Origin of the sequence: Nocardioides sp. (assembly GCF_050699375.1) — a bacterium.
Lineage (GTDB): Bacteria > Actinomycetota > Actinomycetes > Propionibacteriales > Nocardioidaceae > Nocardioides.
In genome coordinates this window covers 1-44,354 of sequence record NZ_JBOHDN010000125.1, presented here as the reverse complement: position 1 = coordinate 44,354, position 44,354 = coordinate 1, and the positions used below count along the sequence as shown (strand labels likewise).

40 protein-coding genes are annotated in these 44,354 nt (G+C 69.0%); 25 read left to right on the top strand and 15 right to left on the bottom strand.

Annotation, left to right across the window (positions count from 1 at the left end; translation table 11 throughout):
- The first annotated feature begins 204 nt into the window (after window positions 1–204).
- On the top strand, window positions 205–2,787 hold the full coding sequence (locus tag ACRDPS_RS09055; protein WP_431501297.1) for an ATP-dependent Clp protease ATP-binding subunit: 2,583 nt from the start codon (window positions 205–207) through the stop codon (window positions 2,785–2,787).
- A 302-nt stretch (window positions 2,788–3,089) separates the two neighbouring features.
- On the opposite strand, the gene ACRDPS_RS09050 is transcribed toward ACRDPS_RS09055, so the two are convergent.
- Entirely contained in the window at window positions 3,090–3,956 is an 867-nt protein-coding gene (locus tag ACRDPS_RS09050; RefSeq protein ID WP_431501296.1) for an A/G-specific adenine glycosylase, read from the bottom strand.
- Window positions 3,957–4,036: 80 nt separating this feature from the next.
- On the opposite strand from ACRDPS_RS09050, the gene ACRDPS_RS09045 reads away from it, so the two are divergent.
- Window positions 4,037–4,753 (top strand): hypothetical protein, encoded by a 717-nt coding sequence (locus ACRDPS_RS09045; protein WP_431501295.1) that lies wholly within the window; start codon window positions 4,037–4,039, stop codon window positions 4,751–4,753.
- A gap of 157 nt (window positions 4,754–4,910) precedes the next feature.
- On the opposite strand, the gene disA is transcribed toward ACRDPS_RS09045, so the two are convergent.
- Both disA and radA read right to left on the bottom strand, forming a co-directional pair.
- On the bottom strand, window positions 4,911–5,993 hold the full coding sequence (disA, locus tag ACRDPS_RS09040) for a DNA integrity scanning diadenylate cyclase DisA (RefSeq protein ID WP_431501294.1): 1,083 nt from the start codon (window positions 5,991–5,993) through the stop codon (window positions 4,911–4,913).
- 88 nt (window positions 5,994–6,081) lie between these two features.
- The gene (gene radA, locus ACRDPS_RS09035; protein WP_431501293.1) at window positions 6,082–7,467 is read right to left on the bottom strand and encodes a DNA repair protein RadA; all 1,386 of its coding nucleotides are present in this window, start codon (window positions 7,465–7,467) and stop codon (window positions 6,082–6,084) included.
- Between the two features lie 141 nt (window positions 7,468–7,608).
- On the opposite strand from radA, the gene ACRDPS_RS09030 reads away from it, so the two are divergent.
- Window positions 7,609–8,640 carry a LacI family DNA-binding transcriptional regulator gene (locus ACRDPS_RS09030; RefSeq protein ID WP_431501298.1) on the top strand — a complete coding sequence of 344 codons (1,032 nt, stop codon included), beginning with the start codon at window positions 7,609–7,611 and terminating at the stop codon, window positions 8,638–8,640.
- 38 nt (window positions 8,641–8,678) lie between these two features.
- Complete coding sequence (locus ACRDPS_RS09025) at window positions 8,679–9,860, top strand: NAD(P)/FAD-dependent oxidoreductase (RefSeq protein ID WP_431501292.1); 1,182 nt, start codon at window positions 8,679–8,681, stop codon at window positions 9,858–9,860.
- 69 nt (window positions 9,861–9,929) lie between these two features.
- On the opposite strand, the gene ACRDPS_RS09020 is transcribed toward ACRDPS_RS09025, so the two are convergent.
- Both ACRDPS_RS09020 and ACRDPS_RS09015 read right to left on the bottom strand, forming a co-directional pair.
- Window positions 9,930–10,691: a D-Ala-D-Ala carboxypeptidase family metallohydrolase gene (locus ACRDPS_RS09020; protein WP_431501291.1), complete on the bottom strand. Its 762-nt coding sequence runs from the start codon at window positions 10,689–10,691 to the stop codon at window positions 9,930–9,932.
- A gap of 99 nt (window positions 10,692–10,790) precedes the next feature.
- On the bottom strand, window positions 10,791–11,519 hold the full coding sequence (locus ACRDPS_RS09015; protein WP_431501290.1) for an SDR family oxidoreductase: 729 nt from the start codon (window positions 11,517–11,519) through the stop codon (window positions 10,791–10,793).
- A gap of 100 nt (window positions 11,520–11,619) precedes the next feature.
- Between ACRDPS_RS09015 and ACRDPS_RS09010 the strand changes: the two genes are divergently transcribed.
- The gene (locus ACRDPS_RS09010) at window positions 11,620–12,465 is read left to right on the top strand and encodes a LysR family transcriptional regulator (RefSeq protein ID WP_431501289.1); all 846 of its coding nucleotides are present in this window, start codon (window positions 11,620–11,622) and stop codon (window positions 12,463–12,465) included.
- 22 nt (window positions 12,466–12,487) lie between these two features.
- Here the strand turns inward: ACRDPS_RS09010 and ACRDPS_RS09005 are convergent, their stop codons facing one another.
- The 3 genes from ACRDPS_RS09005 to ACRDPS_RS08995 all read right to left on the bottom strand — a co-directional run bounded on the left by ACRDPS_RS09005 (window position 12,488) and on the right by ACRDPS_RS08995 (window position 14,904).
- A complete protein-coding gene (locus ACRDPS_RS09005; protein WP_431501288.1) occupies window positions 12,488–13,222 on the bottom strand; it encodes a class I SAM-dependent methyltransferase in 735 nt (244 codons plus the stop codon).
- 160 nt (window positions 13,223–13,382) lie between these two features.
- Window positions 13,383–14,039 carry a VOC family protein gene (locus tag ACRDPS_RS09000; RefSeq protein ID WP_431501287.1) on the bottom strand — a complete coding sequence of 219 codons (657 nt, stop codon included), beginning with the start codon at window positions 14,037–14,039 and terminating at the stop codon, window positions 13,383–13,385.
- A gap of 103 nt (window positions 14,040–14,142) precedes the next feature.
- On the bottom strand, window positions 14,143–14,904 hold the full coding sequence (locus ACRDPS_RS08995; RefSeq protein WP_431501286.1) for a hypothetical protein: 762 nt from the start codon (window positions 14,902–14,904) through the stop codon (window positions 14,143–14,145).
- A 150-nt stretch (window positions 14,905–15,054) separates the two neighbouring features.
- Between ACRDPS_RS08995 and ACRDPS_RS08990 the strand changes: the two genes are divergently transcribed.
- Complete coding sequence (locus ACRDPS_RS08990; protein ID WP_431501285.1) at window positions 15,055–16,479, top strand: ATP-binding protein; 1,425 nt, start codon at window positions 15,055–15,057, stop codon at window positions 16,477–16,479.
- Window positions 16,480–16,682: 203 nt separating this feature from the next.
- On the opposite strand, the gene sigJ is transcribed toward ACRDPS_RS08990, so the two are convergent.
- A complete protein-coding gene (gene sigJ / locus ACRDPS_RS08985) occupies window positions 16,683–17,627 on the bottom strand; it encodes an RNA polymerase sigma factor SigJ (protein WP_431501284.1) in 945 nt (314 codons plus the stop codon).
- A 132-nt stretch (window positions 17,628–17,759) separates the two neighbouring features.
- Here sigJ and ACRDPS_RS08980 point away from each other — a divergent pair, with 132 nt between their 5' ends.
- Window positions 17,760–18,218 (top strand): YybH family protein, encoded by a 459-nt coding sequence (locus ACRDPS_RS08980; RefSeq protein ID WP_431501283.1) that lies wholly within the window; start codon window positions 17,760–17,762, stop codon window positions 18,216–18,218.
- A gap of 159 nt (window positions 18,219–18,377) precedes the next feature.
- Window positions 18,378–19,640 (top strand): MFS transporter, encoded by a 1,263-nt coding sequence (locus ACRDPS_RS08975; protein WP_431501282.1) that lies wholly within the window; start codon window positions 18,378–18,380, stop codon window positions 19,638–19,640.
- A 7-nt stretch (window positions 19,641–19,647) separates the two neighbouring features.
- Here the strand turns inward: ACRDPS_RS08975 and ACRDPS_RS08970 are convergent, their stop codons facing one another.
- On the bottom strand, window positions 19,648–20,229 hold the full coding sequence (locus ACRDPS_RS08970) for a uracil-DNA glycosylase family protein (protein ID WP_431501281.1): 582 nt from the start codon (window positions 20,227–20,229) through the stop codon (window positions 19,648–19,650).
- Window positions 20,230–20,308: 79 nt separating this feature from the next.
- Here ACRDPS_RS08970 and ACRDPS_RS08965 point away from each other — a divergent pair, with 79 nt between their 5' ends.
- Together ACRDPS_RS08965 and ACRDPS_RS08960 are read left to right on the top strand one after the other, a co-directional pair.
- A complete protein-coding gene (locus ACRDPS_RS08965; RefSeq protein ID WP_431501280.1) occupies window positions 20,309–21,250 on the top strand; it encodes a Ppx/GppA family phosphatase in 942 nt (313 codons plus the stop codon).
- Window positions 21,251–21,258: 8 nt separating this feature from the next.
- The gene (locus ACRDPS_RS08960; RefSeq protein WP_431501279.1) at window positions 21,259–22,029 is read left to right on the top strand and encodes a sugar phosphate isomerase/epimerase family protein; all 771 of its coding nucleotides are present in this window, start codon (window positions 21,259–21,261) and stop codon (window positions 22,027–22,029) included.
- Between the two features lie 79 nt (window positions 22,030–22,108).
- Here the strand turns inward: ACRDPS_RS08960 and ACRDPS_RS08955 are convergent, their stop codons facing one another.
- A complete protein-coding gene (locus tag ACRDPS_RS08955) occupies window positions 22,109–23,314 on the bottom strand; it encodes an MFS transporter (RefSeq protein ID WP_431501278.1) in 1,206 nt (401 codons plus the stop codon).
- 75 nt (window positions 23,315–23,389) lie between these two features.
- On the opposite strand from ACRDPS_RS08955, the gene ACRDPS_RS08950 reads away from it, so the two are divergent.
- Window positions 23,390–24,592 (top strand): heparan-alpha-glucosaminide N-acetyltransferase domain-containing protein, encoded by a 1,203-nt coding sequence (locus ACRDPS_RS08950; protein ID WP_431501277.1) that lies wholly within the window; start codon window positions 23,390–23,392, stop codon window positions 24,590–24,592.
- Here the strand turns inward: ACRDPS_RS08950 and ACRDPS_RS08945 are convergent.
- Window positions 24,589–26,076 carry a Fic family protein gene (locus ACRDPS_RS08945; protein ID WP_431501276.1) on the bottom strand — a complete coding sequence of 496 codons (1,488 nt, stop codon included), beginning with the start codon at window positions 26,074–26,076 and terminating at the stop codon, window positions 24,589–24,591. The two genes, ACRDPS_RS08950 and ACRDPS_RS08945, sit on opposite strands and share 4 nt — an antisense overlap.
- A 100-nt stretch (window positions 26,077–26,176) precedes the next feature.
- Here ACRDPS_RS08945 and ACRDPS_RS08940 point away from each other — a divergent pair, with 100 nt between their 5' ends.
- The 10 genes from ACRDPS_RS08940 to ACRDPS_RS08895 all read left to right on the top strand — a co-directional run bounded on the left by ACRDPS_RS08940 (window position 26,177) and on the right by ACRDPS_RS08895 (window position 37,983).
- A complete protein-coding gene (locus tag ACRDPS_RS08940; RefSeq protein WP_431501275.1) occupies window positions 26,177–26,770 on the top strand; it encodes a TetR family transcriptional regulator in 594 nt (197 codons plus the stop codon).
- A 52-nt stretch (window positions 26,771–26,822) separates the two neighbouring features.
- Window positions 26,823–27,536: a heme ABC exporter ATP-binding protein CcmA gene (gene ccmA, locus ACRDPS_RS08935; protein WP_431501274.1), complete on the top strand. Its 714-nt coding sequence runs from the start codon at window positions 26,823–26,825 to the stop codon at window positions 27,534–27,536.
- A 76-nt stretch (window positions 27,537–27,612) separates the two neighbouring features.
- On the top strand, window positions 27,613–28,350 hold the full coding sequence (locus ACRDPS_RS08930) for an ABC transporter permease (protein WP_431501273.1): 738 nt from the start codon (window positions 27,613–27,615) through the stop codon (window positions 28,348–28,350).
- Between the two features lie 303 nt (window positions 28,351–28,653).
- The gene (locus ACRDPS_RS08925; RefSeq protein WP_431501272.1) at window positions 28,654–30,783 is read left to right on the top strand and encodes a molybdopterin oxidoreductase family protein; all 2,130 of its coding nucleotides are present in this window, start codon (window positions 28,654–28,656) and stop codon (window positions 30,781–30,783) included.
- 80 nt (window positions 30,784–30,863) lie between these two features.
- On the top strand, window positions 30,864–32,318 hold the full coding sequence (locus ACRDPS_RS08920; RefSeq protein ID WP_431501271.1) for an FAD-dependent oxidoreductase: 1,455 nt from the start codon (window positions 30,864–30,866) through the stop codon (window positions 32,316–32,318).
- Window positions 32,315–34,933 carry a nitrite reductase large subunit NirB gene (gene nirB / locus ACRDPS_RS08915; RefSeq protein WP_431501270.1) on the top strand — a complete coding sequence of 873 codons (2,619 nt, stop codon included), beginning with the start codon at window positions 32,315–32,317 and terminating at the stop codon, window positions 34,931–34,933. Before ACRDPS_RS08920 ends, nirB begins: the two co-directional genes overlap by 4 nt.
- The gene (gene nirD, locus ACRDPS_RS08910; RefSeq protein ID WP_431501269.1) at window positions 34,930–35,274 is read left to right on the top strand and encodes a nitrite reductase small subunit NirD; all 345 of its coding nucleotides are present in this window, start codon (window positions 34,930–34,932) and stop codon (window positions 35,272–35,274) included. Before nirB ends, nirD begins: the two co-directional genes overlap by 4 nt.
- 51 nt (window positions 35,275–35,325) lie before the next feature.
- Window positions 35,326–35,847 carry a hypothetical protein gene (locus tag ACRDPS_RS08905; protein ID WP_431501268.1) on the top strand — a complete coding sequence of 174 codons (522 nt, stop codon included), beginning with the start codon at window positions 35,326–35,328 and terminating at the stop codon, window positions 35,845–35,847.
- A gap of 194 nt (window positions 35,848–36,041) precedes the next feature.
- A complete protein-coding gene (locus ACRDPS_RS08900) occupies window positions 36,042–37,196 on the top strand; it encodes a uroporphyrinogen-III synthase (RefSeq protein WP_431501267.1) in 1,155 nt (384 codons plus the stop codon).
- Window positions 37,197–37,290: 94 nt separating this feature from the next.
- Window positions 37,291–37,983 carry a sirohydrochlorin chelatase gene (locus ACRDPS_RS08895; protein ID WP_431501266.1) on the top strand — a complete coding sequence of 231 codons (693 nt, stop codon included), beginning with the start codon at window positions 37,291–37,293 and terminating at the stop codon, window positions 37,981–37,983.
- 164 nt (window positions 37,984–38,147) lie between these two features.
- On the opposite strand, the gene argJ is transcribed toward ACRDPS_RS08895, so the two are convergent.
- From argJ to ACRDPS_RS08880, 3 genes are all read right to left on the bottom strand, one after another.
- The gene (argJ, locus tag ACRDPS_RS08890) at window positions 38,148–39,296 is read right to left on the bottom strand and encodes a bifunctional glutamate N-acetyltransferase/amino-acid acetyltransferase ArgJ (protein WP_431501265.1); all 1,149 of its coding nucleotides are present in this window, start codon (window positions 39,294–39,296) and stop codon (window positions 38,148–38,150) included.
- Window positions 39,297–39,370: 74 nt separating this feature from the next.
- The gene (locus ACRDPS_RS08885; RefSeq protein ID WP_431501264.1) at window positions 39,371–39,832 is read right to left on the bottom strand and encodes a hypothetical protein; all 462 of its coding nucleotides are present in this window, start codon (window positions 39,830–39,832) and stop codon (window positions 39,371–39,373) included.
- A gap of 156 nt (window positions 39,833–39,988) precedes the next feature.
- Window positions 39,989–40,312, bottom strand: coding sequence for an ArsR/SmtB family transcription factor (locus ACRDPS_RS08880; RefSeq protein ID WP_431501263.1), 324 nt, complete (start codon window positions 40,310–40,312; stop codon window positions 39,989–39,991).
- A gap of 164 nt (window positions 40,313–40,476) precedes the next feature.
- On the opposite strand from ACRDPS_RS08880, the gene ACRDPS_RS08875 reads away from it, so the two are divergent.
- The 4 genes from ACRDPS_RS08875 to ACRDPS_RS08860 all read left to right on the top strand — a co-directional run.
- Complete coding sequence (locus ACRDPS_RS08875; protein WP_431501262.1) at window positions 40,477–42,318, top strand: phosphoenolpyruvate carboxykinase (GTP); 1,842 nt, start codon at window positions 40,477–40,479, stop codon at window positions 42,316–42,318.
- Window positions 42,319–42,518: 200 nt separating this feature from the next.
- Window positions 42,519–42,893, top strand: coding sequence for a DUF805 domain-containing protein (locus ACRDPS_RS08870; RefSeq protein ID WP_431501261.1), 375 nt, complete (start codon window positions 42,519–42,521; stop codon window positions 42,891–42,893).
- 59 nt (window positions 42,894–42,952) lie between these two features.
- Window positions 42,953–43,450, top strand: coding sequence for a PGPGW domain-containing protein (locus tag ACRDPS_RS08865; protein ID WP_431501260.1), 498 nt, complete (start codon window positions 42,953–42,955; stop codon window positions 43,448–43,450).
- A 53-nt stretch (window positions 43,451–43,503) separates the two neighbouring features.
- Window positions 43,504–44,354, top strand: an 851-nt coding sequence (locus tag ACRDPS_RS08860) for a hypothetical protein (RefSeq protein ID WP_431501259.1), incomplete at its 3' end; no start/stop codon positions are given.

Below are 44,354 nucleotides of genomic sequence, written 5' to 3'. Positions count from 1 at the left end.
GTCGCGCCCCGAGGGGCGCGACAGCTGCGTTTGAGGCGACGGTCCGACCCGGTGCGCGGAACTGCTTGTTCGCTCTCAGCGCACGGATCGTGTTGTGTTGTCGGGAACGCGTAGGCTGTCCGTGGGGTTGTTTCCCGGTGAGACCGCCCAACCGGAGCAGTCCGGTGGGCGCCTGCGCCCCAGATCTTTAGGAGAGATGCGTACATGTTCGAGCGGTTCACTGACCGAGCCCGCCGGGTGGTCGTGCTGGCCCAGGAAGAGGCCCGCATGCTCTCCCACAACTACATCGGGACCGAGCACATCCTGCTCGGCCTGATCCACGAGGGCGAGGGCGTCGCCGCCAAGGCCCTCGAGTCCCTCGACATCTCGCTCGAGGCGGTGCGCAACCAGGTCGAGGAGATCATCGGCCAGGGTCAGCAGGCACCGTCCGGGCACATCCCGTTCACGCCGCGCGCCAAGAAGGTGCTCGAGCTGTCCCTGCGCGAGGCGCTGCAGCTCGGCCACTCCTACATCGGGACCGAGCACATCCTGCTCGGCCTGATCCGTGAGGGCGAGGGCGTCGCCGCCCAGGTGCTGCAGAAGCTCGGCGCCGACCTCAACCGGGTCCGCCAGCAGGTCATCCAGCTCCTCTCGGGTTTCCAGGGCAAGGAGGGCCAGGCCACGTCCGGCGCCACCGCGTCGACGGGGACGACCTCGACCGAGGCGCCGTCCTCCAGCCTGGTTCTCGACCAGTTCGGCCGCAACCTGACCCAGGACGCCCGCGACGGCAAGCTCGACCCGATCATCGGTCGGGAGATGCAGATCGAGCGCGTCATGCAGGTGCTCTCGCGTCGTACGAAGAACAACCCGGTCCTCATCGGCGAGCCCGGCGTCGGCAAGACGTCGATCGTCGAGGGGCTGGCCCAGGACATCGTCAAGGGCACCGTCCCCGAGACGCTCAAGGACAAGCAGATCTACACGCTCGACCTGGGTGCGCTGGTGGCCGGCTCGCGCTACCGCGGTGACTTCGAGGAGCGCCTCAAGAAGGTGCTCAAGGAGATCAAGACCCGCGGCGACATCGTCCTGTTCATCGACGAGATCCACACCCTCGTCGGTGCCGGTGCTGCCGAGGGCGCGATCGACGCGGCCTCGATCCTGAAGCCGATGCTGGCTCGTGGCGAGCTGCAGACGATCGGTGCGACCACGCTGGACGAATACCGGAAATACCTGGAGAAGGACGCCGCTCTCGAGCGCCGCTTCCAGCCGATCCAGGTGCCGGAGCCGTCGATCGCGGTCGCGATCGAGATGCTCAAGGGCATCCGGGACCGCTACGAGGCCCACCACCGGGTGACGATCACCGACGAGGCGCTCGTCTCCGCGGTGACCCTGGCCGACCGCTACATCTCCGACCGGTTCCTGCCCGACAAGGCCATCGACCTGATCGACGAGGCCGGCTCGCGCCTGCGCATCCGCCGGATGACCGCGCCGGCCGACCTGCGGGAGTACGACGACAAGATCGCCGACGTACGTCAGCGCAAGGAGGCCGCGATCGACGGCCAGGACTTCGAGGCGGCGGCCCGACTTCGCGACGAGGAGAAGCAGCTCATCGCGAAGAAGGCCGAGCGTGAGAAGGCTTGGCGTGCCGGCGACATGGACGAGGTCGCCGAGGTCGACGAGGAGCTGATCGCCGAGGTTCTCGCCGTGGCGACCGGCATCCCGATGGTGCAGGTCAACGAGGAGGAGTCCCAGCGCCTGCTGCGCATGGAGGACGAGCTCCACAAGCGCGTCATCGGCCAGGACGAGGCGGTCAAGGCGCTCTCGCGTGCCATCCGGCGTACGCGTGCCGGTCTGAAGGACCCGAAGCGCCCCGGCGGTTCGTTCATCTTCGCCGGTCCATCCGGTGTCGGTAAGACCTGGCTGTCCAAGACGCTCGCCGAGTTCCTCTTCGGCGACGAGGACGCGCTGATCCAGCTCGACATGTCGGAGTTCGGCGAGAAGCACACAGTCTCGCGGCTCTTCGGTTCGCCTCCGGGTTACGTCGGCTACGAGGAGGGTGGCCAGCTCACCGAGAAGGTGCGCCGCAAGCCGTTCTCCGTGGTGCTCTTCGATGAGGTCGAGAAGGCTCACCCGGACATCTTCAACTCGCTGCTGCAGATCCTGGAGGAAGGTCGCCTGACCGACTCCCAGGGCCGCGTGGTCGACTTCAAGAACACCGTGATCATCATGACCACCAACCTCGGTACGCGGGACATCGCGAAGTCGGTCAACCTGGGCTTCTCCCAGGCCAGCGACGTCGCTGGCTCCTACGAGAAGATGAAGGCCAAGGTCACCGACGAGCTCAAGCAGCACTTCCGTCCGGAGTTCCTCAACCGTGTCGACGAGGTGATCGTGTTCCCGCCGCTGTCGAGGGAGCAGATCATGTCGATGGTGGACAACATGATCGCCGCCGTAGAGGTTCGTCTCAAGGACCGCGACATGGGCATCGAGCTCACCACGCCCGCGAAGGAGCTGCTCTCCACGCGAGGCTTCGACCCGGTCCTGGGTGCTCGACCGCTGCGCCGTACGGTCCAGCGCGAGATCGAGGACATGCTCGCCGAGAAGATGCTTTATGGCGACATCGGTCCCGGCGAGATCGTGCTCGTCGACGTCGAGGGCGAGGGCGCGGAGGCGACCTTCACCTTCGAGGGCCAGAAGCGCTCCGCCATTCCGGACATGCCTCCTCTGGAGGGTGCGTCGGTGAGCGATATCGAGCTGCCTGACCAGGACGAGCCGATCAGCCTGGACAAGCCCAAGCCCGAAGGCGACTGACACCGAGACGTCAGTTTCTGGCGTCGAGAAGTCAATTGTTCGCGCCGAGTGGTCAGTAATTCTGGCCACTCGGCGCGATCCCTTTTCGGGCGCCCCAGAAAACTGACCTTTCGGCGTCAAGGAATGACTTCTCGGCGGGATTAGAGATCGCGCGGGTTGGGCCGCCTGCTACGCGCCGCGATACGGGCGCGCTGGCTGCGTTGTCGCCTCTCGATGGTGCAACCAGACCGCCTTCGAGGCTCCGCCTTGCCAGCACACCCGTCTCGCGACGCTCGTGACGGCGCCGCAAACCCGCGCGATCTCTAGGGGAGGGCGAAGAAGTCTGGTTCGACCTCGGTTGCCAGGCTGTCCTTCAGGAGGCCTTCCAGGGCTCTCTTCCGCTGGATGTCGTCGGACCAGACGAGGTCGAGGCGGCTGCGGTGAACGGGGGCGTCGGCGTCGCGGAGCACGGCCAGAAGGCGACCGCGGCACTGACGGTCCGTGCCGGCCCAGGTCTGGACCTTGCGAGGAGGGCCGTCGTAGGCCGGGTGGCCGGCGGCCCGCCAGGCGCAGAGGTCGGCCACGGGACAGCGTACGCAGGCGGGGTTGTTGGCGGTGCAGACGAGCGCGCCGAGCTCCATGACGGCGACGGACCAGGTGGCCGCGGTCGGCTCGTCCTCCGGGAGCACGCCGGCGGCCAGCTCGCGCTCGGCCTTGTTGACCGACTGCGCGGGGAACTCGACACCGCTGAGCGTCCTGGCGAACACCCGGCGTACGTTCGTGTCCAGGACCACGTGCCGTTTTCCGTAGGCGAAGGTGGCGATCGCTGCCGCGGTGTAGTCGCCGACGCCCGGGAGCGCGATCAGGTCCTCGTACGCCTCCGGCACCTCGCCGTCGTGACGCTCGAGGATCGCGGTGGCGGCCGCGTGCAGCCGGAGCGCGCGCCGTGGATAGCCGAGTCGGCCCCACGCGCGTACGGCCTCTCCGGTCGGCTCGGCGGCCAGGTCCGCCGGCCTCGGCCAGCGCTCGAGCCAAGCCTCGTGGACGGGGAGGACGCGGTTGACCGGGGTCTGCTGGAGCATGAACTCGCTGACCATCACCGACCACGGTGTCGCGGTCGCGGAACGCCACGGAAGGTCTCGGGCATTGGCGTCGTACCAGTCCAGAACGGGGTCCAGAAGTTCGCTCACACCCAGATTGTGCCGTGCGACAGGTATTGGTCCGGAGTGGCACCCCGATTCCCGCGCGTCGGGTCATTACCGTGTCGCCTATGGCCCGCGCGACAAGGACTGGAGGACGGCTGCCGGCCTCGGTCTACTGGCGCCGGCGGCTGGCTGTCCTCGCGATCGTCCTGCTTCTGATCGTCGGGATCTCGCGCTTCTTCCTCAACGGGTCGGACGATCCTGATGACACGGCCTCGCCCGTCGCGGACGAGCCCACGGCGACGGTTACGGTCACTCCCACCCCCGACGCGAAGCCGTCGAAGAAGGCGGGCAACGCCACCGGAACCAAGCCCGCGAAGCCGAAGAGCAGCGCGCCTCCGGATCCGACCGGTGAATGCTCGCCCTCCGATGTGGTCGTCGAGCCCGCCGTCACCAACGGCTACGCCGAGGACAACGTCACCATTCCGCTGCAGGTGCGTACGGTGAAGGCCGAGGCGTGCACCTGGAAGGTGTCCGCGGACGCGCTTCAGGTGCGGATCTCCCAGAAGGGTGGCGACCTGGTCTGGTCGACGGTCGTCTGCCCGAAGGCGGTGCCGACCAAGGACATCGTCCTCCGCCGCGACACCGTCACCACCCTGCCCCTGACCTGGTCCGGACGCCGTGTCGTCGCCAACGAGTGCACCGGCCACGGCCCGTGGATGAAGCCGAACTTCTTCGTGATCGTCGCCTCGGCCCTCGGCGGCGAACCGTCCTCCGCCACCTTCGGCCTCTACAAGCCCGGCACCGCCCTGCCGCGTACGGAACCCGACTCTCCAGTCAACTGAGGCCGAGGCGTCAGCTCTGCAGGCCGAGGCGTCAGGTCTGCAGGCCGAGAGGTCAGGTCTGCAGGCCGAGAGGGCACCTGTGTGACGTCTCGGCCTGCAGAAGTGACTTCTCGGCCTGCAGAAGTGACTTCTCGGCGTGCGTTGGTTGGCGGGGGCGTTAGACGTAGCGCTCGAGGATGGTGGACTCGGCGAGGCGGGAGAGGCCTTCGCGTACGGAGCGGGCGCGGAGCTCGCCTACGCCCTCGACGGCCTGGAGGTCGTCGACGCTGGCGGAGAGGAGCTTCTGGAGGGTGCCGAAGTGGTCGACGAGGCGGTCGACGACGGCGGGTGGGAGGCGGGGGACCTTCGCGAGGAGGCGGTAGCCGCGAGGGGCTACGGCGCCGTCGAGCGCCTCGGAGGTGGTCAGGCCCAGGACCCGGGCGGTGGCGGCGGGGTCGACGAGCTCGGCGGAGTTGAGCGCCTCGAGCTCGGCCAGCAGCTCCTCTGGGCTGCGGGCGCGGCGGCCACGGGGGAGGTAGTCACGGATGACCATCTCGCGCTCAGCATCGACGCCGGTGATGAGCTCCTCCAGCTGGAGGGACAGCAGCCGGCCGTCGGTGCCGAGCTCGAGCACATAGTCCTCGATCTCGCGAGCGATACGGGTGACCATCTCGAGGCGCTGCGCGACTACGGCCACGTCGCGCACGGTCACCAGGTCTTCGATCTCGAGCGCCGACAGGGTCGAGGCGACCTCGTCGAGGCGCAGCTTGTAGCGCTCCAGCGTCGCCAGCGCCTGGTTGGCACGGGAGAGGATCTGGCCGGAGTCCTCGAGGACGTGGCGGGTCTGGCCGACGTACGCAGCGATGATCTGCATCGACTGGGACACCGAGATCACCGGGTGACCGGTCTGCTTCGCGACCCGGTCGGCGGTGCGGTGCCGGGTGCCGGTCTCGGTCGAGGGGATGGTGTGGTCGGGCATCAGGTGGACGGCGGCCTGCACGATGTGGCTCAACGAGTCGTCGACGATGATCGCGCCGTCCATCTTGGCGAGCTCACGCAGGCCTGTGGAGGTGAACGGGACCTCGAGCGTGAAGCCGCCGGTCGCGATCGCATCGACCATCTTGTCGTGGCCGAGCACGATCAGCGCGCCGGTGCGGCCGCGGAGGATGCGTTCGAGCCCATCGCGAAGCGGTGTCCCGGGCGCGATCAGAGCAAGCGTCTCGCGCAGTCGGATGGAATCCGCGGTGCGGTCGGCGGGCACGAGAGTCCTTTCGGAGTGGGATGTGGCGATTCTAGCCGTGGATCCAACCGTAGTGCCGAGAACGTTCGACCACGAGTCACCAAGCCGATCACACCAAGCGGAGGAATTCCAGCGCGGAGCCGATGCTGTGGACCTCAAAGACACGCATACCGTCGACATCGCGCTCTTTGGGACGGTTCGGCACGGGCGCCCCGGGCTCGGCCGGCACCACCGCGACCGTGAACCCCAGCCGGGCCGCCTCGGAGAGCCGCTGGTCCAGATCACGCACCCGCCGAAGCTCCCCGGCCAGGCCGATCTCACCCAGCGCCACCACGCCGCGCGGCGTCGGCGTGCCGGTATGGCTCGAAGCCACCGCGAGCGCCAGCGCCAGATCGGCGGCGGGATCGCTGATCCGGGCGCCGCCGACGGTCGAGGCGAACACATCGCGGCCGGAGAGGCCGACCTTCGCGTGGCGCTGCAGGATCGCGAGGATCATCGCCAGCCGGGAGCCGTCCAACCCCGAGGTCGTACGCTTCGCCCGCTCCTCCGCCCCCAGCACGGTCAACGCCTGGATCTCGGCGAGAAGCGGCCGGCGGCCCTCCATGGTCACGGTGACGCACGTACCGGGCACGGAGACGTGATGGGTCTCCACGAAGAGCCCGGAGGGGTCGGTGACCGCCACGATGCCCTCCGAGGACAGGTCGAAGCAGCCCACCTCGTCGATCGGGCCGAAGCGGTTCTTCATCGCCCGCACCATCCGGAACCGTGAGTCGCGCGCGCCCTCGAAGTGGAGGACCACGTCGACCAGGTGCTCCAGCACCCGCGGGCCGGCGATCGCCCCGTCCTTGGTCACGTGTCCAACCAGGACGGTCGTGATGTTGCGGGTCTTGGCGACCCGGATCAGCGCCGCCGCGACCTCGCGCACCTGGGTCACACCGCCCGGCGCACCCTCGACCCCCGAGGCGCCGATGGTCTGCACGGAGTCGACGACGATCAGCTCGGGCCGGCTCTCCTCGATATGGGTCAGCATCGCGCCGAGATCGGTCTCGGCGGCGAGATAGAGCTCGTCCTGGATCGCGTTGGTGCGGTCGGCGCGCAACCGCACCTGCGAGGCCGACTCCTCACCGGTCACATACAGCGCTCGGCGACCGTAGCGCGCCGTCTGTGCCGCCACCTCCAGGAGGAGCGTCGACTTCCCCACGCCAGGCTCGCCGGCGAGCAGGATCGCCGCCCCCGGCACCAGTCCGCCGCCGAGCACCCGGTCGAGCTCCGGCACCCCGCTGGTGCGCCGCTCGGACTCGGTGACGGACACCTTCCCGATCGGCACCGCCGCCGCTGAGACGGGGGCCGCGGGCGTACGTCCCACCGGGGCTGCCGCCTCGGCGACCGACCCCCACGCCTGGCACTCGCCGCAGCGGCCGACCCACTTCATCGTCTCCCAGCCGCACTCGGAGCAGCGGTAGGAGGCACGTTTGGACGAGCGAGCTGAAGCCATGACCAGCAACCTAGAGCAAGCCACCGACACTTATGGGACCCACAGTTCTGGACCGATAGGGCCGTGCGAGAGAACCCTTCGTTACCATGGCTTGGAACGATCCAGAGTTCCACATGGCATCTAGGGAGGCAGGGCGTGGTGATGCCGCGTTCCGGCGGTCACATATCGGCCGCCCCGCCGACCCTTGCCGACGTCGCCGAGCTGGCCGGAGTCTCTCGGCAGACGGTCTCCAACGCGGTCAACAACCCCGATCTGCTGCGGGCCGACACCCTGGCGAGGGTGCAGGAGGCGATCGACAAGCTCGGCTACCAGCCCAACCGCGCCGCCCGGAGCCTGCGGACCAGAGCCAGCCACCTGATCGGCCTGCGGATGCCCGCCCTCCAGGAGGGCACCGCCAACGCGATGATGGACCGGTTCGTGCACACCTTCGTGGAGGCCGCCGCCGACACCGGCTACCACGTGCTCCTCTTCTACGGTGACCCCGCGGACCCGCTCGACGGCTACGACGAGCTGCTCAGGTCGACCGCGGTCGACGCGTTCGTCGTGACCGACACCCACCTCGGGGGCCAGCAGACGACGTGGCTGCAGTCGCGGCGGGCACGGTTCGTCTCCTTCGGCCGTCCGTGGACCCAGCCCGATGCCAAGCATCCCTGGGTCGACGTCGATCTCGCCTACGGCGCCGAGATCGCCACCGAGCACCTGATCGAGCGCGGACACACCAAGATCGCCTGGATCGGCTGGCACAAGGACTCCCTCCTAGGCGAGGAGAGGAGGAGCGGCTGGATCCACGCGATGCATACCCACGACCTCTCGACCACCGGCCTGGCCTCACGCACCGAGGACTCGATCAGCTCGGGCAAGGCCGCCGCCGACGCGATCCTCGACGAGACGAAGCCCACCGCACTCGTCTGCGCCTCCGACACCCTCGCGATGGGCGTGCTCCACTCGCTCTTCGAGCGCCGGCTCCGGCTCGGTGAGGACGTGGCGGTGGTCGGCTTCGACGACTCCCAGGTCGCTCAGACGGTGCCGCCGGGCATCACCTCCGTACGTCCGCCGCTCGAGGAGGCCGCGCGCGAGCTGGTCAAGGCGCTCGAGGAGCTGCTCGCCACCCCGTCCTATGCCGCACCCGGCGTGATGCTGAAACCCGTCCTGACCGTGCGCGGGTCCTCCTAGCCCTGGGCTTATGACCGGTTCCGCGCGACGATGTCGATATGGGAACTGAGGAAGTGACCGCGCGAAGCGCGGACATCGTCGTCATCGGTGCCGGTCTCGCCGCGGCCAGTGCCATCGAGACCCTTCGGGACGAGGGGTACGCCGGCCCCCTGACCCTGGTGGGCAAGGAGCCCGAGCTGCCCTATGAGCGACCCCAGCTCTCCAAGGAGTTCCTCGCCGGGGCCAAGGAGTTCAAGCTCTGCCATGACGATGCGTGGTACGCCGAGAAGGACGTCACTGTCCTCACCGAGACCACCGCGACCGCCATCGACCTGGCCAACGGCACGGTCGCCCTCAGCACAGGTGACGAGCTGCCGTTCGGCCGGCTGCTCCTGGCCACCGGCGCCACACCGAAGACGCCACCGATCCCGGGCATCGAGAACGCGATGACGCTCCGCACCGTGGATGACGCCCGCCGCCTCAAGGACGCGGTCCGGCCCGGGACCAGGGTCGCCACGATCGGAGGCGGCTGGATCGGCCTCGAGGTCGCCGCGTCCGTGACCGCGCTCGGCGGCCAGGCGGTCGTGATCGAGGCCGCGAAGCAGCCGCTGCTGGGCGTCCTCGGCCCCGTCCTCGGCAAGTACGTCGCCGACCTGCACACCAGCCACGGCGTCGAGATGCACACCGAGACGACCGTCGAGGCGATCGAGCCCGGAGCCGTACGCACCAGCGCCGGCGTGATCCCCGCCGATATCGTCCTCGTCGCCGTCGGTGCCGCCCCTGCCACGGAGCTGGCCGCTGCGGCCGGCCTCGAGGTCGGCGACGGCATCGTGGTCGACGCCCGGCTGCGTACGTCTGATCCCAGGGTCTTCGCCGCGGGCGACGTCGCGCTCGCGAAGCACACGGTTCTCGGTCCGTTGCGCGTCGAGCACTGGGACAACGCGATCAAGCAGGGCCGGCTGGCGGCCGGCTCGATGCTGGGGAAGGACGGCGTCTACGACTGGCAGCCCTACTTCTTCACCGACCAGTTCGAGTTCTCGATGGAGTACGTCGGGCACTCCTCGCCCGAGGACGAGGCGCTGCTCCGCGGCGACACCGAGGGCAACGAGTTCATCGCCTACTGGCAGCGCGGCGCCACCGTCACGGCGGGCATGAACGTCGGCATCTGGGATGTCAACGACAAGCTCCGCGAGCTGGTCGGGACCGACGCCGCCCCCGACCAGCTCACCGCCAACCCGTGAAGCCGAGTCGGCGCGTCATGACGAGCCGACTCGACCTGGGTTCCGGTCAGCTTGAGCCGACTCGACGGCTCAGAAGCACTGCGAGGCGCTGTGGAAGATGCTCGACTGGATGCCGAGGTGGATGTGGTCGCTGTGGTCGGGATAGCCCGGCCCGAGCACCTGCGGGAACGACTGGCGTGAGGCTCGCGCGATCCCGCACATGCTGGTCGCACTGCTCCCGGGCACCAGATCCATCGCCCGGCCATAGAGGTGGTTGCTGTTGGTGGCTCCGCCGACCGCGTCGTTGCACGCCTTCGACCGGTAGGCCGAGGTCACCCGCAGCGGGTGGTCACCGAGCCGATGCCGGATGGCCTCGGCGCGCCACATCGCCCGCATCAGGTTGCTCTTGACCTGGGTGATCGTCCCGGAGATCGGTGCCGGCCAACCGCCGTAGCAGACGTCGTCGACCTCGTTCCAGGCGAAGTGGACCGGGGTGCAGTCGTCGTCCTGGAGCGCGTAGATCTTGGAGAACGTGTTCGGCCCGGCGACGCCGTCGGCACCGAGCCCGTAGGCGGCCTGGAAGTTGCGGACAGCGGTCTTCGTCGCCGGGCCGTAGGACCCGTCGATCGTGAAGACCGTGCCCGAGGCCGCCCAGCCCGCGACACGGATCTGGAGCTCGGTGACCGCGTTGCCGGAGGAGCCCTCCTGCAGGGTGCCGCTCCAGGTGTAGCAGGCGTCGGCGTGCGCGGGGGCGGCCGTGGAAGTGATGGCGACGAGGCTGGTCGCCAGCGTGACGAGGAGTGTGCCGATGATCGTTCCGAGCCTGCGCCCGGGGTGTGGGGTGAGACGCATCTGTGGAGCTCCTAACCTTCCGAGAGGTCCGAGAGGACCCGAGTCGCTCCTAGCGTGCCGCCATTCGGCGTCGTGTACTTGGATTTCGCGTGAATGTAATCACCAGGGGATGACGCCGGCCTCCTCGAAGTAGCCGCCGGTCGGGCCGTCATCGGGCAGCGTCGCGAGGCTGATCGCGATTCTGGCACCCTCCTCAGGAGTGCGTACGCCACGGAAGCCGTTCAGGTCGGTGGCCACGAACCCGGGGCAGCCGAGGTTGATCAGGATGTTCGTGTCCTGCAGCTCCTTGGCGTACTGGATCGTGACGGCGTTGAGGTACGTCTTCGAAGGGCTGTACGCAGCCGAGATCGGCCCCACGGCCAGCGGGTCGTCCGTCGCCGTCTGCCGGGCGAGGGAGCCGACGCCGCTGGACATGTTGACGATCCGTGGCGACGACGACCGGCGAAGAAGCGGCAGCATCGTGTTGATGACTCGCACGACCCCGAAGACGTTGGTCTCGACCGCGTCCCGCATGGTCTCCACCGAGACGGCGGTCGGGTCCTGCGGCATGCCACCGGTGATGCCGGCGTTGTTGACGAGCACGTCCAGGCCGCCCTGCTCCTCGAGCAGCCGGGCCGCGGCGGCGACGCTGGCGTCGTCGGTCACGTCCAGCGGCACCCCGAAGGCGTCGACGCCGTTCGCGCGCAGCTTCTCCACCGCGGCCTCTCGGCGGGCGTCGTCGCGGGCGCCGATCCCGACCTTCCAGCCACGCGCGCCGAGGCCCGCGGCGATCTCGTAGCCGATTCCCTTGTTCGCGCCGGTGACCAGCGCGATCGTTGATTCGCTCATGTCATCCAGCGTGTCGCCGGGCGAGGAAACACTCCAATATCAACTCGGTCGGCACCGATACCGCTCGGGTATGTTTCCTGGTCGGAGTAGGGTCGAGACCATGGAGACCCGGGAGCTTCGCTACTTCGTCGCGGTCGCCGAGGAACTGCACTTCAGCCGGGCGGCGACCCGCCTCGGGATCGCGCAGCCGCCGCTGTCACGCGCGATCAGCCAGCTCGAGCGGCGTCTGGGCGGGGTCCTGCTGGAGCGCAACAGTCGCGGTGTCGCGCTGACCGACGCCGGCCGGGTGCTCCTGGCCGAGGCCCGTGCCGCGCTGGACGCGGTCGATGCGGCCGAGCGCCGCACCCGCCGGGCCACGGGCGACGGGGAGGAGCCCGGACTGGTCCTCGTCTCGAAGGCCGGCGCGGCGAGCGAGCTGCTGACCAAGCTGCTCGACACCTACGCCGCCGAGCCGGGTGCGGTGAAGGTCGAGGTCGTCCTGTGCGGCATCGGTGAGCAGGGGCCACGGCTGCGCGACGGCCGGGCGGACGTGGCGCTGCTGCACCGGCCCTTCGACTCCACCGACGGGCTCGACAGCGAGGACCTGCTCACCGAGGGCCAGGTCGCGGTCCTGCCCTCCAGCCACCCGTGGGCGACCCGTCCCCACCTGCGGCTGGCCGACCTCGACGACGTCCCCGATGTGCCGCCGATGCGCTGGCCGTCCGGAGGTGGGTCCTTCGCCGACGGCCCGGGACCGGAGATCCACGACACGGCACAGCTCTATCAGCTGATCGGGCTCGGCCGGGCGTACACGATCCTCCCGGAGTCAGCCCGGGCCGAGCAGCATCATGGCGTCGCCACCGTCCCGCTCCTGGACGCTCCCGAGGTCACCACGGTCATCGCCTGGCCGCAGCACAGCCGATCGCTCGCCCTGGCCGCACTCGTCCAGGCCGCCACTCGCCTCTAGAAGCGCTGTCCAGAGGTGCTGTCTAGAAGGGCTTCCACCAGAGGTTGACCGCATAGTCGACGTACGTGCCCTGGTGCTCCTCCAGGACCGCGGCCGCGGTGGCGGGGTCGAACTCGATCCGTACGACCGACTCCAGGTCCTCGCGGGAGCTGAAGGACCAGTCCATCTCGACCGGCACCCTGGTCCAGCCGTTCGAGGACCAGAACCGCTCCTGCTCCGCGGGCGGCGGGACCTTCGGGTAGCCGCGGCGGAACCACCCGCCGAAGGTCGAGCGGGAGCCGTCGTTGTCGATCACCATCGCCACGCCGCCGCGGCGCATCACCCGGTCGAGCTCGCGCAGGCCGGGCTCGGAGCCGGGGCCGAAGAAGTAGGCCCAGCGGGCGTGCATCACGTCCACCGACGCGGGCGGGATCGGCAGCCGCTGAGCGACGCCGGCGTCCACGCTGACGTTGGAGAGGCGCCGCGTACGCCTCCGGGCGAGCGTCACCAGATCCTGGTGTGGCTCGATGCCGGTGACGGTGCGGGCTTCCTCGGCGAACCTCGGAAGGTAGAAGCCGGTGCCGCAGCCGAGGTCGAGGACGTCGCGCCCGGCCCACGGCGCAGTCTGTGCCATCGCGGCCCAGAGGCGTCCGTGGGGATCGAGGGCACGGTTCTCGATCTCGTAGGTCGCGGTGTGGTTCCAGATGTTTGGGCTGGGGATCGCCCCCGTTGCGCCGGGAAGATCAACGCGGCTCATGTGGTCCCTCGGGGTGGTCATCTCGACAGGCTCGATACACCGCTCGACAAGCTCGACCACCGGGGGTCTGGGTGGTCATCTCGACAGGCTCGATACACCGCTTGACAGGCTCGACCACCACTCGCTGGGCTCGGCCACCGATCGGTCTGAGTAGTCTCGACAGGCTCGACCACCGTTGGCGTCAGATGCGGACTTCGCCGCGCGGGGTGACGAACTTGGCGGCGAGCAGGCCGGGGGTGCCGTGCTCGGCGACCCAGTCGATGTGGACGTTCTCGGCGGGCTTGCCGGTCCACGGGTCGACGCGCTCGCGCAGCTCGTCACCGAGGTAGTCCTTGACCCGCTCGGGGTCGCCGGAGATCTCCAGGTCGGTGAGGGTGATGTCGGAGCCGGCGTTGCCGGGGTGGAGGTCGGGGGTCTCCCACTTGATGAAGTAGGGCAGCTGCGGGTCGGCGATCAGGCCGTTGATGCCGATCTGCTCCCAGTGCAGCTCACGGCCGTCGGGGAGGTGGCGGTTGCCGGGAACCGCCTTGCGGCCGAGCCGCTCCTCGATCGGAGCCATGTCGTCGACGCCGACGACGAAGCCGACCCAGCCGCCGCCGAGCGCGGATCGGCCCTTCACCGCCTGGCCGAAGGGAGCCTTGTCGCTGGCCGGGTGCTCGAGTGCCTCGACGACCTCGAGGTAGAGGCCGCCGCGCATCGGAAGGATGAAGTTGCGGGTGCCGAAGCGAGGGTGGACACCGCCGTCGACGAACTCCTGCCCGAGCAGCTCACCGAGCTGCTTGGCGGTCTGTACCAGGCCATCGGGTCCTGCGGCGTACGAAACATGGTCCAGGCGCATACGTAAGATTCTGAACTCTCGCTGAGAGAGAGACGAATCCAGGGTCGCTATCTCTTGATGTCGAGAGAGTGGAGTTACGGGTCCTCGCAGGTCGGGGCGGAGATCAGTGCGGGCTGGCCGGATGCAGGGCCAGGGCCGAGCGCGATCGGACATGCGCCTCGCAGTGACGGACGAGCTCGTCGTACGCCGCCTTGCCCATCAGCTCGGTGAGCTCGGCCTCGTTGGTGACGTAGACGGGCTCGACGGCGACGTGGGCCTCGGTGTTGCCGGAGCAGTACCAGTCGAGATCGTGCCCGCCGGGACCCCAGCCGCGCCGGTCGTACTCGGTGATCGTCACCTCGGTGTAGGTCGTCCCGTCGGTCAGCTCGACGTCGCGGAACGTACGCCGGATCGGCAGCTGCCAGCACACGTCCGGCTTCGTCTCGAAGTGCTCACGGCCTTCGGCGGCGGCCAGGATGTGGAGCGCGCAGCCCGATCCGCCGGCGAAGTCCGGCCGGTTGGACAGGACGCACGACTCCTGCCCGCGAAAATCCGTTACCCGGGTCTTCCGCTCGCCTTCGTCATCGAGCTCGACCCAGTCGTCGCTCTTCACCTCGCGGCCCGGGTGCTGCTCCCACAGGTCAGGGGTCAGCTTCCGTACGAACTCCGCCGTTCGGGACTCGTCCTCCGCATCGGCGAAGTGCGCCCCCAGCGTGCAGCACCCCACGTCCGGCGAGCTCTTGAACATCCCCGGGCAACCGTTGCCGAAGATGCAGGAGTAGGCCGACGTCAGCCAGGTCAGGTCGCAGCGCATCCGCTCGTCCGCGTCGTCGGGGTTGGTGAACTCCACCCACGCACGCGGGAAATCCAGGGTTACCTCGGGCACCCGACAAGCCTACGTCCCTATGTGCTCGCGGATCGCTTGACTGGCGCTTGGAGGCCACAGGCTCGCAAATGTACGTCAAATGCACCTCGAAAGGCGCGCTGCGTACATTTGAGGTGCATTTGACGTACATTTGTTGATCAGGAGGCGCGAATGGAGATCGAAGAAATCCTGGGGACCCTCAGGACCGCCGGCGGCGACACCACTGCTATCGAGGTCAAGTCCGCTGCTGGCGGATACCCATCGACGACCTTGGAATCGCTCGGGGCCCTTGCCAACACGCCAGGGGGCGGGACGATCGTTTTCGGTCTGGATGAGCGGAAGGGGTTCACGCCGACAGGCCTCTACGACATTCAGAGACTCAAACAGCGACTCGGCAATGAAGCGCAGGACTTCACACCCCACGTTCGCCTCTCCATCTCCGATGCCATCGTCGACTCGAAGCCGGTCGTGGTCGTCGAGGTTGGCGAGTGCGACGCGGCGTTCAAGCCGTGCACTCACACAACGGGAAAGGCATGGGTGCGCAGCTATGACGGCGACTTCCTCCTTTCTGATCTCGAACGACAGGGATTTCTGAGCAATCGCACCGCTCCGCACTTTGACGTCTCCCCAGTGCCAGGCACGACGGTCGCCGATCTCGAGGCGAGCGCCGTGGCTGCCTGGAGAGAAACGGTGAGGCGGGAAGACCCGAACGGCTTGGGTCGATTCGATGACGATGCCTTGCTTCGGCACGGTGGTGTTGTCTCGGGCACCGGAGAACTGACGGTGGCAGGTCTGATGATGCTCGGCGAGTATCCCCAAGCCTGGTTCCCCCGACTTGTGGTCCACGTTGCTCGAGTGGAGCCGGACGGGTCGTTCCGAAACGCGAAACCGCTCAGTGGATCGATACCGCGCATGCTCGCTTCGACAGTGGACTGGGCGGCACAGAATGTCGACTACGCCACGGTATCCGGGCCGGATGGTCATCTCAGAGACGTGCCTGTCTTTCCGCTCCCGGTCATACGTGAGCTGGTCGGGAACGCTCTTGTCCACCGCGATCTGGCGCCATGGTCCGAGGGAATCGCGATCCACCTACGCATCTATCGGAATCGCTTGGTGATCACCAACCCGGGTGGTCTTTACGGGCTCACCGTTGATCGGCTTGGCCGCGAGGCGATCAGCCGTTCGAGGAATGCGAAGTTGGTCGCCCTCGGCGTCAACGTCTCCGCGCCAGGCGGCGTCCGTGTGGTCGAGTCGTTGGCGTCTGGACTCATCCGGGTCAATGCCGAACTCGATGACCAGGGCCTTCCGCGTCCGACCTTTGTTGACACCGGAATCCAGTTCACGGCCATCGTGAAGGCGACGAGGCAAAAATCGCCGCGAACTCCTACGCCAATGGTTGAGTTGATCGGTCCGAAGCAGCAGACGGTCCTGACGGCCCTGGTGGAGGGCGGTCAGCTCGGAGTGGCGGATCTCGTCGAGCGAACCGGGCTGTCCCCGACGGTGGTACGCCGGGCCATCACCGCGCTGCGGGAGAAGCGGATGGCGACTGTGGTGTCGGGTGGACGTGGGCGCGCGACCACGTACGAGGCGACCTAGGAATCGATGTGAGTCGAGTTGCAGCACTGACCTGGGCCGACGTTGACCACGTGAGGTGGGGAGAGGTCGCGGCGTTCAACGTCAGCAAGTCGCTGCCTTCCAGCTCGAGTCAAGCGAAGTCGCGATGATCGGCAGCGGGCACAACTCGCCCAACCTCCTTACTCTCGCCGTCACTGCCGATGCCGTCTCGACGCCCGAGAACTTCATGGTCGCTCTTGGTGTCGAGCTTGAGTGGTCGGAGTGGCAGCCACTCGGTTGAACCCGGCGCCCCACGGACGCAGCTTCTCCGGGTTGCGTACGGCCCAGATGCGGGTGATGCGGCCGTCGGCGATGTCGAAGGCGTAGACCGAGACGGCGGTGCCGGCCACCTTGCCGACCAGGCCGGGCTGGCCGTTGACCGAGCACTCCAGCAGGGTCGCCGGTGGGGCGTGGGCGGCGATCTCCATCCAGGCGTCGGCGATCTGCTCGGCGCCGCTGATGGGCTCGAGGAAGGCCAGGGCGAGGCCGCCGCCGTCGGCGGTGGCGATCGCCTCGGGGTCGAGGAGGCCGACGAGGGCCTCGATGTCGCGGGACTCCCAGGCCTGTTTGAATTTCCGGACCAGGTCGGCGCGCTCGGCGCCGGCGCGGGCGCGGGAGGTGTCGATGCGGCGGCGGGCGTTGGAGGCGAGCTGGCGGCAGGCGCCCGGGGTGCGTCCGACGACGTCGGCGATCTCGGCGAAGGTGTAGCGGAAGATGTCGTGCAGGACGAAGGAGACCCGCTCGGCAGGGGTCATCGAGTCCAGCACCACCAGGAAGGCCATGCTGATCGACTCGTCGAGAGTGACCCGGTCGGCGGGGTCGGCCGGGGCTGGCCCGGTGCCGTCGAGCCAGCCGCCGGGCACCGGCTCCGGGATCCAGTCGCCGACATAGTGCTCCCGCCGGGCCCGTGCGGAGCCGAGCAGATCGAGGCAGATCCGGCTGGCGACCGTCGTCATCCAGGCGCCAGGAGACGCGATCGCCTCGCGTTGCCGCTCGGACAGGGCGTACCAGCGGGTGTAGGTCTCCTGCGCGACGTCCTCGGCCTCGGCGAGCGAGCCGAGCAGGCGGTAGGCGAGGTTGATCAGCTGGCGGCGCTCGCTGATCACCTCGGCGAGGTGCGGGTCGGTCATGGCGGCTCCTTCGGTCTGCATGTCTACAACCGATCCGACGAAACAGCGACCCGATCTGTGAGACCGCCTGACACTTCGCACGCCTGTGTCGTCGGAGGGGTAACACCCGCCACGGAGAACAGGAGCCCGGAAATGATCAGTACCGACAGCGCCACCATGACCTGGTCGCACGAGGAGGCTGCGATCCGCCGCCAGATCGAGAAGGTCATCAAGGGACTGCGTGCCAAGGACCTCGACACCCTGCGGGAGCCGTACGCCCCCGATGTCGTGTCCTTCGACATCGAGCCGCCGCTCCGGCACGTCGGGATCGAGGCGAAGCTGGCGAACTGGGCGCGGGTCTTCGAGGTCTTCGAGACCGTGGACTACGAGCTGCGGGAGCTCACGCTCACCATCGGCGACGACGTGGCGTACGGGTACGCCTTCGGCCGGCTCAGCGGGACGATGAGGAACGGGGCCGCCACCACCGGCATGTGGGTCCGGGTCACCTACGGACTGCGCCGGATCGACGGCACCTGGAGGATCGCCCACGACCAGGTCTCGGTGCCGCACGACATCCTCAGTGGCAAGGGGATGGTCGACCTCGAACCGTGACGAAGACGACTCCGCCACGATTCCGGATGGGCCGGGAGGGCGGCGTATTCTTGTAGGTACGAAGCGACAGCTTCGTATCCATCGTGTATCACCTCGCGCTGGCCCCGCCGGCGGACCAAGGCGGCACAGAGCCGCGGTTCGCAGCGGGAGGTCATAGAGATGTCAGGGCAGGGCGAGCAGAGTCTGGCGCGCGCCGTCGGCGGGACGTACTTCCCGCTCGCGCTGGTCGCACGGATGCCGTACGCGATGATGGTCGTCGGTGTGTTGACGCTGGTCGTCTCCGGCCGCGGGTCGCTGGCGCTCGGGGGCCTGAACTCCGCGCTGGTGGGGATCGGGGCAGCCGTGTGCGGCCCGATCCTCGGTGCGGCCGTCGACAGGTTCGGTCAGCGGCGGGTGCTGCTCGTGGTCAGCGTCGCCAGCAGCGCGGCGCTCGCGGCGATGGCATGGGTGGTCTACAGCCCGCTGCCGGATGCGGCGGTGCTGGCGGTGGCGTTCCTGGTCGGTGCGACCGCGCCGCAGGTCGCGCCGATGTCGCGGTCGCGCCTGGTCGCGGTCATCTCCGCGCACATCGGTCCCGAGCGCCGGGTGCGGGTGTTCAACTCGACGATGGCCTACGAGTCGGCGGCCGACGAGATCGTCTTCATCATCGGGCCGGTCGTCGCGGGTGTGCTCGCCGTCGCGATCGACCCGTGGGCGCCCGTCGTCGCCGCGGCGGTGTTCACCCTGGTCTTCGTCTCCGCCTTCGCCCTCCACCCGAGCGCCCGGGCTGCGCAGGCTGACTCCGGACGTACGCCGCCGGTCGGCCCGGCGCGCGAGCTCGCCCGTCCGGGCCTGGTCGTCGTCGTGGTCGGGATCCTCGGCGTCGGGCTCTTCTTCGGGTCGATGCTCACCTCGCTGACCGCGTTCATGGCCGACCACGGCCGTCCCGAGGAGGCCGGCCTGGTCTACGCCGCGATGGGCGTCGGGTCGGCCGCGCTGGCGCTGGGCGTCGCCCTCTTCCCGGTGGGCTTCACCTCGAAAGCCCGCTGGCTGGTCTTCGGCGGGGTGATGCTCGCGGGCGCCCTCGCGCTCCCGAGCGTGTCCTCGCTGACCGCGATGGTGGTCGCGCTGCTCGTCATCGGCATCGGGATCGGCCCGACGCTGGTCACGCAGTACGGTCTCGCTGCCCGGCGGAGCCCGGTCGGCCGCTCGGCCACCGTGATGACCATGCTCGGCTCCGCCGTCATCCTCGGTCAGTCCCTCGCCTCCGCGGTCACCGGCGACGTCGCCGAGCGCTGGGGCACCGACGCCGCCCTGCTCCTGCCGATAGCTGCCGCGCTCGTGGTCGTCCTCGCGGGGGCGGTCAACGCCCGGCTCGGTGAGCCGGCAGAGATCACCGCGGCCCCGAGTCCCGAGCCCGTCGCCGCCACGGCCGATCGCTGAGCACAGGTCAGGGGCCGATCGCATCGGCGACCCGGCCCCGCAGCTCGGGTAGGACGTCGGTCGCGAACCAGGGATTGCGGGCCTGCCAGCGGAAGTTCAGCGGTGAGGGGTGGACGAGAGGGAACCGGTCCGGCAGATAGTCGCGGAAGTTGCGGACCCGCTCGGTCAGCGACTCCCTCCCGCCGAGGTAGTGACGCTGCGCGTAGTCACCGATGATCAGAGTCAGGCTGATCTGTGGCATCAGCTCGAGCAGGCGAGGGTGCCACGTCGGCGCGAAGTCGGGTCGCGGCGGCAGGTCGCCGCCGGTCGGAGCTTTGCCCGGGTAGTAGAAGTCCATGGGCACGATCGCGAACGCGGCCGGATCCCGGAAAGTGGCCTCGTCGACGCCGAGCCACTCGATCAGGCGTTGCCCGCTCGCGTCGTTCCAGGGGATTCCGCTCCGCTGAGCCTTGATGCCCGGAGCCTGGCCGATGATCACGCACCGGGCATCTGGATGGGCCACATAGATGGGCTCGAACCCGGCCTCGACGGCCCACGCGTTGCCCGGGTCGGCCGCGACGTCTCGGCGGATGCGGTCGAGTTCCTTCATGGGGTCATCATCGCGGTGACCGTCTTCCCCTGCGCTGTTCGGTTGAGATGAGCCTCGCCCGACCGTCTAACGTAGACCTATGCGTCTGGGCGTACTCGACATCGGATCGAACACGGGACACCTGCTCGTGGTCGACGCCCACGGCGGGGCGGCCCCGCTACCGGCGTACTCGTTCAAGCAGCCGCTTCGGCTGGCGGAGCATCTCGATCCCCAGGGCGACGTGACCGAGCAGGGGATCGAGGCACTGACCGCGTTCACCCGGGAGTCGGTGGCGGTCGCGGAGGAGAAGGGGGTCGCGGAGATGCTGGCGTTCGCGACCTCGGCGGTGCGCGATGCGGGCAACTCGCAGCAGGTGCTGGACCGCGTACATTCGGCGACCGGGGTGGAGATCGAGGTCCTTCCCGGGGACGACGAGGCGCGGCTGACCTTCCTGGCCGTACGCCGCTGGTTCGGCTGGTCCGCCGGGCGGCTCGCGGTCTTCGACATCGGCGGTGGTTCGCTGGAGATCGCGGCGGGCGTGGACGAGCAGCCGTACGTCGCGTGGTCGCTGCCGCTGGGTGCGGGCAGGCTCGCGCGCAGCTACTTCGGGGACCGGCCGACGGAGGAGGAGCTGCGCGAGCTGCGCCGGATGATCCGTGCCGCGATCGCCGAGGACGCGGGGAAGATCCTGCGCGACGGTCATCCGGACATGGCGGTCGCGACCTCCAAGACCTTCCGCTCGCTGGCGCGCATCTGCGGTGCCGCGCCGAGCGGTGACGGACTGCGCGTGCGCCGTCAGCTGCCGCTGGCCGAGTTGCGCCACTGGATCCCGAAGCTGCGGGAGATGACGCTCGAGGAGCTCGCCGACCTGCCCGGGGTCAGCCCGTCCCGGGCACACCAGATCGTGCCCGGCGCGCTGGTCGCCGAGGCGTGCCTCGACATCTTCGACCTGCCCGCCTTCGAGATCTGCCCGTGGGCGCTGCGCGAGGGGTTGATCCTCGACCGCCTCGACCACCTGGCCTTCATCGGCAGCGAGGAGTAGCCCGCCCGATGATCTCGCTGTCGACATCCTCGACCTACCCCGAGTCGACCGCCCACGGCTTCGCCTATGCGGCCGAGGTCGGGTACGACGGGGTCGAGGTGATGGTCGGCATCGACGCGCTCTCCCAGCAGACCCACGCGGTCAAGCAGCTCGCCGAGCACCACGGTCTGCCGGTCGTCGCGATCCACGCACCGACGCTGCTCTTCACCCAGCAGGTCTGGGGCTTCGAGCCCTGGGGCAAGCTCGAGCGCTCCGCCGAGATGGCCACCGAGGTCGGAGCTGGGGTGGTCGTCGTACATCCGCCTTTCCGGTGGCAGCGCGACTATGCGGCCGGCTTCGTGGAGGGGATCGCCACGCTGGAGCGCTCGACCGGGCTGCGGTTCGCGGTGGAGAACATGTATCCGTGGCGGGCGGCCAAGCGCGCGACGCAGATGTATCTGCCCCACTGGGACCCCTCGACCGAGGAGTACGCCAACACCACCATCGACCTCTCGCATGCCGCGATCGCCGGCGACGACGTGATCGAGATGGCGCGCCGGCTCGGGCCGCGGCTGCGGCACATCCACCTCACCGACGGCACCGGGTCGGCCAAGGACGAGCACCTCGTGCCCGGTCGCGGGCACATGGGGGCGGACCGCTTCCTGCGTCATCTGGCGGCGTCCGGGTTCGACGGGGAGATCGTGCTGGAGATCAACACCCGCAAGTCCGGCTCGCGGGACGGCCGCCTCGCGGACCTGCGCGAGTCGCTCGAGTTCGCCCGGGAGCACTTCCGGGCCTGACCGGCATGGCGGTCCAGGTGCCCGTGTGGGATACCCAGTTCCCCAAGTGGGCCTCACCATTCGGACGGCGGATGTCGGTTCAGTCGTGGGCGGCGAGCCAGGACCAGGTCAGCGAGATCAGGGCCAGGACGATGACGGCGCTGGCGATGCCCCACCAGCCGACGACGTACAGATAGCCCAGCAGCCACCCGAAGAGGCTCGAACCGCCGTAGTAGAACAGGTTGTAGAGGGCGCTCGCCTGGGCCTTCCCGACCCGCGCGCGGGCGCCGACCCACCCGGAGGCGACGCCGTGGACGGCGAAGAAGCCGGTGGTGAGCACCAGGAGGCCGGTCAGGACCATGACGAGATTGTCGGGGAAGGTCATCGTGACCCCGAAGATCATGATGATCACGCAGGTCAGCATCACTTTTCGCCGGCCGTGCTTCGCCGCCATCCGGCCGGCGACCGAGGACGAGATCGTGCCGCCGAGATAGGCGAAGAAGATCTGGCTCGAGATCGCCACCGGCAGCCCGAAGGGCTCGCGTTCGAGGCGGAAACCCAGATAGTTGTACGTCGCCACGAACCCACCCATCAGGAGGGCGGCCTGCCCGTAGAGCACGAGCATGCCCGGGTCGCGAAGGTTGGCGATCACGCCCTGGCGTACGGAGGTGGTCGGCTTGCCGGTCGGTCGGGACCAGCCCTGCGCCCGAGGGATCAGGGTGATGGCGATGATCGCGGCGATCGCGGAGAGGACGCCGCCCGAGGTGACGCCCAGGCGCCAGCCGCCGAGGTCGGCGAACGGGCCGGTGACGACTCGGCCCAGGAGGCCGCCGACGGTGGTGCCGGAGATGTAGATGGCCGCGGCGACGCTGACGTGGCGTACGTGGATCTCCTCGGCCAGGTAGGCGACGGCGAGGGCGGGCACGCCGCCGAGCGCGATGCCTTCGAGGACACGCAGCACGAGGAGGGTGGTGAAGCCCGGGGCGAGCGGGGTGAGGAGGCCGAGGACCAGGGAGATGGAGAGCGCGATCTTCATCGCCGGCGCCCGGCCGATGCGGTCGGCGAGCCACGACCAGCCGAGGACGCTGGCGGCCAGGCCGAGGGTGGCGGTGGAGACGGTGAGCGCGGCGGAGGCCTCGTTGACCTCGAGTGCGTGCGCGAGGGTGGGGAGGATGCCCTGGGTGGAGTACATCTGGCCGAACGCCGCGATCCCGGCCGCGAAGAGGCCGATCAGGATGCGCCGGTAGCCCGGGCTGCCGACGTCGTGTCCCTCCCAGTCGCGGGTCAGAGAGGCATCAGCGGACATCGTTCTCACGGTAAAGCAGCGGTTGTGCGTGGGTGAAGGCGCCGGGTGCGTGAGATATCTCTACTCTGGGGGACGATGTCCGTCCTTGGCCCGAGCTCAGCGCTCTCCGACCGCCTCTCGACGCGTCTCGTCGGTGTCGACGTGGCGCGGTGCCTGGCGCTGCTGGGGATGATGGCGACCCACGTGCTCGACCCCGTCGACGCCTCGGGCGAGCTGACCAGGGTGCAGGCCCTGGCCGGTGGGCGGTCCGCGGCACTCTTCGCGGTGCTGGCCGGGGTGAGCCTGGCGTTGATGACCGGACGTCAGACCCCCGTGCGGGGGCCGGTGCTCCGGACCCGGGCGCTGGGGCTTGCCGTACGCGCCGTGCTGATCGCCGCGATCGGGCTGGTGCTCGGGTCGCTGGGCACCGACATCGCGATCATCCTGACCTACTACGGGGTGCTGTTCCTGCTCGGTCTCCCGTTCCTCGGTCTGCGGGCGCGGTGGCTGTGGCTGCTCGGGGTGGTCTGGATCGTGGTGGGGCCGCTGCTCTCGATGGCCGTCCGCCCGCTGCTGCCGGAGCGACAGTTCGCCAGCCCGGACCCCGCGCAGCTGCTCGAGCCCGGACGGCTGCTCGCCGAGCTGCTCTTCACCGGCTACTACCCGGCGGTGCCGTGGCTGGCGTACCTGCTCATCGGGATGGCGATCGGCCGCATCGACCTGCGCAACAGGATCGTGGTCGACATGGTCTGGACGAGTGGCATCATCGTGTCCCTCTCCGCGACCTGGCTCTCGGGCAGGCTGACCCGGATGCCGTCGGTCGCCGAGGAGCTGCTGCGTACCCACCCCGGGCTCGACATCGACGGTGCGCTCACCAAGATGAGCTTCGGTCTCTACGGGCAGACCCCGGTCGACGGCGGCTGGCAATGGCTGCTCGTCGTCGCGCCGCACTCGACCACGCCGTTCGACCTGGCGCAGACCATCGGCAGCTCGATGTTCGCCATCGGAGCGTGCCAGATGATCTCGCTACGCCTGCGTGAGCGCTGGCGCACCGGGCTCGCCGTGCTGTTCGGCGCCGGCACCATGACGCTCACCCTCTACACGCTGCACGTGGTGATGATGACCGGTGCCGTCTGGCCGCCGGAGCGGCCCGGGACGTACGTCTTCCATGTGCTCGTCGTGCTCGCCATCGGCGCCGCCGTCACCGCCTGGGGTCGCCCCGGGCCGCTCGAGTGGGTCGTCGGTCGCCCCTCGGCATGGCTGCGCCGGGCTGAGTCTCGCCCGGAGCGCGGCGGCTAGCGGCGCCACGGGGCGGCCGGCGAAGTCTGCCGGCGCCCGAGGAGGCGGAGCCGGTTCGGGCTGTTCGGCTCCTCGAAGGCGTACGTCTCCTGGAGCTGTGCCTTCATCGACAGGTAGTCGGAGAAGTCGAGCGAGGCGGTGAAGTCCTGGGCGTACCTCATCGCCTTGATGTACACCTCGGGTCGGTCGCGTCGGGAGAGCTCGCGGAGACCGTCGAGGTAGTCGTCGCGGAAGACCGTCGGGATGATGATCCGACTCTGACCACCGGCGTAGAGCTCGGCCGACATGGTCGCGCGCGCAACGCGTCCGTTGCCGTCGTTGAACGGGTGCACCTCGGAGACCACGAAACACAGGTAGACGGCGCGCTCCCAGGCCGTGTCGAGCTCGGAGCGCAGCCGGAAGCCGGCCGCGAGCGTGCCCTCGACCAGAGTGGGCTCGACGAAGAGCGTCGCCCCGGCCTGGTTGCGCATGGTCTTGAGCACGCCGGGCCCGACGGACGGGCGACCCTCCATGATCCGCTGGTGGCGACGCTGCAGCGTCTCGATGAAGTCTGCCTCGTCGGTCGGGACGTGGGTCATCTCGATCGGGTCGGCGAGCAGCCGGTGAGTGCCGAGGACGTCGTGGGCGTCCTCGGGGCGCTGCTCGGGAATCTCGCCGTCGAAGACGATCCGGGCGGCCTCGTCGAACTCGAACTCCGTGCCTTCGATGAAGTTGGAGAAGTACGCCTCGGCGAAGGGCTCGTACGCAACGGCTGCGGCGTCAGGTGCTGGGCGGCTCTGTGGCGCCGCGCTGCGCAGGGCCTCGATGAGGCGTTCGAACCGCTGGACACGAGCCTGGTCGACGGACTGTCCCGATCGGCGCGCGGTCAGGTTGGGGTTGTCGGTGCGCGCGTTGTTCGTGCCCAGCGCGATGCCGATCAGCGTACGCATGGTCTCGAGGCGTTTCGGAGGGACGCCCAGCGTCTCGGCGAGCTCCTCGGCTCGGCGGCGGTAGCCCTGGAGTCGGTCCTCGCCGTCGGTGCGGCACAACCGGTCGATCCAGTCGCCGAGCTCGGCCTCGGAGAGGGTGCGTGGTGTCGCGCCGGCCCTGGCGCGTGACTCCAGGCAGTTCTCCGCGAGCCCCCGTGCCGTCGAGGCCCGGTGGATGTCGCCGGGGAGGGCGATGTCGTCCGGTTGGGGTCCGCGACCTCGGCGTGCACGGATCGTGAGACCGGGGAGCGCTACGTCTCGCGGGGCTGCTTCGCGAGCGACGTACAGGATGCCGTCGACCGGCCTGCTGGTCGGCGCCGATCGGTCGGTGATCACTGATCCGGGCAGGAGCCTGGCCGCGATCTCGGTGATCCTGGATCGCACCACCTTCGCGGGGTCGTCGGTTGCTCGGAGGTAGACCCCGGGCGCTATGCGATTCAGCTCGCCTCGTGCCACCAGCTTCGACAGTGTGCTCGCAGCCATGTCCCCGGAGAAGATGACGTCCTGGTTAAGCACCGAAAACCGCCTTAAGTCGGAATTATCACCACTTTAGCGCAGCTAAGTGTGAAATTATGCATGCTTAGTGAACTTCGGAGGACCACGTTAACGTGGCCCCATGAGCACCACGGCACCTCGGCGAGGACGCAGGCCCGGCTCGCCGGACACGCGGGCGGCGATCCTGGCGGCGGCGAGACAGCGCTTCGCGCAGCAGGGGTACGCCGCGACCTCCGTCCGTGGGATCGCGACCGACGCCGGGGTCGACTCCTCCCTCGTGCACCACTACTTCGGCACCAAGGAGGACCTCTTCGTGGCCGCGCTCGAGCTGCGGGTCGACCCGCGGGAGGTGTTGCCGATCGTGGCCGAAGGCGGCGTCGACGGCGCGGGGGAGCGGCTGGTGCGACTGTTCCTGTCGGTGTGGGACGACGAGGAGTCGCGTACGCCGCTGGTGGCCGTCGCGCGAGGGGTGCTCGACCCGGGAGGGCAGCGGCTCATCAACGACGGATTTTCCCGGATGGTGCTGCAACCGCTCGGCACGGCTCTCGGGATCGACCGCCCCGAGGAACGGATGGCGCTGGTCGCCTCGCAGATGTTCGGCATGGTCCTGATGCGCTATCTGGCCCGGATCGAGCCGCTCGCCTCGGCGAGCCCGGAATGGCTGGTGGACGTCTACGCGCCCGTGATCCAGGGCTACCTGAGCGGGCCGATCTGATCCGATCTGGGGGTTGCGCAGCGGGCGTCATGCATGGGAAATTCATCATATGATGAATAACGTGGTGGAGGCGTCCGGCCTCCGAGTCGTACGCGGGAAGCGTGAGGTGCTCCATGACCTCGACTTCTCCATCCGGGCCGGGGAGGTGACCGGGCTGCTCGGACCGTCGGGGTGCGGCAAGACGACCCTGATGCGGGCGCTGGTCGGCGTCCAGGCGAAGGTCACCGGGACTCTCTCCGTGCTCGGCAGCCCGGCCGGTTCGGCTTCGCTGCGGCCGCGGATCGGCTACGTCACCCAGGCGGCGAGCGTCTACGACGATCTGACCGTCACCGAGAATCTGAGGTTCTTCGCGCGGGTGCTCGGCGCGCCCCTGTCGTCGGTCTCGGAGGCCGTCGAGACGGTCGATCTCGTGTCACACCAGGACCAGGTCGTACGCGATCTCTCCGGTGGCCAGCGATCGCGGGTCTCGTTGGCTGCCGCGTTGCTCGGATCGCCGGACCTGCTGGTGCTCGACGAGCCGACCGTCGGGCTCGACCCCGTGCTGCGGGAGCAGCTGTGGGGCACCTTCCGGGACCTGGCCGCCGCGGGCGCGGGGGTGATCGTGTCGAGCCACGTGATGGACGAGGCCGAGCGCTGCGACCGGCTGCTGCTGATGCGCGAGGGAGCGATCCTCGCCGACGGGAGCCCGGCCGAGATCAAGCAGAAGGCGAACGCCGACGACATCGAGCAGGCGTTCCTCGCGTTGGTGAAGGAGGCGGCGGCGTGAGCGAGCGTCAGCGAGCGGCAATAAGCCTCAGGCCGCCGGTTCCGTATTCTTCGACCTTCGCTACGGAGGCGGCGGCATGAGTATTCGGCGAACGTTGGCTGTGACCGGGAGGGTGCTTGCCCAGATCCGGCGCGACCACCGCACCCTGGTGATGCTGGTCGTCCTCCCGACGCTGCTGATGACGTTGCTGTGGTGGATGTATGAGGACTCGCCGGCGCCGATCTTCGACCGCATCGGCCCGGCCCTGCTGGCGATCTTCCCGTTCATCGTGATGTTCCTGGTCACCTCGGTGACCACGCTGCGCGAACGCTCCTCGGGAACCCTCGAGCGGCTGCTCGCGATGCCGCTGGGCAAGGGAGACTTCCTGCTGGGCTATGCGCTGGCCTTCGGGGTCCTCGCCGCCGTCCAGTCGGGCGTGGCGGTCGGGGTCAGCGTAGGTCTTCTCGGCCTGGAGATCACCGGCTCGGTGATCCTGCTCGTCGTGGTCGCGATCGTCGACGCCGTCCTCGGCACCGCCCTCGGGCTCCTCGTCTCGGCCTTCGCCGCCACCGAGTTCCAGGCCGTCCAGTTCATGCCCGCCGTGGTGGTCCCGCAGATCCTGCTGTGCGGCCTGCTGGTGCCGCGGGAATCGCTGCCGGGGATCTTGGAGGCCATCTCCGACGTACTCCCGCTCTCCTACGCCGTCGACGCCATGACCCACCTGGTCACCTCCACCGACACCGGTGATGTCTGGACCGATCTCGCGGTCGTCGCAGGGTTCGTCGTCGCCGGTCTCGCTCTCGGCTCGGCGACCCTCCGGCGACGTACCCCCTGATCGCCGAGGCGTCACCCCCGCAGGCCGAGGCGTCACCCCTGCCGGCCGAGAAGTCACCCCCGCCGGCCGAGAAGTCACTTCTGCAGGCCGAAACGTCACTTCTGCAGGCCGAGAAGTCACCGCGATGCCCACTCGACCTGCATTTGTGACTTCTCGGCCTGCACACGTGACTTCTCGGCAGGACTGGGTTGTGAGGTGGTGAGCGGAAGTTGACGGAAGGGGTACGGGGAGCGGATCGGTGCGAAACGTTGACGCCGGAATGTAGAGGTCGCACACCCCCGACCCGAAACGGCGTGAGTACGCGTGACCGACACCCACTGTCCTTACTGCAGCTTGCAGTGCGGGATGACCCTTTCACGCAAAGGGCCCCGTCTCGAGGTCGGTGTGCGTGCGCAGCGGAACCAGCACAGTCCCGAGGACGAGGGGGCGTTGTGCCGCAAGGGGTGGACGGCGGCGGGGCTGCGCGGCAGCCGCGAGCGGCTGACGACGCCGATGGTGCGCGACCGGGCGACGGGGGAGTGGAGCGCGGTCGAGTGGGATGAGGCGCTCGACCTGGTCGCCTCGAGGCTCGCCGATCTGCGGGTCGACCATGGCGCTGACGCCAACGCCGTCTTCGGCGGAGGCGGGCTGACCAACGAGAAGGCGTACCAGCTCGGGAAGTTCGCCCGGGTGGCGCTCGGCACGTCCCAGATCGACTACAACGGCCGCTGGTGCATGAGCTCGGCGGCCTCGGCCGGCAACCAGGCCTTCGGTGTCGACCGCGGGCTGCCGTTCCCGCTCGCCGACATCGAGCAGACCGACGTCTGCGTGCTCGTCGGGTCCAACCTGGCCGAGACCATGCCTCCGGCCGCCCGCCACCTCGACCGGCTGCGCGAGAACGGCGGCAAGGTCGTCGTCATCGACCCGCGCCTGACCCCGACCGGTGAGCGCGCCGACCTCTTCCTCCAGCCCGTACCCGGCACGGACCTGCCCCTCGCGCTCGGTGTCCTCCACCTCCTCGACGCCGCAGGCGCGGTCGACGAGGACTACATCGCCGAGCGGACCACAGGCTTCCAGGACGTACGCCGCTCGGTGGCCGCGTGGTGGCCGGAGATGGTCGAGCGGGTCAGTGGCGTCGAGGCCGCGCAGCTGCGTGAGCTCGCTTCGTTGCTGGTGAACGCGGAGAAGGTCATGGTCCTGACCGCCCGCGGCGCCGAGCAGCACGCCCAGGGCACGGCCACCGTGCTGGCCTGGCTCAACGTCGCGCTGGCGCTCGGCATGCCCGGCCGTCCGTACGCCGGCTATGGCTGCCTGACCGGGCAGGGCAACGGTCAGGGCGGTCGCGAGCACGGCCAGAAGGCCGACCAGCTCCCGGGCTACCGGATGATCGACGACCCCGCCGCGCGTGCTCACGTCGCCGAGGTGTGGGGCATCGATCCGGCATCGATCCCCGGCAAGGGGCGCTCGGCCTACGAGCTCCTCGACGCGCTCGGCACCGAGGACGGTCCCAAGAGCCTCCTGGTCTTCGGGTCCAACATCGTCGTCTCCGCCCCCAATGCGACGCATGTCGCCGACCGGCTGGCCGCGCTCGACCTGCTCGTCGTGGCCGACATGGTGATGAGCGAGACCGCCGCGCTGGCCGACGTCGTGCTGCCGGTCACTCAGTGGGCCGAGGAGACCGGCACCATGACCAACCTCGAGGGCCGGGTCATCCTGCGGCAGGCCGCGGTCACCCCACCCGACGGCGTACGTTCCGACCTGGACGTGATCGCCGGCCTGGCCACTCGCCTCGAGGCTCGGGCCGGGATACGACGGGACGAATCTGCCGGTTACTCGTCGGTAGACCGACAAGAACGTCCCGTCGTATCCGGCGGGCCCCTCTGGTCGACCGATCCCGAGGAGATCTTCACCGAGCTCAGGGCCGCCACCAAAGGTGGCAAGGCCGACTACAGCGGCATCACCTATGCCCGGATCCGCGAGGAGGACGGTGTCTTCTGGCCGTGCCCGGAGGGCAGCGAGGGCACGCCGCGCCTGTTCGCCGACACCTTCTTCCACGCCGACGGCCGGGCCCGGTTCGTCGATGTCACCCACAGCGGCCCGGCGGAGGAGCCCTCCGCTGCGTACCCCCTGCACCTCACCACCGGCCGCGTGCTCGCGCAGTACCAGTCCGGCGCGCAGACCCGACGGATCAAGGACCTCCCCGACGGCGGGATCTTCGTGGAGCTCCACCCGCTGGTCGCGGACCGGGTCGGCGCCCACGACGGTGACCCGGTCGTCGTACGCACGCCGCGCGGCGACCTGAAGGCGCCGGCCCGGGTCGTCACCACGATCCGTCCCGACACGATCTTCGTACCGTTCCACTGGGTCGGCGCGAACAGGCTGACCAACGACGCCCTCGACCCGTCGAGCCGAATGCCGGAGTTCAAGGTCTGTGCCGCGGCGGTGAGCGCATGAGCGGCGCACCGATCGCGGGTAACACGTCGTTCGTAGGACTATCCGGTCGTTCTGATAGGGCGAGTAGTACTACGAACGACGTGTTACAGCAGCGCGAGGAGCAGCAACAGCGGATCGTCATCATCGGCGGTGGGATGGCCGCGGCACGGCTGGTCGAGGGGCTGGTCGCTCGCGGCCTCGGCCCCCAGACGACGGTCCTCGCGGAGGAGCAGCACGCTCCGTACAACCGCATTCTTCTCTCCGCGGTGCTCGAGGGCACCCACCGTCCCGAGGCGCTCGCGCTGCGCGAGAGGCAGTGGTACGCCGAGCGGGGAGTCGATCTCCGGCTGGGCTGCCTCGTCGTGGACATCCACCGTGACCGCCACGAGGTGGAGCTCGCCGACCGGACGACGGTTCCCTATGACCAGGTCGTCCTGGCCACGGGGAGCATCCCGAGCCTGCCCCCGATCCGCGGCGTGGTGCGGATGGATGGCTCGCTGGACCCGCGGGTGCAGGCGTTCCGCAGCCTCGACGACTGCGCGCGCCTGCTCGCCCTCCTCGACCGACAGAGCCTCCACGACCGGCCGAGGCGAGCGGTGATCGTCGGTGGCGGCCTGCTCGGCCTGCAGGTTGCCCGGGCGCTCGCGGTCCGGGGTGTCGAGACCGAGATCGTCGAGGGCCGTGACCACCTGCTCAACAGCCAGGTGGACGCGTCGGCGGGCAAGGTGCTCAAACGGTCGATGGCCAAGCTCGGCACCCAGGTCTACCTCGGCGCCCGCGCGACCCGCCTGACCGACGACGGGCTCAAGCTCGACAACGGCTACACCCTCGAGACCGACCTGGTGGTGCTCACCGCCGGCGGCAGCCCTCGCGCCAACCTGGCCCGCCGCGCCGATCTCACGGTGCGCCGCGGCGTCGTCGTCGACGACCAGCTGCGCAGCGTCGACGACCCGAGCGTCTACGCGATCGGCGACTGCGCCGAGCACGACGGCACCACCACCGGCTTCGTCTCGCCGGCCTGGGAGCAGGCCGGGGTGCTGGCCGACGTGCTCGCCGGCAACCCCGCGACCTATCAGGGTCACCGGGTCGTCGCCCGGCTGCGCGCCACCGACCTCGACGTCTGCGTCCTCGGCGAGCCCGAGAACGAGACAGGAGAGGTCGTCGAGATCGCCAACCCGATCCTGGGCACCCACCGCAAGCTGGTCATCCGCGACGGACGAATCGTCGCCGGTGCCCTCGTCGGTGACCTGAGCCGGGTCGGTCTGATCACCCAGGCGTTCGACCGGCAGACCGTCCTCGGCGAACACGAGCCCGGGCAGCTTTTGCTGCCCGAACCGGCCGCCGCCGGCTCGGGCAGCGGCGTACAGCTCCCCGACGACGCGGAGGTCTGCGCCTGTGCCGGCGTCAGCGCCGGCCGGATCCGGTCCTGCGACTCCCTCGAGGACGTACGCGAGACCACCCGCGCCACCACCGGCTGCGGCGGCTGCGCGCCGACCGTACGCCTGCTCCTCGCCTCAAGTCCCAGAAAGCGCTCAGTGGAAGGAACCCCGTCATGAGCCCTCACCTCCGCAAGAAGGTCGTCGTCGTCGGCCACGGCATGGTCGGCCACCGTTTCGTGACCGCCGCCGTCGAGCGCGGCCTCACCGAGACCCACGACATCGTGGTGATCGGGGAGGAGCCACGCCCGGCGTACGACCGCGTCGCCCTCACCAGCTTCTTCGAGGTCGGCGCCGAGGCACTCTCCTTCCTGCCCTCCGGGACGTATGAGGACCCGCGGGTCACGCTGCGCACCGGCACGAGCGTCGTCGAGATCGACCCCGCCGCCCGGACGGTGATGCTGGGCGACGGCGAGGAGATGGCGTACGACGAGCTGGTGCTCGCCACCGGAGCGGCACCGTTCGTGCCGCCGGTGCCGGGTTCGGAGCTCGGGAACGTCTTCGTCTACCGCACGATCGAGGATCTCGAGGCGATCCGCGAAGCGGCGAAGACCGCGAAGGCCGGGGCCGTGATCGGCGGTGGCCTGCTCGGGCTCGAGGCCGCGAACGCGCTGCACCAGCTCGGTGTCGAGACCCATGTGGTCGAGATGAACTCGCGGCTGATGTCTGTCCAGATCGACGAGGCCGGTGGCCGTGTGCTCGGTCGGCACATCACCGACCTCGGCCTCACCGTTCACACCGGTGTGATGACCGAGTCGGCCCTGCCGGAGGCGATCGACGCGGACGCCGGGGGTCACCTCGACGGCAAGGTCAGCGCGCTGAAGTTCAAGGACGTCGAGGAGCCGCTTCCGATCGACATGCTCGTCTTCTCGGCCGGCATCCGCCCCCGCGACGCGCTCGCCCGCGCGGCCGGCCTGGACCTGGCCGAGCGCGGCGGGGTGTTGGTCGACGAGCAGTGCCGGTCCTCCGACCCGCACGTGTGGGCCGTCGGAGAGTGCGCGGCGCCGGGCGGGAAGATGTACGGCTTGGTGGCCCCGGGCTACGACATGGCCGAGGTCGTCGCCGATGCCCTTCTGGGTGGCGCCGGGACGTTCGCCGGTGCCGATATGTCGACAAAGCTCAAGCTGCTCGGTGTCGACGTCGCGAGCTTCGGTGACGCGCACGGCACCACCGACGAGTGCCTCGAGCTGACCTACTCCGACGCCGTCGCCGGTGTCTACAAGAAGCTGGTGATCAGCGAGGACGGCACCAGGCTGCTCGGCGGAGTGCTGGTCGGCGACGCGAGCGCGTACGGCCTGCTCCGGCCCATGGTCGCCTCGGGCATGACGCTTCCGGAGAACCCGGAGGAGCTGATCCTCCCCCAGACCACGGGCGGTGGGGGAGGGCACAGCTCACTGCAGCTTCCGCCGGAGGCGCAGATCTGCTCCTGCAACAACGTCACCCGCGGTGACATCGAGGCGGCCGTCGACAACGGCTGCGAGAGCGCCGCCGACGTCACCAAGGAGACCAAGGCCGGCTCCACCTGTGGCTCGTGCAAGGTGCAGGTGAAGAAGATCGTCGAGGACTACTTCACCGCTCAGGGCAAGGCCGTCGACACGTCGCTCTGCGAGCACTTCACCATGACCCGCGCCGAGCTCTTCGACGTGGTGCTGATCCACGGCTACAAGACCTTCGACCAGATCATCGAGGCCCACGGCACCGGCCGCGGCTGCGACCTGTGCAAGCCCGCGGTCGCGTCGATCCTGGCCAGTCAGCTCAACGGGCACGTCCTGGCCAAGGAGAACCGCAAGCTCCAGGACACCAACGACGCCTACCTGGCCAACCTCCAGAAGAACGGCTCCTACTCCGTCGTCCCGCGCATCCCCGGCGGCGAGGTCACTCCCGAGGGCCTGATCGTGATCGGTGAGGTGGCCAAGGAGTTCGGCCTCTACACCAAGATCACCGGCGGCCAGCGCATCGACATGTTCGGCGCCCGGATGGAGGACCTGCCCGCGATCTGGAAGCGCCTGGTCGACGCCGGGTTCGAGTCGGGCCATGCGTACGGGAAGTCCCTGCGTACCGTGAAGTCCTGCGTCGGCTCGACCTGGTGCCGCTACGGCGTCCAGGACTCCGTCGGGCTGGCGATCATGCTGGAGACCCGCTACCGCGGGCTGCGCTCGCCGCACAAGCTCAAAGGTGGCGTCTCCGGGTGCGCCCGCGAGTGCGCGGAGGCCCGCGGGAAGGACTTCGGTGTCATCGCGACCGAGAAGGGCTGGAACCTGTACGTCGGGGGCAACGGTGGCGCCATCCCGGCCCACGCTCAGTTGCTCGCCGGTGACCTGAGCACCGAGGAGCTGGTCAGCTACCTCGACCGCTTCCTCATGTACTACGTACGCACCGCCGACCGTCTCCAGCGCACCTCGACCTGGATCGACTCCCTGGACGACGGCCTGGACCGGGTGCGTGAGGTCGTGGTCGACGACGTCCTCGGCCTGGGCACCGAGCTCGAGGCCGCGATGGCCACGCACGTCGACGGCTACTTCGACGAGTGGAAGGCGACGATCGAGGACCCGGAGAAGCTGAAGCGGTTCGTCTCCTTCGTCAACGCTCCGGACATCCCGGACCCCAACATCTCCTTCGGGTCCACCCGTGGCCAGATCGTCCCGGACGTCGCCGACGGGCCGGTCGAGCTCGGATCCACGATCCCGATCGGCCGGCCGAGCGCCGACGAGCACACGATGGAGCAGGCGCGATGACCCAGACCGCTACGTACATCACCGTCTGTCGCCTCGACGACATCGACCCGGAGACGGGCATCGCCGCGCTGGTGCGGGGCGAGGTGGTCGCCGTCTTCCGGACCGTCGACGACCGGATCTTCGCGTTGTCGAACTTCGACCCCTTCGGTCACGCCTCGGTCCTGGCCCGGGGGATCCTCGGCACCCGCGGCGACGTGCCGTTCGTGGCCTCGCCGCTGCTCAAGCAGCCGTTCTCACTGGAGACCGGAGTGTGTCTCGACGACCCGTCGGTCTCGGTCGCGACGTACGAGGTCGACCTCGTCGACGGTGAGATCCGGGTCGGCGCCCGCCGGGTGGGGTAGACGGTCGCCGGGGGACGGGCGGCCCGACGGGCGCGCCACTAGGGTGAGGGCATGAGCGATCTCGGGGCGCAGGCATCATCTGCGGGCGTGCTTCAACAGGTGGATTCGATGCCGTGGCCGAAGCGTCACCGGGTCAGCGTGATCGGCTCTGTCGTGCTCACGCTGCTGGGTCTCGGGTGTGCGATGGCCGGCGGATCGGTGCAGTACGCGGAAGCAGTCAGGCTCGGATCCTCGGTCGCGGGGATCGGCCTGCTGCTTCTGGGTGTGCTGCTGCTCCTCGCCGCTGCGGCCGCGGGCCGGATCGCAGGTGTCGGCCCGCTCGTCGCCGGCGCACTCTGTGGTCTGATCGGGCTGGTGGCGATGTTCTCCCAGCAGACGCTGTGGGAGCTGACGGACCTCTTCGGCATCCGCCTGCTCCAGATCGGGGCTCTCGCCTACGCGAGCGTCCTGTGCCCGGTCGCCGCGGCCCTCCTCGTCGGGGCGGGTCTCTCCGGTCGATGGAACCGCGACCCGGCCGCTGCGCAGGGCGGCGCTTCGGGGCCAGGTGCGCCGGGACCCATCGTCGAGCTGTAGCCCCTTGTCGCCGCGAACGAAAATTCGTTCGCGCGGAAGAGGGCTGGGCTGGGCGTTCCGATGGGCCGGTCGCGACGAGCCCGGTCGCGACGAGCTCCGCAGCGAAGAAGCACTGTGAGGCTGTGAGGGAAAGTTAGCCCCTACGATTCGGGCGGCCTGCGTATGGCGAAATGCGATTGCCGCAGGGTGGATCCATGGCAGTGCAGATGGCGCAGGAGATCTACGATTCAGACGTGGACAGTGGCGCGCTGAGCGGCTTCCGCGTCGGGGTGACCGCGGCGCGGAAGGCCGAGGAGCAGATCAACCTGCTCGAGCGGCGCGGGGCTCATGTGGTGTGGGCGCCCGCGCTCTCCGTCGACCCCAACCGCGTCGACGCCGGCGCGCTGCGTACGGTGACCGAGCAGATCATCGGTCAGAAGATCGACATGTTCCTGGCGACCACCGGCATCGGGACACGTACGTGGTTCGACGCCGTCGAGGAGTGGGGACTGCTCGAACCGCTCCTGGAGACGCTCGGCGGCGCCGAGATCCTGGCCCGCGGGCCGAAGTCGGTCGGGGCGCTGCGGCGGCGTGGGCTGCGCGAGCTGTGGGCGCCGGAGTCGGAGGAGTTCGACGACGTACTCGAGCACCTGCGTGGCCGCGACCTCACCGGCAAGCGGATCGTGGTGCAGGAGCACGGGCAGTCGCTGTCGTTGGTCGTGCACGCGCTGACCCGGCAGGGCGCCGAGGTGATCAACGTGGTCGTCTACCGGGTCGAGTCTGCCTCCGACCCGGAGCCGATGTTCCGCCTGGTCGAGACGCTGGCCGACGGCGAGCTGGACGCAGTCACCTTCACCTCCGCACCCGCCGTGGCGGCGTTCATGCAGGCTGCCGGGTCCGTGGGTCTGCGCGACGAGGTCGTGGCGGCGTTCCAGGCCGACGTCGTCGCTGCCTGCGTCGGCCCGGTGACCGCTGCCGCCTTCGAGATGTGGGGCGTACCCACGACGATCCCCGACCGATCGCGGACCGCCGCGATGGTCAAGCTGCTCGAGACCGAGCTGCCGCTGCGCCGCGAGGGACTGCTCATCGAGCTCGCCGGCGGCCACCAGCTGCTGCTGCACGACGACGCGGTGATCCTCGACGGCGCCGAGGTGAAGCTCTCCCCGGCGCCGGCCGCCGTCCTGGGCGCGTTGGTGGCCAACCCCGGCAACGTCGTCTCCCGTCAGGCCCTGCTCGCCATGCTCCCCTCCGGCACCGCCGGCTCCGAGCACGCCGTCGAGATGGCGGTCGCCCGCCTCCGCTCGGTGCTCGGGACGAAGGCGATCCAGACAGTGGTCAAGCGTGGCTACCGCTTGGCGGTGGCGCAGTGATCCGTCCGACAGAATCGCGCATGTGCGGGGAAGTGGCGGCCCGCATGGCGTCCGACCTCGCAACTTCCACGCACATGTGGGGAAGTGGTCACCGATGACCGGGCTCGTGGTCGTCGCACACGGGACTCGGCGTCTTCTTGGGAACGCCGTCGCCTCGATCATCGCCAAACAGGCCGGGCGCCGGCTCCGGATGGAGTCGAGGGCGGCGTACGTCGAGCTCTGTGAGCCGCTCTTCGCCGATGTCGTCGCGGCGACCCGGCAGCCCACGCTGGTCGTGCCGTTGTTGTTGTCGACCGGCTATCACGTACGCGTCGACCTGCCGGCCGCCGTCGCCGCGGCCGCTGCGCCCGTGACCCTGGGAGCACCGCTCGGCCCCGACCCGATGCTCGCCTCTGCGCAGGTGTCCCGGCTGGTCGCCGCGGGCGCCTCGCCGGGCCGGCCGGTCGTCCTCGTAGCCGCCGGGTCCAACGATCCGGCTGCCCGTGCCGACATCGAGGCCGCCGGCACGCTGCTGGCCGACGCCTGGGGTGGTCCGGTGCGGGTCGCCACCGTCTCCGGCTCCGGCGCCCCGGCCCTCGACCAGGTCGTACGCCCCGGCGACGCGGTCTCGCCCTACCTCCTCGCTCCCGGCTTCTTCTCCGAAGCGGTCCGGACCCGCTCGGCGGCCGCGGGCGCCGATGTCGTCGCCGACGTCATCGGCCCCCACCCCGACGTGGTCGAGCTGGTCGTACGCCGCGCCTCGACCCTCCTCGCCTCCACCACCGGCCACCGCTCTCACGCCGGCTGACCCCGCCTCCACCCGCCGAGGCGTCACTTCTGCAGGCCGAGACGTCACCCGTGCCGGCCGAGGCGTCAGTTCTGCAGGTCGAGACGTCACCGGGTCCTGAATCTGGGGCGGTTGCGCCGACTCGGGGTCTGATTGTGGGGCAGACGCGCCGACTCGGCGGGCTGTCAGGTCGTGTAGTCGGCGTTGATGCGGATGTAGCCGTCGGTGAGGTCGCAGCCGTAGACGGTGAACTGACCCGAGGCGATGCCGAGGTCGATCTCGATCGAGATCTCGTCGCCGGTCAGGTAGGCCGACAGGCTGGCGAGCAGGTCGGGGGAGACCGGGACCGGGTAGGTCTCGGCGCCGCCGAAGGAGATGCGTACGTTCTCGGGGGAGATGTCGGTCTCCTCGTGGAGCTTGCCGATGGCCATCGCGATGCGGCCCCAGTTGGGGTCGGCGCCGTGTACGGCCGTCTTGACCAGCGGCGAGTTGACGACCGTCTTGCCGACCAGCTTGGCCTGGGCGTCGTCGCGGGCACCGGTGACGGAGACCGAGATCAGCTTGGAGGCGCCTTCGCCGTCGGAGGCGATCTTCTTGACCAGGGCCAGGGCGGCGCTGTGGAGCGCCGACTCGAACTCGCCGAGGTCCACCGGGCCGGCGGCGCCGGAGCAGAAGATGCCGGCCGAGTCGGAGGTGGAGGTGTCGGTGTCGATCGAGACCGCGTTGAAGGTGACGTCGACGACCCGGCGGAAGAGGGCGTCCAGGTCGGCGGCAGGCACCGCGGCGTCGCTGAAGAAGTAGGTCAGCATCGTGGCCATGTTGGGCTCGATCATCCCGACGCCCTTGGCGATCCCGACGATCGTCGCCCCGCCGACGCTGCGGGTCTCGATCTTGGCGATCGTGTCGGTCGTCATGATCGCCGCCGCGGCCGCCGCGAAGTCGGCCTCGCCGGCGGTGCCGGCGAGCTTCTCGATGGCCGGCGTGAGCACATCCATCGGGTACGGAACACCGATCACGCCTGTCGAGGCGACCAGCAGCTCCTCGGGGCGTACGCCGACGACGTCGGCCGCCAGGCGGCGTACGTCCAAGGCGTTGGCGTGCCCCACCGGGCCGGTCGCGACGTTGGCGTTCTTGGAGACGGTGACCATGCCCCGATAGGCGGAGACGTCCTCGGCCCGGCTGACCTGCACCGAGGCGCCGGCGAAGCGGGATCGGGTGAAGACCGCTGCGCTCGTGACCGGGCCCGAGGGGGCGGCTACGACGGCGAAGTCGTCAGCGCCCTCCTTCAGGCCGAGGTTGGCGGTGGCTCCGACGAATCCAGCTGGTTGAGGCATGCGGACAGCCTAGATCCAGTTGGATCAGGGGGTCTCGACAAGCTCGACCACCGGTCAGGCCGCTCGACCACCGGTCAGGTGCGGACCCACGCGAACGCGGCGGCTTCGAGGATCATCCAGGACCGAAGTACGCGGCCCACGAAGGTGATCGCGACGAACAGCACCAGGTTGGCCTTGAGCGTGCCGTAGACCACGGCGAGGATCGCCAGGGGTGGCAGACCGCTGAGAGCGGCTACCGCGAGCAGCCCGCCTGCGTAGGCGGGTCGGCCCTGCGTACGTCGCTCCCACTTCTCCATCCGCAGCCGCCACTTCTCGCAGGCCATCTTCTTGCGGACGAAGGGGAGGGCGGTGGTGCCGTGGCCGGCGTAGTACCAGACGACCTTGGAGGTGGTCTGGCCGACGCCCGCCACCAGGGCGAGGATCAGGGCGGAGAAGGTCAGGTTCGAGGCGGCCACCGCGAGGTAGGTCTCGAAGTTGATGACCGGAAAGAGGCCTCCGGTGAAGGAGGTGGCGAAGGTCCCGAGAATGAGGTCCATCAGTCGCCCACTGGGCCGGTCATGGAGCCTTGAAACAATTCAACGGCGATGTGTTGGGGGATCACTCGAGAAACCTTAGATGTAATACGTGTCACGACGCGACATCGGCGTCACATCCACATTACGGAACGCCAATCGAAATGAGGCGAATATCACTCAGACTCCAGAGCGGAGCTCGGCGAGCAGCTCCTCCGAAGTGTGCAGCTTGGCGGCCAGGATGGAGCGGCCGTCGGCGAGCAGGTCGGCCAGCGCCGGAGTGCTCAGCGCGTAGAAGACCATCGAGCCCTCCCGACTGGATGTGACCAGGCCGGAACGGCGTAGCACCGCGAGCTGCTGGGAAAGATTGGAGGCCTCCAGGTCCAGCTCGGTGAGCAGGTCGCGCACCGGCATCGGGCCATCCTGGAGGAGCTCGAGGACCCTGATCCGGGTGGGGTGACCGAGAGTGCGGAACAGCTCGGCCTTAGCCTCGTAGAGCGGCATGCTGCCGGGCATAGGACCCCCATTCGGAACATCCTGGGCACTTGGATCGATCAATTGTCCAGGTCGGTGATCAATGACTCAGTCTGGTGCACGGTACCTCACTTGAAGGGTTCTTCAAGTCCGGTAACGTGCCTGCAATCGGCGAAACTTTGAAGGGTGTCGGAATGGTTGACGTGGAGAAGGTCCTCGATGAGGCAGGGCTGACGAATCCCCATGTGCGCGAGTACGTCTCGTACTGGGCAGGGGTGACCGGAGCTGACCGGGTCGAGGTCGTCAGCGCAGCCGACGACGAGCGGCTCCTTCAGGAGTCCCTCGAGGCGGGCGAGCTTCTCCCGGTGACGGGTGGCCGCTACTACAGCCGTTCCTACAGCAAGGACACCGCGCGCTCCGAGGAGCGCACCGTGGTCGCCACCTCCAAGCCGGAGGACAAGGGCGTCTACAACAACTGGAAGCCGGCCGAGGAGACCGTCAAGACGCTCACCGAGCGGATGACCGGTGCCTCGAAGGGCAAGACGATGTACGTCATCCCCTACCTGATGGCTCCGGTCGGCTCGCCTCTGGAGGCGTACGCCGCGGGTGTCGAGCTCACCGACAGCCGCCCGGTCGTGCAGCAGATGATCCGGATGGCGCGCGTCGGCATCGACTACATCAACAACCTCGCGGACCCCAGCTCCTTCGTCCGTGCGGTGCACGTGACCGGTGACCTGCCCAACCTCGGCCAGGGCACCGACAAGGACCAGCGTCTCTTCGCGACGGTCGCCGACCAGCGTACGATCCTGCACTTCGGCTCCTCCTACGGCGGCAACGCGCTGCTGGGCAAGATCGCCCACGGCCTGCGCCAGGCCTGCTACGACGGCCGCGCCTCCGGCAAGTTCCTCGCCGAGCAGTTCCTGCTCCTGGGCATCAAGGACAAGGAGACCGGCGAGGAGTTCCACGTCGTCGGTGGCTTCCCGTCGGCCAGCGGCAAGACCAACCTCTCCATGACGCTCTCGCCCGACGCCCTCGGTGAGCGTTACGAGGTTGCCTTCTACGGCGACGACATCGCTTGGATCTGGGTCGGCGAGGACGGCCAGCTCCGCGCCTTCAACCCCGAGAACGGCGTCTTCGGCGTCGCCAAGGACACCAACGAGAAGACCAACCCGGGCGCCGTCCAGGCGATCCTGCCGGGCTCGGGTGCGATCTTCACCAACGTCGCCTACAACGAGAAGACCCAGGAGGTCTGGTGGGAGGGGCTCACGAAGCACCACCCCGACGACCTCGACGGCTGGATCGACTGGAAGGGCGAGCGCCTCGCCAGCCGGCTCGACTCCGAGCTCCGGGAGCCCTGGGCCCACCCCAACTCCCGCTTCACCGCCCCGATCTCGCACGTGCCCAACGCGGCGCCCGACTTCGACGACGCGGCCGGCGTACCCGTCGACGCGATCATCTTCGGTGGGCGTACTCGTGACCGCGAGCCGCTGATCCGTGCGATCACCGACGTGGCCGAGGGCGTCTACGACGGCCTCACCCTGGGTGCCGAGGCGACCGCCGCGGCCGACGGCCTCGAGGGCGTCCTGCGCTACGACCCGATGTCGATGCGTCCGTTCCTCGCCTACGAGGAGGGCGACTACGCCCGCCACTGGCTGAAGATCATCGGCGAGGCCACCGTCAAGCCGGTCTTCGCTCACGTCAACTGGTTCCAGCGCGACGCCGACGACGGTCACTTCCTGTGGCCCGGCTACCGCGAGAACGTGCGCGCGCTGCTGTGGCTGCAGCAGTTCCAGAAGGGTGAGGTCAAGGGCCAGCCGAGCCCCGTCGGCATCATCCCGACCGAGGACGAGCTCGACCTGCGCGGACTCGACCTGCCGCAGGAGGACCTCGACCGGATCCTCAACCTCGACCTGGAGCGTTGGAAGCAGGAGATGGGCTTCCGCGAGGAGCACCTCAAGCAGTTCAACCTGCCGGAGGAGATCTGGGAGGCCCACAAGCGTGTGGCGGCTGCCATCGACGAGGCCGCCGAGGCCTGATCGTCTCGGTGGTCGGGCTCGGCGATCCCGTCGAGCTCAGAGACAACTGCCGGGGGCGGCGTACGGAATGTTTCCGTACGCCGCCCCTTATGTTTCCGTATGCGTCTGTTTCCTGCGGGAAGATCGACTTTGCCAACATGCGGACCAGATGCCCCGACAGACATTTACGTAGCCGACGTCCCCACCTAAGGTTCCTGCCCGTGACGATCCCCTTGAGCCAGCCGCTCCGAGCGGCCTCGATCACCGAGGCGTACTCGCGGTTCTGGAAGAAGTACGCGACATTCTCGGGTCGCGCCAGCCGCACCGAGCTGCTCTGGCCGATGCTCGTGAACCTTCTCGCGCTCATCCTCGTAGTGCTGGCGCGCAACGAGGTGGTGAGCATCGTGGTCGGTCTCTATGCGCTGACCGTGTTCGTACCGACCATCGCGCTGGGTGCGCGGCGGCTCCACGACGTCAACCGATCCGGGTGGTGGCAGCTGATCCTGGTGGTGCCGGTGATCGGTGACATCGTCCTCGCCGTGCTGTGGCTGACGTTCCCGAGTCCTGAGGGCGTCAAGTACGACCTGGCCGCATGACTTCTCGTAAAATTCCCCTAGTTGCTCTCGGGGTTGTCCCCGAATGGCAGGCTATCCGTATGAAGTCCCTCGCAGGAGCCGCAGCGAAGCGGCTCGCCTACGAGACCGCTGGGTGGCTGCTCGTGGTCGCCGGGATCGCCGCGATGGTTTTGCCGGGCCCAGGGCTGCTGATGCTCTTCGCCGGCCTCGCGGTGCTGTCTCGGCAGTACGCCTGGGCCCGTCGCTTCGTCGAGCCGGTCCGTCTCCGGGCGCTGCGAGGCGCTGCAGAGGGCGTCGAGACCTGGCCACGGATCATCCTGTCCACCCTGGGTGCGCTCTCCATCGCCGCCGTCGGCGTCATCTTCCTGATCAACCCGCCGGCGCCGCACTGGTGGCCGCTCGAAGCCACCTTCTGGCTCCTCGGCGGTGCCTGGACCGGCGTCACCCTCATCGGCTCCTGCGTCATCGCCCTCGCCGTCCTGGGCTACTCCTACCAGCACTTCCACGGCCACCCCGACGCCCGCCACCAGCTCGACGAGGACATCGAGCACTCGGGCGAGATGAACAAGGTCGCGTAGCCCGCCGGTCGAGCTTGACGAGACCAGACCACCCGCGACGCTAATGTCGTCCCATGAACGCTCGGGGTTCGTTCGCTGGCTGTGTCGTCGCCGCTCTGCTGGCTGTGACCGTGGGCTGCGGGGGACATCCCGAGAAGGAGTTCGACGGCAAGACTCTCGGTGTGGGCGAGACATTCGTCGAGGGGCACGATCCGACCGCAGACCGCCCGATCTCGGTGTACCTGCCCAGCGGAGTTCTAAAGCTGCGCGTCGAGGAGCAGATGGCGTATCTCGACGACGGTTCGAAGTACACCTTCTCCGACCTCGAAGCCGCTGACGGCGCCGAACTGATCGGAATCGAGTGGGAGCTGGACGACCTTTCCGTCTATCCCACCGACGTCAGTGAGGCTCTTCTGGCGATGTCCCAGGCCGACCTGTCCAACAAGGCGCTGGAGGGCGGGATGTCCGCGATCCACCTGACGGTGGACGCCGGCCCTGATCGCATCGAGATTCCGTCAGGGGACGACGTGACGGACGAGGGCCGCCATGCCGTAGTAGGTGTGGCGGAGGGTTCGACTCCGAGCCTGGAGGTCGAGTATGGGGGCGAGACGCAGGTCGTCGACCTCTCGAGCGGGACGGTCGAGTCAGGTCGGGCCGGGCCCCTGATGGCCCTCGAGGGCCAGGTGGCGAGCGGGAAGGAGCACTGGCAGATCGCCGAGCGCGTTGACTGTGCCGGTGACAGTCGACCGAAGCTGGTTGAGATCGGATTCTCGTGCTTGACCAGCCTGGCGCTGGAGCTCCCGTATGTCCGTGGCCTCGGCTGGGCCGAGGTCGGCGTGCCGTACGTCCTCGCGGACGTCCACACCGACACGTCGTTGCTCGACGGGCGCCGGAAGAACCTCGCCAAACTCACGGTCACCCTGGA

Coding starts and splice junctions, on each gene's coding strand:
- ACRDPS_RS09055 (WP_431501297.1), top strand. CDS start 205: ATGTTCGAGCGGTTCACTGACCGAGCCCGCCGGGTGGTCGTGCTGGCC.
- ACRDPS_RS09045 (WP_431501295.1), top strand. CDS start 4,037: ATGGCCCGCGCGACAAGGACTGGAGGACGGCTGCCGGCCTCGGTCTAC.
- radA (WP_431501293.1), bottom strand. CDS start 7,467: ATGGCTTCAGCTCGCTCGTCCAAACGTGCCTCCTACCGCTGCTCCGAG.
- ACRDPS_RS09030 (WP_431501298.1), top strand. CDS start 7,609: ATGCCGCGTTCCGGCGGTCACATATCGGCCGCCCCGCCGACCCTTGCC.
- ACRDPS_RS09025 (WP_431501292.1), top strand. CDS start 8,679: ATGGGAACTGAGGAAGTGACCGCGCGAAGCGCGGACATCGTCGTCATC.
- ACRDPS_RS09020 (WP_431501291.1), bottom strand. CDS start 10,691: ATGCGTCTCACCCCACACCCCGGGCGCAGGCTCGGAACGATCATCGGC.
- ACRDPS_RS09015 (WP_431501290.1), bottom strand. CDS start 11,519: ATGAGCGAATCAACGATCGCGCTGGTCACCGGCGCGAACAAGGGAATC.
- ACRDPS_RS09010 (WP_431501289.1), top strand. CDS start 11,620: ATGGAGACCCGGGAGCTTCGCTACTTCGTCGCGGTCGCCGAGGAACTG.
- ACRDPS_RS09005 (WP_431501288.1), bottom strand. CDS start 13,222: ATGACCACCCCGAGGGACCACATGAGCCGCGTTGATCTTCCCGGCGCA.
- ACRDPS_RS09000 (WP_431501287.1), bottom strand. CDS start 14,039: ATGCGCCTGGACCATGTTTCGTACGCCGCAGGACCCGATGGCCTGGTA.
- ACRDPS_RS08990 (WP_431501285.1), top strand. CDS start 15,055: ATGGAGATCGAAGAAATCCTGGGGACCCTCAGGACCGCCGGCGGCGAC.
- sigJ (WP_431501284.1), bottom strand. CDS start 17,627: ATGACCGACCCGCACCTCGCCGAGGTGATCAGCGAGCGCCGCCAGCTG.
- ACRDPS_RS08980 (WP_431501283.1), top strand. CDS start 17,760: ATGATCAGTACCGACAGCGCCACCATGACCTGGTCGCACGAGGAGGCT.
- ACRDPS_RS08975 (WP_431501282.1), top strand. CDS start 18,378: ATGTCAGGGCAGGGCGAGCAGAGTCTGGCGCGCGCCGTCGGCGGGACG.
- ACRDPS_RS08970 (WP_431501281.1), bottom strand. CDS start 20,229: ATGAAGGAACTCGACCGCATCCGCCGAGACGTCGCGGCCGACCCGGGC.
- ACRDPS_RS08965 (WP_431501280.1), top strand. CDS start 20,309: ATGCGTCTGGGCGTACTCGACATCGGATCGAACACGGGACACCTGCTC.
- ACRDPS_RS08960 (WP_431501279.1), top strand. CDS start 21,259: ATGATCTCGCTGTCGACATCCTCGACCTACCCCGAGTCGACCGCCCAC.
- ACRDPS_RS08955 (WP_431501278.1), bottom strand. CDS start 23,314: ATGTCCGCTGATGCCTCTCTGACCCGCGACTGGGAGGGACACGACGTC.
- ACRDPS_RS08950 (WP_431501277.1), top strand. CDS start 23,390: ATGTCCGTCCTTGGCCCGAGCTCAGCGCTCTCCGACCGCCTCTCGACG.
- ACRDPS_RS08940 (WP_431501275.1), top strand. CDS start 26,177: ATGAGCACCACGGCACCTCGGCGAGGACGCAGGCCCGGCTCGCCGGAC.
- ccmA (WP_431501274.1), top strand. CDS start 26,823: ATGAATAACGTGGTGGAGGCGTCCGGCCTCCGAGTCGTACGCGGGAAG.
- ACRDPS_RS08930 (WP_431501273.1), top strand. CDS start 27,613: ATGAGTATTCGGCGAACGTTGGCTGTGACCGGGAGGGTGCTTGCCCAG.
- nirB (WP_431501270.1), top strand. CDS start 32,315: ATGAGCCCTCACCTCCGCAAGAAGGTCGTCGTCGTCGGCCACGGCATG.
- nirD (WP_431501269.1), top strand. CDS start 34,930: ATGACCCAGACCGCTACGTACATCACCGTCTGTCGCCTCGACGACATC.
- ACRDPS_RS08905 (WP_431501268.1), top strand. CDS start 35,326: ATGAGCGATCTCGGGGCGCAGGCATCATCTGCGGGCGTGCTTCAACAG.
- ACRDPS_RS08900 (WP_431501267.1), top strand. CDS start 36,042: ATGGCAGTGCAGATGGCGCAGGAGATCTACGATTCAGACGTGGACAGT.
- ACRDPS_RS08895 (WP_431501266.1), top strand. CDS start 37,291: ATGACCGGGCTCGTGGTCGTCGCACACGGGACTCGGCGTCTTCTTGGG.
- argJ (WP_431501265.1), bottom strand. CDS start 39,296: ATGCCTCAACCAGCTGGATTCGTCGGAGCCACCGCCAACCTCGGCCTG.
- ACRDPS_RS08885 (WP_431501264.1), bottom strand. CDS start 39,832: ATGGACCTCATTCTCGGGACCTTCGCCACCTCCTTCACCGGAGGCCTC.
- ACRDPS_RS08880 (WP_431501263.1), bottom strand. CDS start 40,312: ATGCCGCTCTACGAGGCTAAGGCCGAGCTGTTCCGCACTCTCGGTCAC.
- ACRDPS_RS08875 (WP_431501262.1), top strand. CDS start 40,477: ATGGTTGACGTGGAGAAGGTCCTCGATGAGGCAGGGCTGACGAATCCC.
- ACRDPS_RS08865 (WP_431501260.1), top strand. CDS start 42,953: ATGAAGTCCCTCGCAGGAGCCGCAGCGAAGCGGCTCGCCTACGAGACC.